Raw genomic sequence first — 44,658 nt, 5'->3', positions numbered from 1 at the left:
CAAAAAATGAAATTATGCCAAAAGAATATTTTTTTGTCAAGATCTAAAATAAAAATTTAAGCATATTCTTAAATATGCTTAAATTTAAACAATTAAGCTAAGTCCAATGACACTTTTCCATTTTTAATTTCTGCCACCTTAACCTTAACCTCGTTACCAATTTCTAGCTTTTCCTTGAATTTAGAATTATGCAATAAACCATCTACGCCATCTCTAAGTTCTACAAAAACTCCAAATTCTACAACTTTTTGAACTTTTCCTATAAATTCTTCTCCGATATCAAATTTAGGCACTTCTTTTCTATCGCGCTTTTTATTAGAACCTTTAGAATGAACTAAATTTAATATATATTCTTTGCTTTGAGAAATAAAATCATAATTAATTCCTGCTATTTTAACCTCACCTTTATCTCTATCTAAGTCAATATTAACTTCAAATTTTTCTATAATCTCTTTTATAGTTTTACCACCTTGGCCAATAATATCAGGGATTTTACTTGGATCTACATTAAAAATTTCAATCTTTGGTAAAATTGTTTCATTAACAACTATGTTTTGATTAGCCTCTTCCATTAATTGTAAAATGTGTTCCCTAGCTTCTTTTGCTTGATATAAAGCCTCTTTTAAAACTTGTTGCTCTATACCGCCAAGTTTTATATCCATCTGCAAAGCAGTGATTCCCTCGTAACTCCCTGCTACTTTAAAATCCATATCTCCATCATGATCCTCAAGACCCATAATATCTGTTAAAATAGCATATTTTTCATCTTCAAAAACAAGTCCCATTGCCACACCTGCCACTAGTTTTTCACTTTTTACCCCTGCGGCTCTTAAAGCCAAAGCACCACCACAAACAGTAGCCATGGAACTAGAACCATTACTTTCTAAAATTTCAGACACTAAACGAATAGTGTGAATATAATCCGTATTAATACTAGGATGTAAAGCTCTTTTTGCTAAATTTCCATGCCCTAACTCTCTTCTACCTGGAGCTTTTATAGGAGTAGCCTCACCTACAGAAAAACCTGGAAAATTATAATTTACCATAAATTTTTCGCATATTGGATTTTTCTCTGTTAACAAATCTGACATTTGTGCATCATTATCACTTCCCAAAGTAGCTATAACTAAAGCTTGAGTTTGCCCTCTAGTAAAAAGACACGATCCATGTGCATTTGGCAGAATATTTGTCTCTATATCTATCTTTCTAACATCTTTCAAGCCTCTACCATCTGCCCTTTTATTTTCATTAAGAATTTGACTTCTAACAAGCTCTCTTTTGCACAAATATAAAGCTTTCTCAATATCTTCAATTTTCCATTCATCTTCAATAGCACTAGCTTCATTTTCAATCTCTTTTGCTATTTGTGAGATTTCACTTGCTCTTTCACTTTTTGCCATTTGGTTAATTGCAATTTTAAGCTTTGAGATATAAGAATTTTTAATAAAATCAACAATTTTACCACCATCTGTTTCTATTTTAAATTCAAGTTTGGAATTTTTTCTATAAGCAGCAAAAACTCTTTCATATTCATTAGAGCCACGCAAAATCGCATTGCCTGCAAATTCTAAAGCCTTTAAAACATCATCCTCATTAAGCTCATTCATACAATGTTGATCATTTTGTTTATTTGCTAAAGCTCTCATTTCTATCATTAAAAGCTCATCTTTAACACCCGCCACATAAAGGTCTAGGGTGCTATTTTTTAATTCACTATTGCTTGGATTTAAAACAAATTCATTATTCATACGACCTATTCTTACACCACAAACTGGCGCTTTTATAGGAATATCACTTAAATATAAAGCAATGCTTGCGGCATTTAAACTCATCACTTGCAGATCTACTTCAGGATCAGCAGAAAGAACCATTACTACAATTTGAGTTGGATAAGCATAGCCTTTTGGGAAAAGAGGTCTTAAACTTCTATCTATAATCCTTGCACTTAAAGTTTCATTATCACCTGGTTTAGTTTCTCTTTTTACATAACCACCTGGAATTCTTCCTGCCGCATAAGCTTTTTCTATATATTGTACCGTAAGAGGTAAAAAATCCTCTTCTACCATTTTTTCTTCTCTAGCAACAGTTGCCAAAACTACAGCATTTTTTTCTTGCATTAAAACTGCACCCGCTGCTTGTTTTGCAACCTTATTAGTCTCAAATATTTCAAGATGATTATTAATATTTATTTCATGTCGCATGATTTTTCCTTTAATATTTTCATCATAGGCAAAAACCAAATAAGCTTTTTAAATTTTAAAAATTAAAACTTAAAAAGCCTGTTTTTGTTTTGCCTATAAATTTATATCTAAACAACCTATTGTTTAGATATAAATTTATCTCTTTAATGGAAGATAATATTTACTTTCTTCTAAAATATCTAAAATTTCATGAGCTTGCAAAATCGTTTTATTTTTAAAATAAAACTCAATATTCACAAAATGATCAATTTTTTGCACACAATAAACCTCATCTACAAAAACACCGATATATTCATATACATCACTTGGCATTAAAGCAGTAGCATAAACAATACTATTTACTTCTTCTTTTAACAAACTTTTAATACATGAAGAAGCAGTAATTCCACTTTCGCAACCTTCATGCAATATTAAAATATTTCTCCCTTTTAAATCTTTTAAAAGATTTCCTTTTCTATAACGATACACATTTTTTAAAATTTTTTCTTCGTAGGTTCTATTGGCTTCACCATAAATATAATCTAAACTTATATCAAAAGCTTTAACTAAAGCCTCATTATAAACCAACTCCTTTGTTTCACTAATCATAGCTATTTGACATTCATCATTATTAGGAGCTTTAATTTGTTCTGTAAATAAAAAATCATATGGAATTTCTAATTTTTGTGCTAGTGCATCAACAAAAACTATCGATTTTAAAGAAGGTGTAATAATAATATAATCTTTTAGTTTGTTTAATGGCAATATATCATATAATTTCTCAAGTGCATCTTTTTCATCTTCAAAAAATATCATATCGACCTTTCATTTTCCTCTAAAGAAAAATCATAAGATACCCCGCCTAATGGATAAAAATTAAACATAAAATATACACCACTTTGATCTTTAGCACTAATACCACCACTTGTAAGTTTAGGTGAAATATCTTTGCGATACATCAAAGAATAATTCCAACATTTTCTTTGATAAGTATAACCTATTTCCCATTTTTCAGGTTCTTTGTTCAAATCAAACCACAATCCACCAAAAATTTGATAATTAGTATTTATATCATATTGGGCTTTAGTCCCTATAAAATTATATTTTTCATTTTCATACATTCTATAAGCATGGTTTAAACTAATCTTCCATTCACCATAATCAAACAAAGCTTCACTAAAAACCTTATCAAAACGATTATCAGCTCCAGAATATTCAGCTTCATTTCTTAAACTTATATAATCATTGTAAAAATATTCTACAACATTATCAAAAGCACCAAAGCTACCTTCTTTAGTAAAGTATTTAACCTTCAAGTTATGATATAATTTTTTTTTGCCTAAAGTATTATAAAAATACTGATACATTGAAAAATTAAGTTGCTCAGGATCATTTTTTAACTCTACAAAATCTTCAGTGATTTCACCCGATTTAGCTCCAGGTAGAAAATAATTAACCCCTAAATATAGAGTATGATAAAAATTTTCATATGGCTTTGAAAGATCTGTATATAAAGAAAAATTATGAGAATTTCTAAATAAATGTTCTTGGTTTTTAACATCTGTGTTAGAATAATCTACAAAATTTGCATATATCCTTTCTGTGAAAGCAAAATTTAAAAAATCATCAAAAAAACTCGTATGATAAATTAAAGGTAAATCAAAATCTAAAGTTTTAGCATAAATACCCGTATGTCTATAATACCTATGAAAAGAAGCATCCAAGCTATATTGTATATAATTATCAAAAAATCCATTTAAATATCTATGATATTGAAAAGATGGATATTCTTGTAAAGTATCTTTATTGCTAATTTTAGAAGTGTCTATATAATACTTTGCATAAGCACCATAATAATTATCATCATCTGATAAAAAATAATTTATTTTAGAAGTAACTAAAGAAGCTTCGGTTTTTGCGCTAGAACTTAAATTCATATAATCAACATCATTTAAATAAGTAGCATCAACCCATAAACCCTCTTGAAATTCTTCACCTAAAAGACTTTTAAATAAAGATTCATTTGAATATTTAACCTCTAAACCATAGTGTTCTTTATTTTTTAAATTTTCTTCTCTTTTATAACTTGATTTTTCGCCAAAAATACCACCGCTAATTTCACCTTGAGAATAAGGGGTATCAATAAATCTTAAAGTTGAGTATAAGCCATAACCTCTTTTTGTTCTAATCTGAGGTTCAAATTGAATGTCCGCATTATCATCAATAACATAATAAATTGGCTGATTATAATATAGCCCTTCACTTTGTTTTAAAACTACTTGGGGAATTAACAATCCGCTTTTTCTTTTAGTATCTACACTAAAACCAAAATAAGGTAAATACATCACCGGAACATTTTTTACATATAATCTTGCATTATAAAGATGTAAAAAATTACTCTCTTTGTTTAATTTGCCTTCATCAAAACGAATTTCCCAATCAGGATTTTCAACATTACAACTAGATACAACAGACTTTTTACTCATTACAAATTTGTCATCAATTTTAGCTTGATGACATTGTAGCCAAACCTCCAAATCATTATTTGAAAAAAATAAATTTTTAAAAGCTGTAGTGTTATCTTTTAAGTTAATCTTCGTATAAGTAGAATTAGTTCTTTCTTTTTGCCCCCTTAAGATATTAACATCTCCAAAAAGCTCCAAATCTTTTGTTGTTTCATTAAATTTAGCCTCGCTTGCAGTTATCAAATAAAAATCAGATACCACAACTACATTATTTTTTGCCTCTATAATATCATTTTTTTTAACAACATCCAAAGCATAGATATCTACTTTAGAAGCATATAAACTTCCTATGCAAGCCAAAGAAAGTAATATTTTACGCAAGATCTATCACCACTGTTTTGGCCGCATAATCATGCCAAGTTTTTAAAACGATATTGCTTAAAGCCCAAGCAAAACCCAAACCATACAACATATCACTAATTTGCCTCACACCTGCTCTTAAAGCACTTTGAATGAAATTTGGTTTATCTAATAAGTTTTGATCAATAACCATAATCTTCAAAAGCATTTTTCCTAAAGTTGCACCATATAAATATGTAAATAGACTATGATATGTAAATTGCAAAATTAAAGTTCCACCAGCAAAACGTATTAAAAGATTGTGAATTTCATCATAAGTTTGCATAGAACTAATCTTATCAAATAAAATAATACTCACAATAGCTAAAATCACAAAACTATCAACAATATAAGCTAAAAATCTTTTTTTAAAACTTGCTATTTTTAGCTCTTCTTTTTCTAGTTTGTCAAATAATTCTTGATTTGCACTCATTTAAGAACCTGAAAAGCAATATCTTTTCTATGTTGTTTTCCTTTAAAATGAACATTATCACAAAGCATATAAGCGTTTTTTTGCGCTTCTTCAATACTTTTTCCAATTCCTACACAAACTAATACACGACCACCACTAGCATATAGTTTGTTATTTTCTAAAACTACTCCAGCATAAGAAATATGAGAATTTTGCGGAATTTCTCCTATATCAATTAATGCTTTTGGAGAATCTTTATAAGGATAGTTTTTACTTGCACAAACCACACCTACTGCAAATTCATCTTTGATTTTTATACGAGTATTTGCAAGATTTTTATTCACACATGCTAAAAATAAATCCAAAGGATTTTCTATCAAAGGCATCAAAACTTCGCACTCAGGATCACCAAAACGCACATTGTATTCTAAAACATAAGGTTTATTATTTACAACCATCAAACCTATAAACAACACTCCAACAAATTCAGCACCCTCTTCTTTCATACCTTTAAGAGTTGGTACTACTATATCTTTTTTTACTTGCTCTAATAAATTTTCACTTGCTAAAATACTTGGAGCATATGCACCCATTCCTCCTGTGTTTGGTCCCTTATCATTATCTAGTAATCTTTTATGATCTTGTGCAGCAGGTAACAATATAAAATCATCTCCATCGCAAACTGCAAATACACTTAATTCAAATCCGTTGAGATATTCTTCTATAACAACAATCTTACCAGCTTCACCAAAACTCTCTCCGCTAAGCATATTTTTAGTAGCCTCTAAAGCTTCTTCATGGCTTTGAGCAATAATCACACCTTTGCCCGCACACAAACCATCTGCTTTTACCACTATAGGAGGAGTTAAACTCATAATAAATTTCTTAGCTTTCTCATAATCTGTTGTATTTAAAAATTTAGCTGTTTTAATTTTATATTTTTTTAAAAAACTCTTCATATAAGATTTTGAAGCTTCAAGCATAGCAGCAGCTTTAGTAGGACCAAAAATAGCAATATTATTTTCTTTAAAAAGATCTACTATACCCTCTGCTAGAAAATTTTCACTTCCAACTATACAAAGATCAATCTCAGATGCCTTTGCATAAGCTGTAATAACCTTAGGATCTTTCATATTAAGATTTGTTCCTATTTTAGCGGTAGCACCATTTCCTGGTGCAAAATAAAATTCCAAATTATTATTTGTTTTTTGAAGAGCCAAAGCGATAGAATATTCCCTAGCACCGCTTCCTAATATTAAAATTTTCATTATTTTCCTTAAAATATCAAAACCCAAATGGCCGGAGTATAAGTGTCTGACCCTCAAAAAGTCAAAGTATGCCATTAGGTGATTTTTAAAGGCTGCAGCTTCTCGCTTTTTTCAAAACTCAAACGAAGTCACAGAACACGGTAAATCACACATCACAGCTTATAATTAATGTGTTGGATCCTCTTTAATACCATATCGAACCATTTAGGCATTCTAATTATAACTAAGAAAACTTAAAAATAGGGTTTAAAAGGATTTTTATAAAATTTTGAATTTAGTTTTAGAGTCCTTTTTTAAAAAATACTTTCCTTCTAAAATAACATCAGCAACAGATGCCCAAATAGTTTTTTCATCTACATAAACTATATCAAATTCAGTATTTTTCATCAATCCTTGATAATTTACTTTTTTAGGTGCATGCTTAACAACATAATAAGGATTCATTGCAAAAATTTGGATTTTCATATTAACATATAAATCAGGATTGGAAGTAACTATTAAAAAACTTTTTTCACATTCTTTTCTTACTTTTTTAACATAAGAAAGCAATAATTGATCATTTGGATTTAGTGCATGTTTATTTAATCTATTTAAATAAAGTTCAGCAAAAGAAAGAGTGCAGAAAGAAATTTCGCTTGCAGTTTTAAAATAAGAATTTTTTATACTTGTTGATTTTAAAGATTTTTTCCAAATTTCTATATCTAATTTTGTAGCACATATATTTAAACCTTGTTTAATTTTCTCAAAAAGTTTCTCTCTAGCCATATTAAAACTATTATTAAAAATAGTAAGATTTTTTTCATAGAAAGACTTTCTCATTGCCTCTAATTTTTCAATGCTTTTTGTAAAATAATCTACTTCATTTTTTATTTCAACAAGCTTTTGTTTTTTACTTTGTATCATTTCTTCAAATTCTTGTCGTTTTTTGCCACTTTCTGTTTCTATTCTCGCTTGTTTTGATTTAATATCTGTAATCAAAGTACTCATTTGGCGATCAAGTGCTAATTTTCTATTTTTCCTATTGTCGATCGAAGCAAGAAGGGCTTGATAATGACATTGATGAGACAAAAAGACCTCATCATACAAACGCTCCATGTTGATATGTTTTTGTTTATCTTTCATATCTTTATAAGCCATTTCAAGATGTACTATAATATTTTTCATAGCAGAAAAGTCAGCTTGGTTAATGGTATTATCTGAAAAAAGCAAAGTATCCAAAGCCTTATGTAAAAAACGCTTCATAGCAAAAAAATCTATAATATATGGCACCTCATCTGTATTAATATCTTTCACAGCATTGATTGATAGTGTTTCATTATAAAAATACCTTTGAATAGCTTGTGGGATAGTCAAATTTAGAGTAATCTTATCAAGATTATCATAATCAGTTTCTCTATAAAGCTCTTGAACATAAGCATCACGCCTTGTTAGTCTTAAATCCTCCAATTCATCATCACTATCTGTTTTCCAAAAATCTCTTTCTTTGATAAAATCATTATCTCCAAATTCTTGAAATTTAGAAGGTCTTAAATCTGTAATATGCTTTCCATCGGATCTAAACTCAACAAACATACCAACCGTTGGCATGCTTCTTTTATCGTGCCAAGCATGTTTATTAAATTCAAAAAATGTTTTTGCAAGATTAATTACTGTTCCTCTTCCAGTACCATCCACATAAACCATTATTTTTCCATGCATATCCAAATCCTTGATCTAAAGAAAAATTAAATTCTTATTTTAACTTTGTTTTCATAAATTTACAATAATATTTTAAAATTTATTAAAAATAACTATCTTAGGTATTTAATCTATGTTTTTATATCAATACTTTAAAAATCCAAAGCAAACAGGAGCATTTTGTGCAAGCTCAAAAAAACTAAGCAAACTCATAACCTCTCATGTCCAACATGCAAAAAATATTATTGAAATAGGACCTGGAACAGGAAGTTTTACCAAATATATCCTTAAGCAAAAAAATCATGATGCAAGATTTTTTGCAGTTGAAATTAATCCACATATGGCAAAAAAACTACAACAAAATATAAAAAATATAGATTTAGAAATTAGATCAGCGGAATTTCTACCTGATATGTTAGAAAAAAGAGCAATCAACAACGCAGACTTAATTATTTCTGGAATTCCTTGGGCTTTATTAAATTCCAAAGAACAAGATTTATTATTAAAATCCATTCATGAAGTTTTAGAGGAAAATGGTTGCTTTGCAACATTTGCATATATACTGCCCACGCCAAAAGGAAGAGCTTTTAAGAAAAAACTTTTTACTACTTTTAGCAAGGTAGAAATTTCACCTATCATTTGGCAAAATCTCCCTCCTGCTTTTGTTTATTTTTGCACTAAATAACTATTCCCATTCAATAGTCGCTGGCGGCTTACTAGAAATATCATACACCACACGATTAATTCCTTCTACTTCATTAATAATACGGCGTGAAATATTTTCTAGTAACTCATAAGGTAAATGAGAAAAAGTAGCTGTCATACCATCACTTGCATTCACCACACGCACACAAACTGCATTATCATAAGTCCTATTATCTCCCATTACGCCAACACTTTGCACATTTAAAAGCACGCAAAAAGCCTGCCATGTTTTATCATACCAACCACTGCTTTTTAATTCTTCAATCAAAATCACATCAGCTTTTCTCAAAAGCTCCAAACTAGGCTCATTTACTTCACCCATAATGCGTATAGCAAGCCCTGGTCCCGGAAAAGGATGACGATAAACTACATCTTTACTCAAGCCAAGTTCTATTCCTAAAGCTCTTACCTCATCTTTAAAAATTTCTTTTAGAGGTTCAATAAGTTTTAAATTCATCTTTTCAGGTAACCCACCCACATTATGATGAGATTTTATGGTTTTACTAGCCCCTACAACCGAACTTTCAATAATATCAGTATATAAAGTTCCTTGTGCTAAATATTTTACATCTTTATGTTTTTTAGCTTCTTCTTCAAAAACTTCTATAAAGGTATTTCCTATAATTTTTCTCTTTTGTTCAGGATCCCTAACACCTGCTAAGCGACTTAAAAAAATCTCCCTAGCATCAATACTAATTAGATCAATACCTAAAGTATGTCTAAACATATATTCAACTTGCTCTTTTTCACCGCTTCTTAAAAGACCATTATCAACAAATACTACTACCACTTGATCTTTTATCGCACTTGCTAGTAATGCAGCCACTACACTGCTATCAACCCCACCACTAACAGCACATAATACCTTATCATTACCCACTTCTTCTTTAATTTTTTGCGCTTGAGTTTTTGCAAAAGATCCCATATTCCATATACTATCACAATTACATGCATACTTAGCGAAATTTTTTAAGATGCTTTTTCCAAACTCACTATGTTGAACTTCGGGGTGAAATTGTAAAGCAAAAAATTTACGCTTTTCATCTCCAAATACACAAAAAGGACTATTTTCGCTTATTGCTAAAACCTCAAAACCTTGTGGTAAATTTTCTACCTTATCAGAATGACTCATCCATACCGTTTGTTTTTTAGGTAAATTTTTAAACAAGTCACTATCATTTTGAATATCTATAGTTGCTTTGCCATATTCTTTATGACCTGCTGGAGCTACATTTGCACCAAAATGATATGCCATAAGTTGCATACCATAACAAATTCCTAAAACTGGTATATTTAAATCAAAAACACCTTTATCACAAAAATAAGCATCATTTGCATATACACTAGCCGGTCCACCGCTTAAAATAATACCCTTAGGCTCTTTAATTTTAATTTCATCTAAACTTACATTAAAAGGTAAAATTTCTGCATATACGCCCTGCTCTCTTAATCTTCTTGCAATGAGCTGTGTATATTGCGAACCAAAGTCCAAAACCAAAATATCTGCTTTTTTCATCTAACTCCTTTATAAATTTAACAATTGAAATTGTACATACCAAACTATAATAGATACTATATATCCAACTAAAATCGTCCATGCATATTTTAAATGAGAATTAAAAGTATAAATTCCCTTCATTTTTCCCATTACCCCCACACCAGCTGCTGAGCCAAAGCTTATTAATGATCCTCCAATTCCTGCTGTAAGAGTTACTAAAAGCCATTGAGTATCATCCATACTTGGATTAGCTTTTAATACCGCACTCATAACCGGAACATTATCTACAATAGCAGATAAAAATCCTACGCCTATATTAATACTAGTAGCTCCAAATTTTGTATAAAGATCGGAAGCATAAGTAAGCCATCCAACAAAATGTAAAGCGCCCACAGCAGATAAAATTCCAAAGAAAAATAATAAAGTATCCATTTCAATACGCGTCATATAATGAAAAATATTCAAATCTTTTTTACCTTGTTTTTTATTGAAAAAATACATATATAAGCTGAGCAAAGAAAGACCAAAAATCATACCCCACATTGCAGGTAAATCGCAAATACTATGGATAAAAACTGCTAAAGCGATAGTTAAAAAACCAAGCACAATAAATACTTTACCACCCGGCTTAATTTCAACTTTTTCTAGATTATCTTTATGAAATTTTGGCTCAATATCAGGCACATAACGCGATAGCAAATAAGCCGTAAGAAACCATCCAATAAAAGAAGCAGGAAAAAGAGCAAAAAATTCAAAAAAGGTAGCTTTTTTTGCCGTCCAAACCATCAAAGTAGTAATATCACCAAATGGCGACCAAGCTCCGCCAGCATTAGCTGCTACTACAATATTTATAGCGCCTGGGATTAAAAATTCTTTATTATGTTTATCTATAGTTAAAAGCACAGTAGATAAAATCAAAGCCGTTGTAAGATTATCTGCAATCGGAGAGATAAAAAAAGCCAAAATTCCTGTTAGCCAAAATAATTTTCTATAAGTATAACCCTTGCTTACAAGTTTGTATTTTAAAGTTTCAAAAACCGATCTTTCTATTAATGCTTCTATAAAAGTCATTGCTGCTATTAAGAAAAACACAATTTGTGCGATTTCCAAGATAAGATGATTAACACTTTCTTCAAGTATTTGCGTGTCTAAATCATTTACTACCATATATATACCAATGACAATAAAAGAAAATGTTCCTATAAATAAAGCAGGTTTAGTTTTATTGATATGATATTTTTCTTCCGCTGCTATAAAATAATACCCCAATACAAAAATTATTAAAACACTTACACCTAAAACACTAAAAGCTAAATTTAATTCATGATTTTGATTTGCTAGTAAAAAACTAGCACCAAAACAAAGTAAAAAAAACATCCTGTTCATATTTCACTCTCCAAAGATTGAAATTTTTTTATTTCCTTTACACTGCCATTATTATCTTTTATCTCATAAAATGGAGCAGCTTTATAACCACATGCACTTAAAAATATTAATAAAAAAAATGTTACAATAATTAAATGGAAGTTGAAAATAAAATTAAAACAAGTCGTGATGTTATTGATATATTTGCTAATTCTAAAAAATATAAACATTATAGACCTTTAAAAGCACTTTTGCAATATAAAGAGTTTTTAAAACTGTTTAACCATAATCACCAACAAATGATTACTAAACTCTTTATAAAAAATAATACTTTGATTATTTTAGTTAAACACCACATTGCATATATGGAACTTAATCACGATAATACCAAAAAAATGATTAAAAGTCTCATAAAAAACTATATTTTAGCTAAGCCAATGAGTAATTTTGCAAAAGTGGAAAATGTAAAAATACTTAGCGACAAAAACTTTATATCCAAAAACAATACTTTTAACGCACATAAAAAAACTCATCTAGAACTTTCTAATGGAAATTTTAAAAACCATTTTGAAAATCCTATTTTATATAATAAATTTGAAGAACTGCGAAAGCTTATAAAAAATGCTTGAAAATGAACTCAAAACCTTGCCTAATTTACCTGGCGTGTATCAGTATTTTGATATACAAGGTAAGCTTTTATATGTAGGTAAGGCCAAGAATTTAAAAAACCGCGTTAGAAGTTATTTTAATTTCACTCCAAATCTTTGCCCAAATCCTAGCAATAGTTTAAGAATTCAAAAGATGATTAGTCAAACCCATCATTTAGAATTTATTACCACAAAAAGCGAGGCCGATGCTTTAATACTAGAAAATTCTTTTATAAAACAATTACACCCAAAATACAATATATTATTAAGAGATGATAAAACCTACCCTTATATTTATATAGACTTAAATGAAGATTTTCCAAGATTTGAAATTACAAGAAAAATCATCAAAAAAAATAAAATAAAATACTTTGGTCCGTTTTTTAAAGGTGCAAAAGAGCTTTTAAATGCTTTATATTTATCTTTTGAGCTAAGACAAAAGAAATCTTGCAAAGAACTTTGTCTTTTTTATCAGATTAAGCGTTGCAAAGGTCCATGCGAGCAAAAAATTTCCAAACAAGAATATGAAAAAATTATCCAAAAAGCCACACAAGCTCTTTTAAATCCCTTATCTTTAACAAAAAATTTAGAAAATAAAATGCTTGAATACGCAAAGAGTGAAAACTACGAAGAAGCAGCTCTTATAAGGGATCAAATTAAAACAATTGAAGATTTAAGTGTAAAAATACAAATAGACCTTGCAAAATTAGAAGATTTTGATATTTATGCTATTTATTGCGAAGAAAACATACTCTCCATGGTGCGTTTTGTAATAAATAATGGTAAAATCATTAGTTCAAATCATAAAATACTAGCTATTAATAATCAAAACGAATTTGACTTAAATGCAATTTATAAACAATATATTCTAGAAAATTACACACAAGAATCTCCAATAAAATCAACTCATATTTATACACACAAAGATTTTGAAGACATGAAGCTACTGCAAGATCTACTCAGCGAGAGATTTTCTAAAAAATTTTACCTTAAATCGCCAAAACTTGGTGAAAAAAAAGCCCTATGCGAGCTTGCTCTAGAAAATGCAAAAATAAACATACAAAAGCATTTAAAAAATGAAAGTTATTTATTTTTAAAAGAATTAAAAGATTTTTTCAATCTGCAAAATTATCCCAATCATATAGAAATTTTTGATAATTCTCATATGCAAGGTGATACAATTGTAGGTGCTTTAGTAGCCTTCAAAGATGGGAAATTTGATAAAAGCTCTTATAGACACTATCATTTATCTTATAAAAATGATTATGATCAAATGCTTCAAATCCTTAGTAAAAGAGCTTTATCCTTTGATAAAAATCCACCGCCTGATTTATGGCTGATTGATGGTGGGAATGCCTTATTGAAACTAGCAAATGATATTATTAAAAGTTCTGGAGCAAATGTGGATATTTTAGCTATATCTAAAGAAAAAATAGATGCTAAAGCTTATAGAGCAAAAGGAAGTGCAAAAGATAAAATTTATACTCAAGAAGGAAAAATTCAACTTTCTACCGATGATAAAAAATTACAATTTTTGCAAAAATTACGCGATGAGGCACATCGCTTCGCAATTAGTTTTCACCAAAAAACAAAAAGAAAACAGGACCTACAAAGCTCTAAGTTGATACAACTTGGAATCTCTCAAGGTTATATTAAAAAATTTTTAGATTATTACGGTAGTTTTGATAAAATCAGTAAAGCCGATTTTAATGAATTAAAATCACTTTCTAATATAAAAATAGCCAAAATAATTAAGGAAAATTTATGATATTTTTTATTAGTTCTTTAACTTTGATTTTATGTTTTTTCAATTATTATTTTTTATATCCAATTGATCAAAAATTATTCTATATTTATACCTCTATTAGTATTTTAATATTTATCGCTACATGTATTTATTTAATCATAAAAAATCAAAAACTTAAAAAAGATAATATCATTATTCAAGAAATAGAAAAATTTTTAAAAATATCAAGTTCAACCTCTTTAATAGATCTAAAAGAAAAATTAAAAACATCATTTGAGCTAACGCAAAAACAATTGCAAGATCAAAAAATACAAAACAAACTTTTACAAAAAAACTTGCAATATCTTATTCAAAGTTTTAACTATATGCGATTAGAAAATTCCATTGCACTAAAACCGATTTTAAAAAAATATCAAATAAATACAAAAACAAAAAATATTATTTTTAAGAATATCCACGCATGCATTGTAAATGATGATATGATTGAAAATTTTTTATTACAATGTATTTTATTAGACATAGGCATTAGTAGTGAAATTTTTGATGATTTTCAAAAAGTAGAGAAAAAATATTCCTTTATTATTTCAAAGAAGAAAATAAAAAATATGCTAAACTACACATTTGTAGATGTCAATGTCAAAGATCTTATCAATTTTTTAAGTACAAATTTTAAAGAAGAAAGTTATCAAATAGCAAATTTATACAATGTATTGATTTTTAAATCTTCTAGTTTTGAAAATAATCTAATTTTAAATATAACCAATCAATTTTGCTCAAATAATCAAATCGTAGATAGCCTAAGTGATTTTAAGAACGCTTTAAAATTAAATTTTAGATTAATTTTGGTTGATTATGAAGTCATAAAGTTCGATATTTTACATTTTAGTCAAATACTACATGAGTATAAAATACAAAATTCACAAAATAAAATTTTACTTTTTACCAAAAATAGAGTTAAAAATTGTGATTTTGCCGATGAAATTATAAATGACATTAGCAAAAATGAATGGATAATTTTACTTAAAAAATATATCAATCAAGTTTAGTTCTATGATTAATAGCCTTATGTAAAGATATAAAATCGACATTTTCCAAACTAACACCGCTTGGAATACCTTGGGCTATTTGGGAAAAACTCAAATTTAAATCCTTTAATTTTTCCTCTATAAAAAAAACTACAGCATCTGAATTTAAGCCTTGAGTAAAAGCGAAAAAAATTTCTTTAGTATTTTTGTTTTCAATCATTACTCTTAATTTAGTAATATTTTCTTCGTTGGTATTTTCTAGTACAAAATAAAGCCCATCATAGCTTTTACTATCTTCTAAAATTAATATATCTTTAGGATCTTGCACTATACAAATAATATTATTATTTCTTTCTATATCAGAACAAACTTCACATAATTCATTTTCACTTAAAGCCCCGCATTGTATACATTTTTTAATCCCTCTAATGGATTCTTCAATACTATAAGCAAGTTTAGAACCTAGCAAAGGATCTTTTATACAAACATGATAAGCAAGTCTTAATGCGGACTTTTTACCGATAGTAGGCAATGCAGAAAATGCATTTACCAATTCATTAAATTTTTCTAAATCTTTCAAGTCATTTTAACCTTGAAAAAACAATCTTAAAAATATGATAACCATCTTCATAACTATAAGTTAAATTATAACCATGAAGATTGCAAATATTATTGATAATATAAAGCCCCAATCCCATACCTTCAACTTGAGTATTTTGTTCTCTTACAAAAGGTTTCAAATAATAATCAAAAGTTTTTTTAAGTTGAACCCCTTTATTTCTAACAATTACATAGTCCCCTGAACATATAATCTCACAAGCTTTATCGTCAGAATATTTAATAGCATTATCAATCAAATTTTTAAGCATTAAGGAAAAAAGTTCTAAATCAGCAACAATCATAGTATCTTCTTTGTAAGAAATCTTAACTTTTTGATAAAAATCATCTCTCATGAGATAATCTTCAGCCTGCTCTAAAATTAAGCTCAAATGATAAGTTTGCAAATTTAGTTGGCAATTTCTAGATAAAACTTTTTCAATTTTACCAAATTCATCAATCAATAATTCAAGTCTTTCAAAAATCGCTACTAAGCGGTCTTTTTGCTTTTGATTGTCTAGCATCTCACAAACTATCCTACCTTTTCCAATAGGTGTTTTAAGTTCATGCATAATCATTCTTAAAAAAAATTGTCTTGATTTTACTAATTCTTGTATTTTATTAATAGCATGGTCAAATTCAAAAGAAATTTCTGAAATCTCATCATTAATTTGTGAATATTCGGATAAAGGTTCTATTTTTCCAGCACTAATATTTTTAATTTTCTTTTTTAAAATTTTTAAAGGCATTAAAGATCTTAAAACAGAAAAATATAAAAATATAATCAAAATCAAACTAAAAAAGAAACTTAGTAAAAACAAATATTCTAAACGCGTAGATGCATTTAGCTCATAAAGCTGCTTTAAATTAGCTTGTTCAACATAAAAAAAAATTTGATTATGGTAAATAATAGAAGAAAAACTACCGTAAGCAGAATTAACCTTAAGCACCTTTTCACCTTTTGCAACTATATGTTTTGCACTGCGTTCATTTTCAACTATTTTAAAAGACTTAGAAAGAAGATAATCATGAATTGAAAAACCTTCTTTTCTTTCTAAATTATATATAATTTTTTCTACAATTTCTTTTTGTCTATTTTGCTCATTGGTTAAATAAGAATCAACCTGAACCTTACCCAAGAGCACAAACAAAGCACAAACAAACAAAAAAGCCGTTGCAAAAAGAACGGTAATCTTAAGATTAATAGTTACTTTCATCCTATTAATTTATATCCTATCCCTCTAACTGAAAAAATATGCTTTGGTGCCTTCGAACTATCGCCGATCTTAGTTCTAAGCCTACCAATAATTACATCTAAACTTTTAGAATCTTTATCTTTTAAGCTTTTGCAGTGATACACAAGCTGCTCTCTGCTAACTGAAAATCCATGTTGTCTTATCATATAACTTAAAATTTCATATTCAGCAGGAGTTAAAATTAAAACCTCTTCATTGTAACTAATCTCATGTCTTTTTTCATCAATTTTAAAAGCTGAATTGATTATTTTTTCAGGAGTTTCATTTACGCGTTTTGAACGACGGATTAAACTCATAATTCTTGCATGCATTTCTTTAGGATCGTAAGGCTTTGGCAAATAATCATCCGCACCTATTTGAAGTCCTACAATTTTATCACTTAAATCGCTTCTAGCTGAAGAAATAATAATAGGAATACTATATTTTTCTCTTATTTCGCGACAAACTTCAAGACCATCAAGTCCAGGTAAAGTTAAATCAAGAATTAAACAATCATAATTTTTTATACCAGCACTCATTCCCAAATACGGATCTTCATAATTAGTAACTTTGATATTAAATTGGGCCAAATATTCTGCTAAAAACTCTGCAAAATCTGGATCATCTTCGATCATTAAAACATTAATCATCTCTACCCCTTATTAGTGAAAATATGTTACAAACTTAATATTATAACACATAATTTAACTATTCATTTATTTTTTTGCTAAAATTATAATATTAATTTTTCAAGAGAGGAAAAAAGTGGAACTTAATTATTATGAAATATTAGAAATTTCTCAAACTTCAGATAAAGAAACTATAAAAAAAGCTTATAGAAAAATGGCATTAAAATATCATCCTGATAGAAATCAAGGAGATAAAGAAGCTGAAGAAAAATTTAAACTTGTCAATGAAGCTTATGAAGTACTTAGCAATGATGAAAAGCGAAGTATATATGATAGATACGGCAAAGAAGGATTAAAAGGACAAGCCGGTGGTTTTGGTGGTTTTGGAGATGTTGATTTAGGGGATATATTTTCAAGTTTTTTTGGAGATGGATTTGGTTTTGGAAACTCAACGCGTAAAAAAGAAAGAGGAAAAAAATATCCACATGATTTAAAAATAGCGGTAAAGATTAGCTTCAAAGAGGCTGTTTTTGGCTGCAAAAAAGAAATTGATTTTACCTATAAAACATTTTGTAAAATATGCAATGGTAGTGGATCAGAAAATGGAAAAGAAGATATTTGTTCTCATTGTGGAGGAAAAGGACAAGTTGGTGTTAGACAAGGTTTTATGACTTTTGTACAAACTTGTGATCATTGTAAGGGCAGTGGGAAAATAATAAAAAATAAGTGTAAAACATGCCATGGAAATGGTTATGAAGAAATAAAAGATCATATAGAACTTGATATACCAGAAGGTATTGATAATGGTATGAGTCTTAGAGTGCAAAACAAAGCAAATGAGCTTCCAAATTCTTCTCAAAGAGGTGATTTGTATATCAAAATCGTTGTAGAAGATGATAATAAATTTATTAGACATGATGATGATATATATACCATAGTACCTGTATTTTTTACCCAAGCTGCTCTTGGAAAGACAATTAAAATTTCCACCATAAGAGGAGAAGCTGATCTTAAACTTCCAGTGGGTGCAAAAGATAAACAAAAATTTGAATTAGCTAATGAAGGTGTTAAAAATATTCACAATGGAAAACTTGGTTCGCATATTGTACAAATTGAAATAAAATTTCCAAAAACACTTACTGATGAACAAAAAAATCTACTATTGCAACTTGAAAAAAGCTTTGGCTTAGAAAATGAGGAAGCTTTTATAGAACAAGAAAGCTTGTTTGATAAAATCAAATCTTGGTTTAGTCACTAAGGAAGTTTTAAAGCCATCTCCATGGCTTTATAAATTTCTTCTGTTTTTTGACACTCTAAAAATAGCTCAAAAGCAAAAACACCTTGCCATAAAAGCATTTGCGTGCCATCTTTTATTTTTAATCCATTTTCTCGTGCCAACTTTAAAAAAGATGTTTCTCTACTATAAATAACATCAAAAGCATACTTAGTTTTTTGAAAAATATTTTTTAAAATCCTTTCTTCGCAAGGTAAACTTTCATCATGTAAACCTGCACTAGTCGTATTTATTATCAAATCAAATTGTGTATTTAAATCAAGTTGATCATATAAAAAACATGGATAATTATTTAAATTTTTAAATCTAACACTAGAGCGATTTGCTATTGCAACTTCAATATTTATAGATTTTAAAGCATAAGCTAAAGCTTTAGCGGTGCCACCAGCACCTAAAATCAAAGCATTTTTAATAGAAAAAAAATTTTCAATTGCTTTTAAAAATCCCAAATAATCTGTATTGCAAGCATAAATTTTACCATCTTTGTTTATTAAAGTATTGGCAGATCCTATTTGCTTAACACTTTCATCACAAAAATCTGCAATTTTATACGCTTCTTCTTTAAAAGGTATAGTAATATTTGCTCCATCAAATTTTTGAACAATTTCTTTTAATTTTGCTTTATTTTTTAAATGGTATCTTGTATATACTGCGTCTTTTTTAAGAACTTGTAAAGCATTATTGTGCATTCTTGGAGATTTAGAATGCACAATAGGATCACCTATAACTGTGAAAATTTTCATTTTACTCTAAAAGTAAAAGCACCTTTTGCGATTTTAGAACGCACCTTTTCTAATTCAGCCTTTAATTCGCTTTCTTTATAAGGCCCAACTAAAACTTTTGTAAGTTCTTTGCCATTTACTGTTGTTTTGTAAATTTTATAATCATATCCATTTTCTTTAAGTATACTCAATTCTTTGGACTTTGGATCAAGACTACTTAAAGAAAAAACTTGGATATAAGTACCTGCTGCAAGGTGTGTTTGAGTCTGCGGTGTTTTTATGCTCTCAAACAATTCATTTGCATTGCTTTGCTCTGGAGCTTTTGGCTTTTCAACAACATTAGTTTTTGATTTTTCAGAAGGTTTTTGAATTGGTTTTTCTATAGATTTTTCTACAGGCTTAATCTCTTCTTGTTTTTCTTCCACCTTAGCTGGCTCTTCTTTTGGTTCTGTTGATGTAATTTGATCTAATACACTATTGCTTGGAATTTCCTGTTTTTCCTCTATGGTATTATTTGCATCAGCCAATGAACTTTCTTCTTTCAGTTTTCTAGCTAAAGCTTCAAATTCATCCTCTTCTTTAGTATTATCCGTAATAGGCAAAGAATTAAAATTATTTTCATAAGAAGCTTGCTCTTGCGGCTCTGATGGCATTTGTAGTGTTTTTTCCTCGCCTGGATCATTAATTAACTTCATTGCTATCATTACTACCAAAAACACAATAATTAAAATAATCGATCTGAGTAAAATTTTTTTAAGTTTTTCACTTTTATTGCTTTTTTGCAAGATAATATCATCAAACTCATTTTTGTTGTTTTCTTCCATTTTTCATCCTTTCAAAAATTACATATGTTTAGACCAAGAAGCGCCACGCTCTTTTTGATAAACCTCATAAGGTAAAGTTAAAATATTAAATTCCTTAGGTATATCCATACTAGGAAAAACTTTCCACTCTACAGGCATTTTTTGAGAAAAAAGCAAAGATAATTTTGATCCCAAAGAGCATGCTTCATTAAAAGTAGTATGTCCTTTATGAATATACAAATGCAAATGATTATTAGTTCTTGTTTTATAGGCAGTAAAATTTATAAAACCTTCTTCCCTTAAAACAAGCTGTGCTCTATGCCAAAAACGCTCTGCGTTAAAACCATTGTAATCAAATACAATATTTTCAACCTTATCAAAACTATTAATCAAAGAGTGTGCTACAATAATCTTTTTTTCCATATGTTCTTGTATAACATTAGCTGTCAAAGGAGCATTTACTTTTTCGAATTTATCAAAAAAAATTCTACCTTTATGCTCATATTTGTTAATTATAGCATTACGCTTAATATAATAATGGCTTGTAACCATTTTAATTAAAGCCAAATCCATAGTTGTAATCAAAATAAAGCCCTTTCATAAATAATAAAATTACTTGCCAAATTTTTCAGTTTAACTTTAATCTCTTCTTGTAGTTTTGTATTTTGTATATCATCTAAAATATCAGCTATATAATTTGCAACAATAGCAATTTGCTCCTCTTTAAAACCTCTTGCTGTTAAAGCTGCTGTTCCAAGTCTTAAACCACTCGTTACAAATGGACTTCTAGTTTCCCCTGGAACCGTATTTTTATTTGCTGTAATACCTGCTCTTTCTAAAGCTAAATCTGCATCTTTACCACTAAAATCTTTATTTAAAAAGCTTAATAAAATTAAATGATTATCAGTACCACCGCTAACTAAATCATATTTTCTATCTATTAGAACTTGAGCCAAGGTAGCAGTATTTTTAATGATTTGCTTAGCATAAATTTTCCACTCATCACTTAAGTTATATTTAAATCCAACAGCTTTGGCGGCAATTACATGCATTAATGGACCACCTTGAATACCCGGAAAAATTGCAGAATTGATTTTTTTGGCAATTTCTTCATCGTTACTCATAATAATCCCGCCTCTTGGACCTCTTAAAGTTTTATGTGTTGTAGAGCTTACAACATGAGCATAGGGAAACGGGCTAGGATGCTCACCTGCTACAACCAATCCTGCAATATGCGCAACATCAGCAAATAAATATGCGCCAACCTCATCTGCTATTTCTCTAAATTTAGCAAAATCAATCACTCTAGGATAAGCACTAGCACCACAAACAATAAGTTTTGGCTTAACTTCTTTTGCTATCTCTCTAACTTTATCATAATTAATTCTCCCATCAAGCTCTACCCCATAAAAAAAACTTTCATAAACTTTTCCAGAAGAACTTACTTTAGAACCGTGAGTTAAATGTCCTCCGTGACTTAAATCCATACCCAAAATTCTATCACCAGGATTTAACAATGCCATGTATACACCTTGATTTGCTTGAGAACCTGAATTAGGCTGCACATTGGCAAAATTACAATTAAAAAGTTTTTTACATCTTTCTATAGCAATTGTCTCAATTTCATCTACAAATTCACATCCACCATAATATCTTTTACCAGGATAGCCTTCTGCATATTTATTTGTTAAAATACTCCCCATTACTTCCATTACTTCTGGTATAGTGAAATTCTCACTCGCTATCATTTCAAGACCATCACATTGTCTTGCTAACTCCTTTTGGGTTAAATCAAAAATTTCTTTATCAAAATTTTCCAACATTTACTCTCCTTTTACCTCATTTTTAAGTGGCCTCATAGCTGGGAAAAGCACTACATCACGAATTGATTTTTTATTAATTAAAAGCATGACTAGCCTATCTATTCCTATACCTTCACCTGCAGTTGGTGCCATAGCATAGCCCAATGCATTAACAAAATCTTCATCCATTTCACATGCTTCCTCATCACCTGCATTTTTAGCTTCAATTTGCTTTAAGAATCTCTCATATTGATCTAGCGGATCATTAAGCTCATTAAATCCATTAGCAATCTCTCTACCCGCGATAAACAATTCAAATCTTTCAGCAATATCCTTATCCTTATCACTTCTTCTAGACAAAGGACTTATAGAAATAGGAAAATCTATTACAAAAGTGGGATTAATCAACTTATCTTCAACATAATTATCAAAAAGTTCAGCTTGCAAATGACCTAATTCCAATTTTTCATTGGCTTCAAAACCATCTTTTTTTAATTTTTCTAAAATTAATTCTTTATTATTAATAAGCTCATCATCTAAACCGCCATATTTTTTCAAAGCATCTTTATAAGTAATTCTTTCAAATGGTTTAGAAAAATCAATTATTTTTTCATCAAATTCGAGCTTTTTACCTAAATTTAATTTATCCAAAAGCATAGCAAAAAGCTCTTCTGTTAAGTCCATTAAATCATGATAATTGTGATAAGCCCAATAAAACTCGATTGTAGTAAATTCAGGATTATGTGTTAAATCCATTCCTTCATTTCTAAAACACCTATTAATCTCATAAACTGCCTCAAAACCACCTACAATCAAACGCTTTAGGTATAATTCTGGAGCAATTCTTAAAAATCTTTCCACACCTAAAGCATTATGATAAGTCACAAAAGGCTTTGCATTTGCTCCTCCTGCAATAGGATGCATCATTGGTGTTTCAACCTCTAAAAATCCTTTATTATCAAAAAAAGATCTAATGTAAGAAACAATTTTAGAACGCAAAATAAAATCTTTTCTTACTTCACTATTCATAATCATATCAAGATATCTTTTTCTATATCTTTGCTCAATATCTGTCAGTCCATGATATTTTTCCGGTAAAGGCACTATGGCTTTTGTAGCTATTTGAATTTGCTCTACATGAAGACTAAATTCTCCTGTTTTAGTCATAAAAGGAAAACCTTTAACCAAAACAATATCTCCTGCTTCAAGATATTTTTTTAAAATAGCAAAATATTCTTCTCCTAAAATATCTTGATTAAAATAAATTTGAATATTATCTTGCTCATCTTCTATATTGGCAAATACCGATTTACCAGCTATTCTAAGAAGTTTTAATCTTCCTGCTAACACTCCATATACTTTTTCATCACGCTGATTTTGCGTATCTTTAATGTATGCAAATTTATTTTTATATTCAACTATACTCATTTCTTTTTTCAAAAAATGTGGATATGGATTAATTCCTAGCTTTTTTAATTCTTGCGCTTTTTGAATTTTTTGTTGTTCTAAAATATTATCAAACATTAATTTTACCTTTATTTTTTACTACATTGCGGACATAACCCATAAAGTTGCATTAAATGCCCTGTTAATTTAAAATTATATTCTTTTGCTATTAACATTTGTTGCTGCTCAATAATAGAATTTTCAAATTCAACTATTTCTCCACAACTTTTACAAATTAAATGATCATGATGGGGTTTATTTGCAAGTTCAAATTTCTTCCCTGAAGCTCCAAAAGATATAGAAGTAGCCATGCCCGATTCTTCTAATAAATTTAAAGTTCTATAAACTGTAGCAATTCCTACATTTAATTCAGGATTTTTTTGCTTGATTTCCACATACAAACTTTCTGGGGTATAATGCATATCACTATTATATAAAGTTTTCAAAAGCACTTCTCTTTGTTTGGTATATTTTAAGCCATTATCCTTAAGTGTCTTCTTAAAGCGCTCAAGTAAAACATCATATTCTATATTTTCAATTTGCATTATTTACCTCCGAATTTAGACTTATATTAGAATCTTTAATTCTTTCTTCTATTTTTTCTAAACTATTTTGAGTAAAATCAGTATTCATTATAAATTCACCTGTTTTTCTAAGTAAATTTAAAGTATGACTATTGTTTGCATATTTTTCTAAACTTGAATTTAAAAATTCTATATTATTAATACAAGCAACTAAAATTGCAAAAATTAAAAATATTTTAGCACTTCCAAATAAAAATCCACCTATACGATCTATAAAACCAAGACCACTCATGCTAAACATTTTTGATAATATATTTCCCAAGGCCATACATGCTATCCATATCACAATTAACAAAACTAAAAAACCTGCAAAAATAGCAAGATTTTCATTTTCAATTGCATAAAAATTATTATTGATAATCTCTGCTACCTCTTTAGCATATCTTGAAGCAAGTAAAACCCCACCAACTATACCCAATAAACCAAAAATTTCTTTAAATAAGCCACTTACCAAGCCTTTTAAGCCTAAAATTACAGTCAAACCTAAAACAAAAACATCAAACCACGAAAAATTTTCCATCTACGCTAAACTCCAAATATTTTATTCAATTATTTTAGGGACTATAAAAAATCCATCTTGAGAATTTGGAGCATGCTTACTTATCGTATCTATCACATCAGATTTTTTACTCTCATCATTTCTCAATAAGGTTCCACCATTTGTTGTGCTAGTCATGGCTTCTATATCATCAAGTTTTAATTCATCTAATTTTTCCACAAAATTAACAATTTGGCTTAATTGCTCTTCTAGTTCTTGTCTTTTTTCATCTGCTATTTTTAGAGCACTTAGCTTTTCAAGTTTAGTTAATAATTTATCATCAATTTGCATCATTTACCTTAATTTTAATTTTATAAAACTCTTTGGTTTAGATTGAAAATTATAACATAAAATAATTTATTTTTTCATTTTTATATGTTACAATTATAGACTTTAAAATTACAAAATAACATTTTTTATATTAATAAAGGAAAAATATGGCTTTAAAAGAAAATTTGAAAGCAGTAAAAGAAGAATTAAGCTCTCAAGAGCAAATGATGGAAAATTTTATCAAATCAGAACGCTTTATAAGAAAATACAAATATTATTTTATTGCTCTTATTGCTCTTTTAGTTCTTTATTTTAGTGGAAGTTATATTTATAATATAAAGCAAGAAAAAAATATCCAAGAAAGTAATATCATTTTTAATAATCTGTTAAAAAATCCTTCAGATCAAAAATTAATTGAGGAATTAAAGCAAAAAAATGCAAATTTATACACCATATATATTATGGGTCAAAATAATCAAGATCTTAATCAAACCTTGAGTCTTAATATAGATCCTTTGTTAAAACAAATAGTGCTTGCCCAAAATAATCAAAAATCAGATTTTCTAAAAGATTATAATACTCTATTAATAGGTTTTGAATTTTTAAAACAAAATGATTTTAAAAACGCAGATGTTGAATTTAATAAAATACCTATAAATTCTCCTTTATGGCAAATCATCACAAGCTTAAAACACTATCAAGGAATAAAATGAAGCATTTTTATTTATTTATTATTACTTTAATATTTTTTAGTGCTTGTGGCACTAAAAGGGAATACTATCAACCAACACAATTAGAACAACTTCCTTATAATTCTAAAAATATTAATGGAAAAATAGTTAATTTTAACAACAACATTGCTCAGTTAAATAATAATACTTTCATAGACAATAAAGGAAATATTACTGCTTTAAAAATAGATAAAAACTATAATATTTTAAATATCCGTCAAGAAGAAATTCTTATAGCTGATAATGATGGGAATTTTAAAATTTTAAATTTACAAGGTGAAGAATTATTTTCTCATAAATTTAACGAAAGTGTAGTAAGTGCTAATGTAGACGGGGATGATATAGCTTTGATTTTAGCAAGTAATACTTTAGTGTATGCTAATAAAAATCTTGGTATAAGAATGCTACAAAATTTAGGCACTGCTTATGCTCAAGATAGTCGCTATGCTAATCCTTATTTTTTAAATACCATTATCATATACCCTATGCTTAATGGAAAATTAGCCATACTTAACAAAAGTACACTAAAAGTTAGTAAAGAAATTTTAGTAAGTAGTGAAGAATTTTTTAATAATATCATCTATCTTCATGTTAAAAACGATACAATGGTTGCCGCAACAGCACAAAAAATCATCGTTGTAACACCAAATAGAACTTTATACTTAAACGAAAACATTAAAGAGGTAAATATTAATGATAAAGAAATTTTTATATTAACAAAAGATGGAAGAGTTATCAAAAATGATTATAATCTTAGAAAAATTGATGAAATAAAATTTCAATTTGCTTTATTTTCCAAAAGCACATTATATAATGATTCTTTGTATATATTTGAAAAAACTGGCTATTTAATTAAATTAAATACAAATCTGAAAGATTTTACCGTATATAAATTAAATGAAGCTATTGATAAAAAAAGTTTTATGGCTAATGGTAAATTTTTCTATCACAATAAAGTTTTACAATTAAATTAAAATGAATCAAGAACTAAGCGATATTCTTATTAAACATGGAATTATTTTAAAAAATATTAATTCTTTGGATATCCATGCTTTTAGCAAAAAGAAAAAACTAATTTGCTTTTATGGAGAAAATACAAAAAAACAATATTGTTTATTTTTATTTTCTTTTGCAAAAAGTAAGATTTTAAAAAAAGATGGTTTAGAATTTGAAAATATTTTTCAAAATATAAGTCAAGTTTTAAATTTAAAATTTAAAAATCATTTTATTTTTCATCAATCTCTAATTTGCTCAAAAGCAAAAGAATATTTATTCACCAAAGGAATTCAAAGTTATGCTTTTGTGTGATATTGGCAATACAACTGCAAGTTTTTTAAATGAGCAAAAATTTCATTCTATGAGCATAGAACAATTTTTGCAGTATGAGCCGACACAAAAAGTGTTTTACATCAATGTTAATCCAAATTTAGAGCAAAGATTAAAGCAAAATCCTTTATTTATCAACCTTGCTCCATATTTTAATTTTGATACTATTTATAAGAATTTAGGAGTTGATAGAATAGCAGCTTGCTATACCATAGAAGATGGGGTAGTAGTTGATGCAGGCTCTGCAATAACTGTGGATATTGTTTCAAATTCAATCCATCTTGGAGGATTTATCCTGCCTGGTATTGAAAGCTACAAAAAATCTTTTGCTAGTATTTCTTCTCGCTTAAAACACGAACTTAACACTCAAATAAACTTTGATGCCTTTCCCCAAAGAACTATTGATGCTTTAAGTTATGGAGTTTTTAAAAGTATATATTTACTTATAAAAGATAGTGCATATGATAAAAAGTTATATTTCACAGGTGGCGATGGGCAATTTCTTGCAAATTTTTTTGATTATGCAATTTATGATAAATTTTTGATTTTTAGAGGTATGAAAAAAGCTGTTTGTGAAAATTTTATACTTTAAAAGATTAACCATATCTTTGGCTTTTCAATTATAAGCTTTATTTAAACTCAAAACAACTATATTTTGATATTATTAGCAAAATCAAACATACACAAAAGGAATTGATGATAATGGATCGAAAACACTTTGATGCCGTAGTGATTGGCGGTGGGATTTCTGGTGCTGCAGCATTTTACGAATTAGCAAGATATACTGATATTAAAAGTATTGCATTATTAGAAAAATACAATAACGCTGCAACATTAAATAGTCACAGCACAAGTAATTCACAAACCATCCACTGCGGTGATATAGAAACTAACTATACCTTGGAAAAAGCAAAAAAAGTTAAAAAAACAGCAGATATGATTGTAAAATATGGGCTCTTGCAAAATGCACAAAATAAATTCATGTATTCACACCAAAAACTTGCACTTGCAGTTGGGGAAAAAGAATGTGAATATATGAAAAATAGATATGAAGAATTTAAAGAATTATATCCTTATATTAAATTTTACACAAAAAATGAAATCAAACAAATAGAACCAAATGTTGTTTTAGGTGAAGATGGTGTCAATGATAGGGCGGATAATATAGTAGCTATGGGTGTAGAAGAAGGTGAAATTTATACCACAGTAGATTTTGGACTTATGAGTCAAAATCTCATAGAGCAAGCTTGCAAACAAGGTAAAGATACTCATGTTGCTTACAATCAAGAAGTTGCGTTTATAGAAAAAAAAGATGATATTTTTTATATAAAAACAAGAGATTTTAAAGAATATAGTGCAAAATCCATTATCGTCAATGCAGGCGCACACTCGTTATTTTTAGCACATAAAATGGGTATAGGTTTAGACAAATCTTGCTTTCCTGTTGCAGGAAGTTTTTACATGGCAAAAAGAAAAATTTTAAATGGTAAGGTTTATATGGTGCAAAATCCAAAACTCCCATTTGCTGCATTACATGGCGATCCTGATTTACTAACTAACATGAACACCCGTTTTGGTCCTACTGCTTTAGTTATTCCTATGCTAGAAAGATACCATGGCTTTAAATCTTTACCTGAATTTTTTAAAACACTTAATCTTGATATGAATGTAATTAAAATTTGTTTTAATCTTTTTAAAGATTCTACTATTAGAAATTATATTCTTTATAATTATTTATTTGAAATTCCTTATATCAACAAAAAACTTTTTGTAAAAGATGCTAAAAAAATAGTTCCTAGTTTAAAAACAGATGATATTTACTATGCTAAAAACTTTGGCGGGGTACGCCCTCAAGTGCTTGATAAAAAAGCAGGAGAATTAATGCTTGGAGAGGCTAGCATCACTGAAATTCCGGGTATAATTTTTAATATGACACCAAGCCCAGGTGCTACGAGTTGTCTTGGTAATGGTTATAGAGATGCAAAACTTATTTGTCAATACTTGGGTGCTAATTTTAATGAAGATTTATTTACTAGTGAACTGCTATAAAAAGGATAGGAAATGTTAAAAAAAACAAAAATAGTCGCAACAATTGGACCAGCAAGTGAAAATGAAACTACAATAAGACAAATGATTATTAATGGAGTGAATGTTTTTCGCTTAAATTTCTCACATGGAACTCATGAATATCATAGTCAAAACCTAGCCACCATTAGAAAAGTAGCAGCTGAACTTAATGCAAGGATTGGAATTTTACAAGATATTAGCGGGCCAAAAATTAGAACCTTAAAAATTCTAGAAGCTTTTGAGCTAAAAAGTGGAGATAGACTAGACTTCTACAAAGATACTTTTGAAGGCGAAAAACTTTCTAATGAACATTATAAAGTCTGTATTAATCATCCCGAAATTCTTTCTATGCTAAAAGTGGGAGAATACATCTATCTTTGTGATGGCTCTATTAAAACTAAAGTTATACAAGTTGAAAAAGATTTTATCCAAACCCAAGTAGAAAATAGCGGGGTGCTTAGTTCAAATAAAGGAATTAACTTTCCAAATACAAAAATCAATATCGATGTTATAACTCAAAAAGATAAAGACGATCTTGCATGGGGCATTAAAAACGATGTTGATTTTTTAGCTATATCTTTTGTGCAAAATGCTCATGATATTGATGAAGTTAAAAAAATACTTGATGAAAATAATGCCAAAATTGCTATTTTTGCAAAAATAGAAAAATTTGATGCTGTTGAAAATATCGATGAAATTATAAATAGCAGCGATGGTATAATGGTAGCAAGAGGAGATTTAGGCATTGAAGTGCCTTATTATAGAGTGCCAAATATACAAAAACTCATCATTAAAAAAGCTAATGAGGCCAATAAGCCTGTAATCACTGCTACTCAAATGCTTTTTTCGCTTGCAAAATCAAAAACTGCCACAAGAGCTGAAATTTCAGATGTTGCTAATGCTGTACTTGATGGCACTGATGCGGTTATGCTTAGCGAAGAAAGTGCAGTGGGGATTGATCCGGCAAATGCGGTTGATATTATGACTCAAACCATTATAGAAACAGAAAAAAACTATCCTTATGAAAAATTTGAAAATTTTAAATGTTTTAACGAAACTGATATCATTGCCAAATCAAGCACACAACTAGCAACTGATTTAAATGCAAATGCAATTTTTACCATTACAAGCAGTGGTGCTTCTGCGGTTAAAACAGCAAGGTATCGTCCAAAAATGGATATCATAGCTATTACTCATTCTAAAAAAGCTTTAAATTTTTTAAGTATAGTTTGGGGAGTTCAACCTGCTATATTGATAGAAAAGCATGAAAATTTAACAGAACTTTTAAGCAATTCTGTAAAACTTGGAGTTGAAAAAGGCCTTATGAAAAAAGATGGGGTTTATACCCTTACTGCAGGATTTCCAGTAGGTGTTGCAGGAAGTACAAATTTAATTAGAATTTTACAAAAAGATCAAATTGAATATTATTTAAGTTTGGGAAAATAACCCAAACTTAATATTCTTCTTCTATCAAATCACATAAGCAGTGTATGATTAAAATATGTATTTCTTGAATTCTAGCCGTATCATCGCTTGGAATGACTATATTATGCTCACATAATGCATTCATCGCTCCACCACCTTTTCCACTAAGTCCTATACATTTAGTGCCAATTTCTTTGGCCTTTTCAAAAGCTTTGATCACATTTGGACTTTTTCCACTAGTAGAAATTCCAATCAATACATCATTATTGCTAGCTAAAGCTTCAACTTGTCTTGAAAAAACAAATTCAAAACCATAGTCATTTCCTATAGCACTTAAAGCAGAAGTATCAGTGCTTAGAGCAATAGCAGCTAAAGCCTTTCTTTCTTTTTTATATCTTCCACTAAGTTCAGCTGCAAAATGTTGGCTATCTGCAGCGCTTCCACCATTTCCACAAATTAAAATTTTCCCACCACTTTTCAAGCACACTTTTAATTCTTGAGCAACTGCAACAATTTGCTCTTTTAAATTCAAACTTTGCTCTAAAGTTTTTTGATGTTGAATAAATTCCTTTTCAATTTTATTTATCATTTGCAATCCTATTAATTATATTAGTAGTACTAAATCCATCTTCAAAGTCAATTAATTCTACTTTTTTTACTAAATTTGAACCCACTACTTCTTTACCTTTATAATCAGCTCCTTTAACTAGCACATCAGGCTTTAAAAACTCTATCAGTTCATAAGGAGTATCTTCATTAAAAATCACTACATAATCTACAAAATACATACTCGCAAGCATACATGCGCGTTGGAATTCTAAATTTATAGGTCTTGAGTTTCCTTTTAGTCTTTTTACGCTTTCATCTGAATTTAAACCCACAACTAAGATATCTCCTAGTTTTTTAGCTTTTTCAAGGTATTTTATATGACCATAATGCATAATATCAAAACATCCATTGGTAAAAACTACTTTTTGATTTTGTATCAACTTCACAAGCTCTTCTTTGCTTTTAATTTTATCTTCAAAAGAAGCTTTTTTTAGATTTTTAATCTCTTCTAAACTTACACTCACACTTCCTACTTTTGCTACCACAACAGCTGCTGCATCATTTGCTAACTCACATGCTTTTACAATATCAACTTTTAAGGCTAAAGCATAAGCAAGCATAGCTATAACACTATCTCCAGCTCCTGTTACATCATAAACCTCCAAAGCTTTTGCGGGAATAATATGTAATTTTTCATCAAAAAGTGCTATTCCTTCTTCAGATAAAGTTATAATAGAATAAGCTAAATTTAAATCATCTTTTAATTTTTTCAAAGCTTTTTCTAAATTATCAATTTTTTCTACACTCAAAGCTTGAATAGCTTCTTTTTTATTTGGAGTTAGCAAGGTTGCATTTTGATATTTGCTAAAATCACTTCCTTTTGGATCAATCAAAATAGGTAAATTTAAAGTATTTGCATGCTCTATCAAAGCTTTTGTTACTTTTGAAGTTAAAATCCCTTTGGCATAATCACTCAAAACAATCGCATCATAATCTTTTGCGATTGTCTTATACTCTTGGATAATTTCATCTTCTAATTTAGTATCAAAATCATTCTCATCATCAAGTCTTAAAACTTGCTGAGAATGTGATAAAACTCTACTCTTAAGAGGGGTTTTTCTATCTTTTTCTACTAATAATTTTGCATTTAAATTCTCTTTTAAAAACCTCCCACTCTCATCATCACCCACAAGTCCTAGAGCAAAAACCTCAGCACCAAGACTTTTTAAATTTGCATATACATTACCAGCTCCACCTAGTCTTTTATCTTCTTTTTGTGATTTCATCACCATTACAGGAGCTTCTGGAGAAATTCTAGTGCAATCACACCATATATAATGATCTACCATAAAATCCCCGACAACTAAAATTTTTGGCTTTTTAGAACTTAAAAAATCAAACATTTACTTCCTTTTCATAAAGCCTTTTGATCTCATCTAAATAATCTTTTACACCCTCTTCAAGACTAAATTTAGCTTTATATGAAAAACTCTCATCTAATTTTGCTTGAGTATGGAATTGATAAGAATTTTTGTAAGGATTAGGAATATACTCACAAGGATAATTAGTGTTTAATTCTTTTTGCAAAATATCTACTATATCTTGAAAAGTTCTTGCTTTACCTGTAGCTACATTATAAATTCCACTTTTTGCTTCTAAAGCTTTTAAATTTGCACTCACAACATCTTTAATATACACAAAATCACGATAAATTTGATCACTTCCTTCAAACAAACGCGGACTTTTACCCGCTAAAATTTGATGTCCAAATTGCAAAATCATAGAAGCAGTACTATTTTTAAAAAATTCTCCCTTGCCATATACATTAAAATATCTAAGCCCAACTATATGCATTTTATTAAAGTATTTTTTTGCTAATTTATCCATCATTAATTTTGAAAATGCATAAGGGTTTTTAGGGGCTTCACTTAAATTTACAGTTTGCGGGCTTGGAGCATCTCCATAAACTGAGGCTGAACTTGCATAGATTAGTTTTGCATTAAGTTCTAAAGCAAGTTCTATAAAATCTTTAAAAGTGTTTAAATTGGTCTTTAAAACTTTGTTTTGATCATAAACAGTTGTATCTGAAATTGCAGCCTTATGAAAGATCACATCAGGTTTAAAAGCTTTTATAGCTTTTAAAGTTTTTTCATCATTAATATCGCCCACATAAAGCTCACCTTCAAAATCTAAAATATTCTTAAAATGACCAAAACTTTCTAAATTTCCATTTTCAAAAGTAGCACTTGATCGCATTTTATCCACAATCAAAACCTCATGTTTATCCTGAAGTTCTAGAGCAAGAGCAGAGCCTATAAAACCTGCTCCACCTGTTATCACAATTTTCATTTCCTATCCTTTAAATAATACAAAAGTTCTTTTAAATTTTTAAAGACCTTATAGTTTTTATCATCATTATAATTTTCATTAATCAAAAATAGATTTTTTATACCAGCATTAATTCCAGCTTGCATGTCACTTAAATTATCTCCTATAAAAAAAGATTGTGAAAAATCTATATTAAATTCTTTTTGTGCTTTTAAAAGCATGCCAGGTTTTGGCTTACGGCATTCACAATTTTCTAAATGAGGGCAGTGATAAATTTTTTCTATTTTAATGCCTTTTTTCAAAAATTCACCTAGCATATACGAGCTTAAAATTTCAAAATCTTTTTCATTATAATAAGCCCTTGCAATACCTGATTGATTAGTAGCTATAAAAATTAAAAAATTTTGCTTTTGAAAAAATTCACAAAGTTCAAAAATACCATCACAAAATTCAAAATCACTAATCTTATGAACATATTTTTTATCTATATTTATAATTCCATCTCTATCTAAAAATAACGCCTTTGTTTTCATAAAAAAATTATAATGAATTTTTTTTAAGATTTTATAATTTATCAAGTAAAAAAGTTTTTTAAGCGACTTTAAATAAAAAAAGCATATAATTAAAAACATTTTATTTTCAATTTATATAGGAGTGATACAATGAAAAAGCTACTTGTTTTATCAGCTTTGGCATGTCTTAGTGTTTCAGCTTTTGCTGCGGATGGTGCTACACTTTATAAAAAATGTGCAGTATGTCATGGTGCTAAAGCAGATAAAGTTTATCTTAACAAAGTTCCTGCTTTAAATACTTTAACTGCAGCTGAAAGATTACAATACATGAAAGATTATGCAGCAGGTAAAAGAAATGCTTATGGCCAAGGTGCAATCATGAAGATTAACCTTAAAGGTTTAACAGAAGCAGATTTTAAAGCAATTGAAGAATACATCGAGAGCTTAAAAAAATAATTTGACAGCCTTTATGGCTGTTTTTCTTGATTTTTCTTTTCCAAAGCTTCTTTTTTTCTTTTTTCCAAAATTACTGCATCATTTAAAGCTTCTTCGCTATCATTTAAAGTAGTAAATTTATAATCATCGTCAAATTGCTTATTTTTGATCCCCCAAAGTAAAGCACAAATTGCCAAAAATAAAGCAACCATAGAAACACCTATCATCATCATTAAAACACCATTCATTTTTTAATCCTTAAAGCATTTAAAATCACTATTATACTACTAAAAGACATTGATAAAGCTGCAATTAAAGGATTAATCAAACCAAAAAAAGCTAAAGGCATGCTCAAGGCATTATAAAATAAAGAAAAAGCTAAATTTTGTTTAATAATTTGATAAGTTTTTTTAGCTATTTGTATAGCCTTTTGCAAGCTTTTTAAGTCGTTTTTTAACAATATAATATCACTATTTTCCATAGCAAGCTCAGAACCTTCTTTTAAAGAAACCCCAACACCTGCATAAGAAAGTGCTAAAGCATCATTTACCCCATCTCCTACCATTAAAACCTTACCTATTTGATTTAACCTAGCTATTGTTTGCATCTTATCTTCTGGCATGCATGAGGCTTTGAAATTATTTATTTTTAATTTTTCAGCCACCTTACTCACAGCATTTAAATTATCGCCACTTAATATATAAATTTGCATTTTGCATTCTTTCATAAATTCAATCAACTCTTCAGAGCTTTCTCTCATACTATCTTCTAATTCAAAAACTGCTAATATAGTTTTATTTTTAGCAAATATAAAATGCGTAGTTTGAAATTCTTGTACTTGCATATGATTTTCTTTGAAAAATTTCTCATTTCCTCCCAAAAATTCATCTTTACCCAAAAAGGCTTTATAACCTCTTGCTTGAAAATTTTGAACTTTTTCAAATTCTATTCTACTATCTATTTTTCTATCTAAAAATTTTAAAATACTTTTAGCCACTGGGTGGTTAGTTAAATGTAAGAAATTTAATAATTCATTTTTATCCAACCTTTCATCTAAAAAGCTTTTTTTAACTTCCAAACTAGCCTTTGTTAAAACCCCTGTTTTATCAAATACAGTCACATTGCACTTACTCAAATCTTCCACAACACCTGCTTCTTTAAATAAAATTTTTTCCTTCAAACCAGCACTAATTGCTACTAAAGAACTCACCGGCGTAGCTAAAGCCAAAGCGCATGGACAAGCTATGATTAGCACAGAAACCATGCGTATCATGGCTTCTTCAAAACCTAAATTTAGTACAAAAAAAGTAAAAACAAAGCACAACAAAGCACAAATTAAAATAATAGGCGAAAAATACTTACTCACCTGTTGTACCATTTTTTCTATTTTGGCTTTTTTAGCACTTGAATTTTCAAGTAAATTAATAATCCTAGCTAATTTAGAATCCTTATAAAGCGCATTTGCCTTATATAAAGCATTCCCGCTTAAAACTAAAGAAGCAGAATAAATCATATCATCTTTTTGCACATCAAGCGGTAAGCTCTCTCCGCTTAAACTAGACATATCTAAACTAATATTACCACTAATACATACTCCATCTATTAAAACCCTATCACCTTCTTTTAACTCTATAATATCTCCTATTTGCACCTCTTCTACATCAATATTTTCTATTTTTTCATTTTTTAATACCCTTACTTCATTACCTAAAAATGATCTCAAATGATCGAGCGTATCAAGGGCTTTTTTCTTACTTAAAAGCTCTAAATACTTTCCTATAAAAACAAAACAAATAATCATCGCCACAGAGTCAAAATATACCTGTGAAGCTCTTGAAAACATTGCCCACACTGAATATATATAAGCTAAACTTGCTCCACTAATTACTAGAGTATCCATATTAACATTTTTAAATTTCAAAGCATAATAGGCATTTTTATAAAAAATCGAACCTGTGTAAAAAAGTACAGGAGTACAAAGTAAAAATTCAGCAAAATGTAAAATATCTTTAATATCAGCTTCCATACCACTAAAAAACCCGGCATATTTAGCTACAGATATCCACATAATATTCATTACGCAAGCTATAGCAACTATTAATTTCGCATAAAAATCTCTTTTGATTTGAGTTGCTCTTTGTTCATTTTTTGTAGGTAAATACACACTAGCTTTATAGCCTATGCTTTCTATATTTTGGATAATTTTTGCTAAATTTATGCTTTTTTCATCAAAAACAATTCTAGCTTTATGGGTAATAGAATTAATATCAACTTCTATCACTCCTTCGCTTTTAATGAGAATTTTTTCATTAAGCCAAACACAGGCTGCACAATGAATTTCTTCTATCAGTAAAAAAACCTCGCTAAAGCCTTCTTTTGTTTTTTGTATGTATTTTTCATAGTCTTTAATACTATATTCTATTGTTACTGGGGTTAAAGTTTGATTACCAAGTTTTTCATAAAATTCCTCCAAATTATTCTCTTGTAAAATTTCATATACACTTTCACAGCCTTTACAACAAAAATAATTTCCATTTTTTTCTATCATTTGTTCTTGTTTAAAGCTTAATTGGCAATGCTTACATCTCATTTTATACTTTCTTTATAAGTTTTTACAATATTTTATCATTTTTTCAAACTTTCAATTTTAAAAATTATTTACAAAGCTATATTATAATTTCCAAAATTTGACAAAAAAGTATTTTTTTTAATAAAATCTTTTTTGAATAAACTAAAACAAAAACTACATTTTCTACATTTTATGAGGATATATGGAAAATACAAAAGAAAAGAAACAACACCAAAGAACACACATTCCTGTTGAAGGTTATAAAATAGAAGATTTAAAGTTGCTTGATTTAGAAAGCTTAGTAAAAATAGCAAATGAAGCAGAAATAGAAAATCCAAGAGAATTTAGAAGACAAGATCTTATTTTTGAAATTCTAAAAGCACAAACCAAAAAAGGTGGCTTTATACTCTTTACAGGAATTTTAGAAATTTCGCCTGAAGGTTATGGATTCTTGCGTGGAATGGACTCAAATTTAAGCGATAGTGTAAATGATGCTTATGTATCAAACTCACAAATTCGCAAATTTGCTCTGCGTGTAGGAGATATAGTTACTGGTCAAGTTAGAGAGCCAAAAGATCAAGAAAAATACTATGCTTTATTAAAAATTGAAGCAATCAACTATCTTCCATTAAAAGAAGCTAGAGAAAGACCTTTATTTGACAATCTTACTCCAATTTTTCCAACTGAAAAAATCAAATTAGAATATGATCCTTTAAAATTAACAGGCAGAATGCTTGATTTATTTGCCCCTATAGGAAAAGGTCAAAGAAGCTTAATCGTAGCACCTCCAAGAACTGGTAAAACTGAGTTAATGAAAGAACTAGCTACCGCTATTGCTAAAAATCATCCAGAGGCTCATTTGATTGTACTTTTAGTAGATGAGCGTCCTGAAGAAGTTACAGATATGCAAAGATGTGTTAAAGGCGAGGTTTTTAGCTCTACTTTTGACTTACCTGCCTATAATCATGTTAGAGTGGCTGAACTTGTTATAGAAAAAGCAAAAAGGATGGTAGAAACAGGTAAAGATGTCATTATATTACTTGATTCTATTACAAGATTAGCAAGAGCTTATAATACTGCCACACCAAGCAGTGGTAAAGTTTTAAGTGGCGGGGTTGATGCAAATGCCTTGCATAAGCCAAAGCGCTTTTTTGGTGCAGCTAGAAATATAGAACATGGTGGCTCATTAACCATCATAGCAACTGCTTTGATAGAAACAGGCTCAAGAATGGATGAAGTGATTTTTGAAGAATTTAAAGGAACAGGAAATAGCGAAATCGTTCTTGATAGAAATATTTCAGACAGAAGAATTTACCCTGCAATTAATATTATAAAATCAGGCACTAGAAAAGAAGAATTACTCCAAGGTGTTGAAAAACTTCAAAAAATTTGGGCAATTAGATCAGCTATTTCACAAATGGATGATATAGAAGCTTTAAAATTCTTATACTCTAAAATGCTAAAAACCAAAAGCAATGAAGAGTTGTTATCCATCATGAATGAGTAGTAATGCTCCAAGCTCTTGCTGTTAAATACAGACCAAAAAATTTCAATGAGCTTGTAGGGCAAAATACTGTTTCTACAAGCTTAAAATATGCTCTTGAAAATAACCGCTTAGCACATGCTTATTTATTTTCAGGATTACGCGGAAGTGGAAAAACTTCAAGTGCAAGAATTTTTTCAAGAGCCCTAGTATGTGAAAAAGGACCAAGTGCTAACCCTTGTGGAGAATGTTCTCAATGCTTATCTTCACTCAGTGGCTCTAATATAGACATTATAGAAATGGATGCTGCAAGCCATAGAAGCTTAGAAGACATTCAAGAGCTTATCGAGCAAGTTAAATACGCTCCATCTTTAGCTAGGTTTAAAATTTTTATTATCGATGAAGTGCATATGCTTACCCCACAAGCAGCAAATGCCTTGCTTAAAACCTTGGAAGAACCACCAAGCTATGTAAAATTTATACTAGCAACAACTGACCCTTTAAAACTTCCTGCTACGGTTCTTTCAAGAACGCAGCATTTTAGATTTAAGCAAATTTCTATCCACGATATCTTAAATCATCTTGAGTGGATTTTAGAAAAAGAAAATATCAATTATGAAAAAGAAGCTTTAAAACTCATAGCAAGAAGTGGAAACGGTTCTTTAAGAGATACTCTAACTTTATTAGATCAAGCCATAGTATATTGTCAAAATCATATACAAACACAAAAAATTACTGCGATGCTAGGCTTTTTAGATCCATCTAAAATTGAAGAATTTTATCAAGCCATTTTAGCTAGCGATAAAGATAAAGTTCTTGAGTTTTTAAAAGAATTTGAAGATTACGAGGCAAGCAATGTCATTGATGAAATGATATTTTTTTTAAAAGAAGCATTTTTTGCCAAAAACAATCTTTTTTCTATGTTAATTTACGAAAGATTTTTTAGAATTCTTTCGCGTGCTAAGACTATGTTAAATTCTAGCGATGATGATAGTTTTGTACTTTGTGTTATGGCTTTCATGCTTATAGAAGCAACTTATCTAAAAAGTATTGATGAGGCTATTTACAGTAAAAGTCCAAAACAAGATAACACACCAAGCCCAAAACAACAAGAAATTCTTTCTATACAAACAATTAAAGAAGAAAAACTTAATCCTTATGAAAGTTTGTTAAAAGCTATTTACAAAAGAGATTATGATTTAGCTGAAGTTTTCAAAAAAACTACGCAGTTTATTTCTTTTGAAGATGATATTTTAAGTATTAGCTCACATGCTAAAGATGATGATAGAAAAACCCTAAACAATGGCTTTAAATTAATCAAAGTCTTGCTTCATGAGCTTTTTGGAGAAAAAACACAAATTAAAATTCAAAAAATAGAAACTATAGATACCCAAAAATTACAAGATATATTCAAAACTCCTATAAAACAAGAAATAAAAAGTACTCCGAATTTAAATGAACATTTTGAAAATTTTAAAAAAGATGCTAAAAAATACGATCCTAAAGACGAAACCAAAGAAGCTCTCAATAAGCTCTTTGGCTCCCCAACTATACAAAATTAAAAACTGCCGTTGATTGAAATATAAATTCTTCTTCCTTCTTCTATGCGATTATAAGTATTTACCCAAGTATCTTCACCTTTGTTTTTATAAGACTCCCAATCATTTGTAAAACTTTTATCAAAAAGATTATAAATTGCCGCATTAATATTCCATTTTTTATTGATATCATAACGCACACCCATAGAAGCTAAAAAGACATCTTGATAATACTCTCTATTAATATTTGTATCACCCATATAACGATCTATTTGCCATTCGCCTTTTATCCATGGAGTGAATTTGCTAAAGATATTATAACTTGCTTTTAGCATGATGTTGTGTTTTAAACTATCAATCTCTGGCTTTCCTATCACAGCCTTATCTTGTGCATCTTTTACTTCACTATCAAGATAAGTATAAGCTAAATCTAGATTTAAATGTTCTATAGGGGTAATCCCTGCTCCAAGTTCTATGCCTCTATACTCAACCTTGCCATGATTAATCGCCTGATAGCATGTATCAGATTCACATTTTCCAATACCCAAAATCATACTTTCTTTACTAAATTTTTGACTAGAAATTTTATCTTTAAAATTTGTTAAAAAGCCAGTTGCTGAAATATAAAACAAATCATTATTATAAACAGCGGCTAGTTCATAATTAAGCGATGTTTCTTCTTTTAAATTCGGATTTCCATACATAGGATATTTACCTTGTCCACTATAATTATAAGCACCAGCTATCAATCTATTAGCATATGGGGTTCTAAAGCCTGTTGAAACACCGCCCTTTAAAGTAAGCTCACTAGTAGGATTATAAACTAAATAAGCTCTTGGAGAAATGTTATTTCCAAAAATTTCATGATAATTATATCTTGCTCCAAAAGTAAATCTTAAATCATCTCTTATGCTATATTCATCTTCTGCAAAAAAAGCTAATAAATATTGATCAAAATTAATAGGATTAGCAATTTTATCTTGCATTTTCTCAAGTCTATACTCACCACCCACGCTTAAAATATGACTTTGACCTAAAGGAATAACTGATTTTGTATCTACAATAATATCTTCAGCAACTATATCTCTATTTTGCCCTAAAAATGGCTGATTTGCTTGGCCAACTACCTCACGCCCATCGTTACTTACACGGTTATACTGCAAAGTAGAAGTAATTGAAAAATCATCATATACCCCCTCATGACTTAAATAAGTTACCAACTTATCTACTTGCATGGTATCTGTATAACCACCTGTTAAAGAGCCATCATTTTTATCTGTTGGTTTTGTTAATGTACCGAGTTGGCCTTTTTTATTATTATAATGATTTCTTGAAAAATCAATATCAAATATCAAAGTATTATAATCATCTACTAAGTAATTTAACCTAGTTCCTAAACTAAAATTATTAGCTTTTGTAGGACTTTGTGCTTGATCACCTTGCACTCTTTGACCACTCCCATTACTAAATTCAACATTAGATTGCTCTCTATAAAATTCTCTAAAACGCAAAGTAAGTCCCAAACGATCATTCATCAATGGACCACTAGAATATATACTTGCGCCATAAGTATTACCCCATTCTTTATGTGCATTAAAAATACCATCCAAACTAAATGATGTTTCCCACTCGTTACTTACTTTTTTTGTGATGATATTTACAACACCACCCAAAGCTTCAGAACCATATAAAGTACTCATTGGTCCTTTTATCACTTCTATTCTTTCTATACTAGAAATTGGCGGTAAGAATGAATTTGAAATTTCATTAAAACCATTAGGTCCTACTTCTCCACCTATTCCTTGACGACGCCCATCAATCAAAACTAAAGTATATCCAGTAATACCTCTCATGGTAATATTATAAGAGCCTGTTTTTCCTTTACTAGCAAATAAATCTACACCAGGAATATCAGCAATAGCTTCAGCAACATCTCTATAAGGCTTACTCTCTAAATCTTTTTTACCAATCACATTTATAGTAGCAGGAGCTTCTTTAATATCTTGAGAAAATCCCGAAGCACTCACTATAGAGCTATCTAATAAAACCTCTTGTGATAAAGCATTACAGACCAAAAGACTAGCAACACAAACTGACAAGCAATAATTTTTCATTATTTCCTTTCTTAAATAAACAAAATTTTCAAAGTTGGAATATTATGATAATAATTATTAATTTAAAATAAATTTATTATATCAATTATGATAATTGTTATTAATAAATAATTTAATTTTCAGTAATATAATCACAAAAATTTTTAAAGCGAGGATGTATGGAATTTTTAAAAACTTATATTGACTTAATTATATTTATTGTTTTAGGGTTAATGGCATTTATTGCTATATGGTGCACTATAGAACGCATCTTATTTTTTAGAAAAATTAAACTAAATGATTATCAATGCCAAGAAAAATTTGATGATGCAATTAGTGAAAATATCACTATGCTTTATATTATTTACACTAACGCTCCTTATGTAGGACTTTTAGGAACTGTAGTAGGGATTATGATTACATTTTACGACATGGGAGCAAGTGGAAATATTGATGTAAAATCTATTGTTATTGGCTTATCGCTAGCTTTAAAGGCTACTGCTTTGGGAATTTTAGTTGCCATCCCTTCTTTGATGGCTTATAATGGATTGCTTAGAAAAATATCAACTTTGAGTAATGCATATCGTATTTTTAAGGATAAAAATGCTTAAATTGCCAAAAAATGAAGGTTTAAATATTATTCCTTTTATAGATATAATGCTTGTTTTACTAGCCATTGTTTTAAGTATATCCACTTTTATCGCACATGGTGAAATCAAAATCAATCTACCTCAAAGTGAAAATTCAAATTCCATAAGTGAAAATAAAGACAAAATAAGCATCTTAATCGATAAAGAAAATAAATTTTATATCGATGGAAAAACAGTTTCCATAGAAGAAATAAAAGAAAATTTTGACACTATAAATTCTAAAACCTTAGTAGAGTTAAAAAGCGATAAAGAAGCAAAATTTGAAAGCTTTGTAAAAATTATTGATATTTTAAAAAATAAAAATCATGAAAATTTTCAAATTTTAACAGAGCAAAAAAGATGAAGACTTTTATAAGTAATCATAAAAATCAATCATTTTTCATTACTTTATTTATCTTTTTACCTTTACTTTTTGTTTTTCTTTATACTAAGAATTTTTTACATATACAACATAACACTACAAAGGAAGAAAAATTTAATATAGCTATAAAACAATTTTTACAAGATTCTCCTAAAGTAAAAAACGAACAATCTAAACAAGAAAAAATAAAAAAAATAGAACAAGTAAAAGAAAAACCTATCATTCAACCTAAAAAAATAAATACTTCAACCGATACTAAAGCAACAAATCGATTAAAAGAGGAAATAAAATCTCAAAAAATAACATCTCAAGAAAAAAATATCCTGATAAATTCTCAAGAAAGTATATCTTTAACTAATAACAATGAACTTTTAAAAGAAGTTAAGCAAGCTATAGATAAAGCTTTAATTTATCCTAGGCAAGCTCGAAAAATGCGGATGAGTGGTGAAATTTTAGTAGAATTCACATGGACTAAGGATAAAAACTTATTAAACTTAAAAATATTAAAACCATCAAAATATAAACTATTAAATGATAGTGCCTTAGAAACTATACGCATAGCATCTAATAATTTTCCACAATATGAAAAAACTTTTCATATAAGAATACCTTTAATATACAAAATAAACTAAGCAATTTTGCTTAGTTTGTCTTGATTAAATTATGTCCTTTATAGATCCCATAAATTTTACAATCTCCATTTTTAAGCATCAAAACTACAGGATATTCTTCTTCATAACCTTGTTCCATTCCAGGACTTCCTTGAGGCATACCAGGAGCAGAAATACCTATAACATCCTCAGGTTTATTTTCCAAAAGCCAAGCAACTGCATCTTCAGGAACATGCCCTTCTATAGCATAGTCATCAATCACGCCAGTATGACAGCTTTGATACATAGGCTGAATATTCATTTTTTCTTTTATTTTTAAAAAATCTTCACTTTTGTGTATTTGTACTTTATAGCCTTTATCTTTCATATAATTAGCCCAAAGATCGCAACATCCACAAGTGGGACTTTCGTAAATATTTAATATTTTTTCATTAGCCAATAAGCTTGTAAAACCAAGCGTTAAAGTTAAAAATAATTTTTTCATATATCCTCCAAAAATAAAAAAGATACAATACATTATAAAAATTAATATTTTATATCAAAAACCAAAAATATCAACTATGGCTAATTAAAAATATTAAATTAAAGTATTACTACTAAATAAAATTTCTAAATAACTTTTCTGATTTTCTACCACTTAATAAATACTAAAACCTTCTTTTTATTTTGTAA

At 28.8% G+C, this 44,658-nt stretch carries 44 protein-coding genes; 17 read left to right on the top strand and 27 right to left on the bottom strand.

Annotated features, from left to right (window positions below; all coding sequences use genetic code 11):
- Positions 1-92 precede the first annotated feature (92 nt).
- From E2O22_RS07125 to E2O22_RS07100, 6 genes are all read right to left on the bottom strand, one after another.
- Positions 93-2,201 (bottom strand): polyribonucleotide nucleotidyltransferase, encoded by a 2,109-nt coding sequence (locus E2O22_RS07125; RefSeq protein WP_133319884.1) that lies wholly within the window; start codon positions 2,199-2,201, stop codon positions 93-95.
- A gap of 135 nt (positions 2,202-2,336) precedes the next feature.
- Entirely contained in the window at positions 2,337-2,996 is a 660-nt protein-coding gene (locus tag E2O22_RS07120; RefSeq protein ID WP_133319883.1) for a phosphoribosyltransferase, read from the bottom strand.
- Positions 2,993-5,029: an LPS-assembly protein LptD gene (locus tag E2O22_RS07115; protein ID WP_243705661.1), complete on the bottom strand. Its 2,037-nt coding sequence runs from the start codon at positions 5,027-5,029 to the stop codon at positions 2,993-2,995. The genes E2O22_RS07120 and E2O22_RS07115 overlap by 4 nt, the downstream gene beginning before the upstream one ends.
- Positions 5,019-5,477, bottom strand: a complete 459-nt coding sequence (locus E2O22_RS07110; protein WP_133319881.1) for an RDD family protein — start codon at positions 5,475-5,477, stop codon at positions 5,019-5,021. The genes E2O22_RS07115 and E2O22_RS07110 overlap by 11 nt, the downstream gene beginning before the upstream one ends.
- Positions 5,474-6,724, bottom strand: coding sequence for a phosphoribosylamine--glycine ligase (purD, locus tag E2O22_RS07105; RefSeq protein WP_133319880.1), 1,251 nt, complete (start codon positions 6,722-6,724; stop codon positions 5,474-5,476). Before purD ends, E2O22_RS07110 begins: the two co-directional genes overlap by 4 nt.
- 258 nt (positions 6,725-6,982) lie before the next feature.
- Complete coding sequence (locus E2O22_RS07100; RefSeq protein ID WP_133319879.1) at positions 6,983-8,422, bottom strand: hypothetical protein; 1,440 nt, start codon at positions 8,420-8,422, stop codon at positions 6,983-6,985.
- A 112-nt stretch (positions 8,423-8,534) separates the two neighbouring features.
- Here E2O22_RS07100 and E2O22_RS07095 point away from each other — a divergent pair, with 112 nt between their 5' ends.
- Positions 8,535-9,086: a class I SAM-dependent methyltransferase gene (locus tag E2O22_RS07095; RefSeq protein WP_133319878.1), complete on the top strand. Its 552-nt coding sequence runs from the start codon at positions 8,535-8,537 to the stop codon at positions 9,084-9,086.
- Here E2O22_RS07095 and guaA read toward each other — a convergent pair whose 3' ends face one another.
- Together guaA and nhaD are read right to left on the bottom strand one after the other, a co-directional pair.
- The gene (gene guaA / locus E2O22_RS07090) at positions 9,087-10,622 is read right to left on the bottom strand and encodes a glutamine-hydrolyzing GMP synthase (protein ID WP_133319877.1); all 1,536 of its coding nucleotides are present in this window, start codon (positions 10,620-10,622) and stop codon (positions 9,087-9,089) included. It lies immediately after the preceding gene.
- A gap of 9 nt (positions 10,623-10,631) precedes the next feature.
- Positions 10,632-11,990: a sodium:proton antiporter NhaD gene (gene nhaD, locus E2O22_RS07085; RefSeq protein ID WP_133319876.1), complete on the bottom strand. Its 1,359-nt coding sequence runs from the start codon at positions 11,988-11,990 to the stop codon at positions 10,632-10,634.
- Positions 11,991-12,124: 134 nt separating this feature from the next.
- On the opposite strand from nhaD, the gene E2O22_RS07075 reads away from it, so the two are divergent.
- From E2O22_RS07075 to E2O22_RS07065, 3 genes are read left to right on the top strand one after another with little or no spacing between them, the layout of a single operon-like run.
- On the top strand, positions 12,125-12,598 hold the full coding sequence (locus E2O22_RS07075) for a hypothetical protein (RefSeq protein ID WP_133319874.1): 474 nt from the start codon (positions 12,125-12,127) through the stop codon (positions 12,596-12,598).
- On the top strand, positions 12,591-14,384 hold the full coding sequence (gene uvrC, locus E2O22_RS07070) for an excinuclease ABC subunit UvrC (protein ID WP_133319873.1): 1,794 nt from the start codon (positions 12,591-12,593) through the stop codon (positions 14,382-14,384). The genes E2O22_RS07075 and uvrC overlap by 8 nt, the downstream gene beginning before the upstream one ends.
- Entirely contained in the window at positions 14,381-15,409 is a 1,029-nt protein-coding gene (locus E2O22_RS07065) for a hypothetical protein (RefSeq protein ID WP_133319872.1), read from the top strand. Before uvrC ends, E2O22_RS07065 begins: the two co-directional genes overlap by 4 nt.
- On the opposite strand, the gene recR is transcribed toward E2O22_RS07065, so the two are convergent.
- The 3 genes from recR to E2O22_RS07050 are packed head-to-tail and all read right to left on the bottom strand — an operon-like array spanning position 15,396 to position 17,870.
- Positions 15,396-15,968, bottom strand: coding sequence for a recombination mediator RecR (gene recR, locus E2O22_RS07060; protein ID WP_133319871.1), 573 nt, complete (start codon positions 15,966-15,968; stop codon positions 15,396-15,398). The genes E2O22_RS07065 and recR overlap by 14 nt on opposite strands.
- Position 15,969: 1 nt before the next feature.
- Complete coding sequence (locus E2O22_RS07055) at positions 15,970-17,202, bottom strand: ArsS family sensor histidine kinase (protein ID WP_133319870.1); 1,233 nt, start codon at positions 17,200-17,202, stop codon at positions 15,970-15,972.
- On the bottom strand, positions 17,199-17,870 hold the full coding sequence (locus E2O22_RS07050) for a response regulator transcription factor (protein ID WP_066006696.1): 672 nt from the start codon (positions 17,868-17,870) through the stop codon (positions 17,199-17,201). Before E2O22_RS07050 ends, E2O22_RS07055 begins: the two co-directional genes overlap by 4 nt.
- A 115-nt stretch (positions 17,871-17,985) precedes the next feature.
- On the opposite strand from E2O22_RS07050, the gene dnaJ reads away from it, so the two are divergent.
- The gene (dnaJ, locus tag E2O22_RS07045; protein WP_133319869.1) at positions 17,986-19,107 is read left to right on the top strand and encodes a molecular chaperone DnaJ; all 1,122 of its coding nucleotides are present in this window, start codon (positions 17,986-17,988) and stop codon (positions 19,105-19,107) included.
- On the opposite strand, the gene E2O22_RS07040 is transcribed toward dnaJ, so the two are convergent.
- The 8 genes from E2O22_RS07040 to gatC are packed head-to-tail and all read right to left on the bottom strand — an operon-like array spanning position 19,104 to position 25,329.
- Positions 19,104-19,886 (bottom strand): shikimate dehydrogenase, encoded by a 783-nt coding sequence (locus E2O22_RS07040; RefSeq protein ID WP_133319868.1) that lies wholly within the window; start codon positions 19,884-19,886, stop codon positions 19,104-19,106. The two genes, dnaJ and E2O22_RS07040, sit on opposite strands and share 4 nt — an antisense overlap.
- Positions 19,883-20,689 carry an SPOR domain-containing protein gene (locus E2O22_RS07035; protein ID WP_133319867.1) on the bottom strand — a complete coding sequence of 269 codons (807 nt, stop codon included), beginning with the start codon at positions 20,687-20,689 and terminating at the stop codon, positions 19,883-19,885. Before E2O22_RS07035 ends, E2O22_RS07040 begins: the two co-directional genes overlap by 4 nt.
- 18 nt (positions 20,690-20,707) lie before the next feature.
- Positions 20,708-21,253, bottom strand: a complete 546-nt coding sequence (locus E2O22_RS07030; RefSeq protein ID WP_133319866.1) for a DUF1882 domain-containing protein — start codon at positions 21,251-21,253, stop codon at positions 20,708-20,710.
- Positions 21,250-22,491, bottom strand: coding sequence for a serine hydroxymethyltransferase (locus E2O22_RS07025; protein WP_133319865.1), 1,242 nt, complete (start codon positions 22,489-22,491; stop codon positions 21,250-21,252). Before E2O22_RS07025 ends, E2O22_RS07030 begins: the two co-directional genes overlap by 4 nt.
- The gene (gene lysS / locus E2O22_RS07020; protein ID WP_133319864.1) at positions 22,492-23,994 is read right to left on the bottom strand and encodes a lysine--tRNA ligase; all 1,503 of its coding nucleotides are present in this window, start codon (positions 23,992-23,994) and stop codon (positions 22,492-22,494) included. It lies immediately after the preceding gene.
- Positions 23,995-24,005: 11 nt separating this feature from the next.
- The gene (locus tag E2O22_RS07015) at positions 24,006-24,461 is read right to left on the bottom strand and encodes a Fur family transcriptional regulator (protein WP_043019516.1); all 456 of its coding nucleotides are present in this window, start codon (positions 24,459-24,461) and stop codon (positions 24,006-24,008) included.
- Positions 24,451-25,020 carry a CvpA family protein gene (locus tag E2O22_RS07010; RefSeq protein WP_133319863.1) on the bottom strand — a complete coding sequence of 190 codons (570 nt, stop codon included), beginning with the start codon at positions 25,018-25,020 and terminating at the stop codon, positions 24,451-24,453. Before E2O22_RS07010 ends, E2O22_RS07015 begins: the two co-directional genes overlap by 11 nt.
- Positions 25,021-25,041: 21 nt before the next feature.
- Entirely contained in the window at positions 25,042-25,329 is a 288-nt protein-coding gene (gene gatC / locus E2O22_RS07005; RefSeq protein WP_133319862.1) for an Asp-tRNA(Asn)/Glu-tRNA(Gln) amidotransferase subunit GatC, read from the bottom strand.
- A gap of 146 nt (positions 25,330-25,475) precedes the next feature.
- Here gatC and E2O22_RS07000 point away from each other — a divergent pair, with 146 nt between their 5' ends.
- The 6 genes from E2O22_RS07000 to pyk all read left to right on the top strand — a co-directional run bounded on the left by E2O22_RS07000 (position 25,476) and on the right by pyk (position 30,878).
- Complete coding sequence (locus E2O22_RS07000; protein WP_133319861.1) at positions 25,476-26,021, top strand: hypothetical protein; 546 nt, start codon at positions 25,476-25,478, stop codon at positions 26,019-26,021.
- Entirely contained in the window at positions 26,018-27,013 is a 996-nt protein-coding gene (locus E2O22_RS06995; RefSeq protein WP_133319860.1) for a hypothetical protein, read from the top strand. Before E2O22_RS07000 ends, E2O22_RS06995 begins: the two co-directional genes overlap by 4 nt.
- Before the next feature lies 1 nt (position 27,014).
- Positions 27,015-27,347, top strand: a complete 333-nt coding sequence (locus E2O22_RS06990; protein WP_133319859.1) for a hypothetical protein — start codon at positions 27,015-27,017, stop codon at positions 27,345-27,347.
- Entirely contained in the window at positions 27,334-27,957 is a 624-nt protein-coding gene (locus tag E2O22_RS06985; RefSeq protein ID WP_133319858.1) for a type III pantothenate kinase, read from the top strand. Before E2O22_RS06990 ends, E2O22_RS06985 begins: the two co-directional genes overlap by 14 nt.
- A gap of 110 nt (positions 27,958-28,067) precedes the next feature.
- The gene (locus E2O22_RS06980) at positions 28,068-29,414 is read left to right on the top strand and encodes an FAD-dependent oxidoreductase (protein WP_133319857.1); all 1,347 of its coding nucleotides are present in this window, start codon (positions 28,068-28,070) and stop codon (positions 29,412-29,414) included.
- A gap of 12 nt (positions 29,415-29,426) precedes the next feature.
- Entirely contained in the window at positions 29,427-30,878 is a 1,452-nt protein-coding gene (gene pyk, locus E2O22_RS06975) for a pyruvate kinase (RefSeq protein WP_133319856.1), read from the top strand.
- A 7-nt stretch (positions 30,879-30,885) separates the two neighbouring features.
- On the opposite strand, the gene gmhA is transcribed toward pyk, so the two are convergent.
- From gmhA to E2O22_RS06955, 4 genes are read right to left on the bottom strand one after another with little or no spacing between them, the layout of a single operon-like run.
- Positions 30,886-31,446 carry a D-sedoheptulose 7-phosphate isomerase gene (gmhA, locus tag E2O22_RS06970; RefSeq protein ID WP_133319855.1) on the bottom strand — a complete coding sequence of 187 codons (561 nt, stop codon included), beginning with the start codon at positions 31,444-31,446 and terminating at the stop codon, positions 30,886-30,888.
- A complete protein-coding gene (gene rfaE1, locus E2O22_RS06965) occupies positions 31,436-32,809 on the bottom strand; it encodes a D-glycero-beta-D-manno-heptose-7-phosphate kinase (protein ID WP_133319854.1) in 1,374 nt (457 codons plus the stop codon). Before rfaE1 ends, gmhA begins: the two co-directional genes overlap by 11 nt.
- Positions 32,802-33,755 carry an ADP-glyceromanno-heptose 6-epimerase gene (gene rfaD / locus E2O22_RS06960; protein WP_133319853.1) on the bottom strand — a complete coding sequence of 318 codons (954 nt, stop codon included), beginning with the start codon at positions 33,753-33,755 and terminating at the stop codon, positions 32,802-32,804. Before rfaD ends, rfaE1 begins: the two co-directional genes overlap by 8 nt.
- The gene (locus E2O22_RS06955) at positions 33,752-34,267 is read right to left on the bottom strand and encodes a D-glycero-alpha-D-manno-heptose-1,7-bisphosphate 7-phosphatase (protein WP_133319852.1); all 516 of its coding nucleotides are present in this window, start codon (positions 34,265-34,267) and stop codon (positions 33,752-33,754) included. Before E2O22_RS06955 ends, rfaD begins: the two co-directional genes overlap by 4 nt.
- Positions 34,268-34,396: 129 nt before the next feature.
- Here E2O22_RS06955 and E2O22_RS06950 point away from each other — a divergent pair, with 129 nt between their 5' ends.
- The gene (locus E2O22_RS06950) at positions 34,397-34,702 is read left to right on the top strand and encodes a c-type cytochrome (protein ID WP_133319851.1); all 306 of its coding nucleotides are present in this window, start codon (positions 34,397-34,399) and stop codon (positions 34,700-34,702) included.
- Between the two features lie 11 nt (positions 34,703-34,713).
- Here E2O22_RS06950 and E2O22_RS06945 read toward each other — a convergent pair whose 3' ends face one another.
- On the bottom strand, positions 34,714-34,929 hold the full coding sequence (locus E2O22_RS06945; RefSeq protein ID WP_133319850.1) for a cbb3-type cytochrome oxidase assembly protein: 216 nt from the start codon (positions 34,927-34,929) through the stop codon (positions 34,714-34,716).
- Positions 34,926-37,271 (bottom strand): heavy metal translocating P-type ATPase, encoded by a 2,346-nt coding sequence (locus E2O22_RS06940; protein ID WP_133319849.1) that lies wholly within the window; start codon positions 37,269-37,271, stop codon positions 34,926-34,928. The genes E2O22_RS06945 and E2O22_RS06940 overlap by 4 nt, the downstream gene beginning before the upstream one ends.
- 181 nt (positions 37,272-37,452) lie before the next feature.
- On the opposite strand from E2O22_RS06940, the gene rho reads away from it, so the two are divergent.
- Positions 37,453-38,757 carry a transcription termination factor Rho gene (gene rho / locus E2O22_RS06935; RefSeq protein ID WP_039617780.1) on the top strand — a complete coding sequence of 435 codons (1,305 nt, stop codon included), beginning with the start codon at positions 37,453-37,455 and terminating at the stop codon, positions 38,755-38,757.
- Positions 38,758-38,759: 2 nt separating this feature from the next.
- The gene (locus E2O22_RS06930) at positions 38,760-40,295 is read left to right on the top strand and encodes a DNA polymerase III subunit gamma/tau (protein WP_133319848.1); all 1,536 of its coding nucleotides are present in this window, start codon (positions 38,760-38,762) and stop codon (positions 40,293-40,295) included.
- Here E2O22_RS06930 and cfrA read toward each other — a convergent pair.
- On the bottom strand, positions 40,292-42,385 hold the full coding sequence (gene cfrA / locus E2O22_RS06925) for a TonB-dependent ferric enterobactin receptor CfrA (protein ID WP_133319847.1): 2,094 nt from the start codon (positions 42,383-42,385) through the stop codon (positions 40,292-40,294). The genes E2O22_RS06930 and cfrA overlap by 4 nt on opposite strands.
- A 158-nt stretch (positions 42,386-42,543) precedes the next feature.
- On the opposite strand from cfrA, the gene exbB reads away from it, so the two are divergent.
- The 3 genes from exbB to E2O22_RS06910 are packed head-to-tail and all read left to right on the top strand — an operon-like array spanning position 42,544 to position 44,007.
- The gene (gene exbB / locus E2O22_RS06920) at positions 42,544-42,975 is read left to right on the top strand and encodes a TonB-system energizer ExbB (protein WP_133319846.1); all 432 of its coding nucleotides are present in this window, start codon (positions 42,544-42,546) and stop codon (positions 42,973-42,975) included.
- Positions 42,968-43,357, top strand: coding sequence for a TonB system transport protein ExbD (gene exbD / locus E2O22_RS06915; RefSeq protein WP_133319845.1), 390 nt, complete (start codon positions 42,968-42,970; stop codon positions 43,355-43,357). Before exbB ends, exbD begins: the two co-directional genes overlap by 8 nt.
- Entirely contained in the window at positions 43,354-44,007 is a 654-nt protein-coding gene (locus E2O22_RS06910; protein ID WP_133319844.1) for an energy transducer TonB family protein, read from the top strand. The genes exbD and E2O22_RS06910 overlap by 4 nt, the downstream gene beginning before the upstream one ends.
- A gap of 10 nt (positions 44,008-44,017) precedes the next feature.
- On the opposite strand, the gene E2O22_RS06905 is transcribed toward E2O22_RS06910, so the two are convergent.
- Positions 44,018-44,470, bottom strand: a complete 453-nt coding sequence (locus tag E2O22_RS06905) for a DUF411 domain-containing protein (RefSeq protein WP_133319843.1) — start codon at positions 44,468-44,470, stop codon at positions 44,018-44,020.
- Positions 44,471-44,658: the final 188 nt, after the last annotated feature.

The sequence above is a fragment of the Campylobacter lari genome, assembly GCF_004357905.1.
In the GTDB taxonomy this organism is placed as follows: domain Bacteria; phylum Campylobacterota; class Campylobacteria; order Campylobacterales; family Campylobacteraceae; genus Campylobacter_D; species Campylobacter_D lari_D.
This window is presented reverse-complemented; position numbering and strand designations above follow the sequence as displayed.

Coding starts and splice junctions, on each gene's coding strand:
- exbB (WP_133319846.1), top strand. CDS start 42,544: ATGGAATTTTTAAAAACTTATATTGACTTAATTATATTTATTGTTTTA.
- gatC (WP_133319862.1), bottom strand. CDS start 25,329: ATGCAAATTGATGATAAATTATTAACTAAACTTGAAAAGCTAAGTGCT.
- guaA (WP_133319877.1), bottom strand. CDS start 10,622: ATGAAAAAAGCAGATATTTTGGTTTTGGACTTTGGTTCGCAATATACA.
- E2O22_RS06930 (WP_133319848.1), top strand. CDS start 38,760: ATGCTCCAAGCTCTTGCTGTTAAATACAGACCAAAAAATTTCAATGAG.
- E2O22_RS06905 (WP_133319843.1), bottom strand. CDS start 44,470: ATGAAAAAATTATTTTTAACTTTAACGCTTGGTTTTACAAGCTTATTG.
- E2O22_RS07025 (WP_133319865.1), bottom strand. CDS start 22,491: ATGTTGGAAAATTTTGATAAAGAAATTTTTGATTTAACCCAAAAGGAG.
- rfaE1 (WP_133319854.1), bottom strand. CDS start 32,809: ATGTTTGATTTTTTAAGTTCTAAAAAGCCAAAAATTTTAGTTGTCGGG.
- pyk (WP_133319856.1), top strand. CDS start 29,427: ATGTTAAAAAAAACAAAAATAGTCGCAACAATTGGACCAGCAAGTGAA.
- exbD (WP_133319845.1), top strand. CDS start 42,968: ATGCTTAAATTGCCAAAAAATGAAGGTTTAAATATTATTCCTTTTATA.
- E2O22_RS06950 (WP_133319851.1), top strand. CDS start 34,397: ATGAAAAAGCTACTTGTTTTATCAGCTTTGGCATGTCTTAGTGTTTCA.
- rfaD (WP_133319853.1), bottom strand. CDS start 33,755: ATGAAAATTGTGATAACAGGTGGAGCAGGTTTTATAGGCTCTGCTCTT.
- E2O22_RS07100 (WP_133319879.1), bottom strand. CDS start 8,422: ATGCATGGAAAAATAATGGTTTATGTGGATGGTACTGGAAGAGGAACA.
- lysS (WP_133319864.1), bottom strand. CDS start 23,994: ATGTTTGATAATATTTTAGAACAACAAAAAATTCAAAAAGCGCAAGAA.
- E2O22_RS06945 (WP_133319850.1), bottom strand. CDS start 34,929: ATGAATGGTGTTTTAATGATGATGATAGGTGTTTCTATGGTTGCTTTA.
- purD (WP_133319880.1), bottom strand. CDS start 6,724: ATGAAAATTTTAATATTAGGAAGCGGTGCTAGGGAATATTCTATCGCT.
- rho (WP_039617780.1), top strand. CDS start 37,453: ATGGAAAATACAAAAGAAAAGAAACAACACCAAAGAACACACATTCCT.
- E2O22_RS07065 (WP_133319872.1), top strand. CDS start 14,381: ATGATATTTTTTATTAGTTCTTTAACTTTGATTTTATGTTTTTTCAAT.
- E2O22_RS07125 (WP_133319884.1), bottom strand. CDS start 2,201: ATGCGACATGAAATAAATATTAATAATCATCTTGAAATATTTGAGACT.
- E2O22_RS07000 (WP_133319861.1), top strand. CDS start 25,476: ATGGCTTTAAAAGAAAATTTGAAAGCAGTAAAAGAAGAATTAAGCTCT.
- E2O22_RS06940 (WP_133319849.1), bottom strand. CDS start 37,271: ATGAGATGTAAGCATTGCCAATTAAGCTTTAAACAAGAACAAATGATA.
- E2O22_RS07015 (WP_043019516.1), bottom strand. CDS start 24,461: ATGCAAATTGAAAATATAGAATATGATGTTTTACTTGAGCGCTTTAAG.
- E2O22_RS07055 (WP_133319870.1), bottom strand. CDS start 17,202: ATGAAAGTAACTATTAATCTTAAGATTACCGTTCTTTTTGCAACGGCT.
- E2O22_RS07035 (WP_133319867.1), bottom strand. CDS start 20,689: ATGGAAGAAAACAACAAAAATGAGTTTGATGATATTATCTTGCAAAAA.
- E2O22_RS06985 (WP_133319858.1), top strand. CDS start 27,334: ATGCTTTTGTGTGATATTGGCAATACAACTGCAAGTTTTTTAAATGAG.
- nhaD (WP_133319876.1), bottom strand. CDS start 11,990: ATGAACAGGATGTTTTTTTTACTTTGTTTTGGTGCTAGTTTTTTACTA.
- E2O22_RS07095 (WP_133319878.1), top strand. CDS start 8,535: ATGTTTTTATATCAATACTTTAAAAATCCAAAGCAAACAGGAGCATTT.
- E2O22_RS06980 (WP_133319857.1), top strand. CDS start 28,068: ATGGATCGAAAACACTTTGATGCCGTAGTGATTGGCGGTGGGATTTCT.
- E2O22_RS07040 (WP_133319868.1), bottom strand. CDS start 19,886: ATGAAAATTTTCACAGTTATAGGTGATCCTATTGTGCATTCTAAATCT.
- E2O22_RS06955 (WP_133319852.1), bottom strand. CDS start 34,267: ATGAAAACAAAGGCGTTATTTTTAGATAGAGATGGAATTATAAATATA.
- E2O22_RS06990 (WP_133319859.1), top strand. CDS start 27,015: ATGAATCAAGAACTAAGCGATATTCTTATTAAACATGGAATTATTTTA.
- E2O22_RS07050 (WP_066006696.1), bottom strand. CDS start 17,870: ATGATTAATGTTTTAATGATCGAAGATGATCCAGATTTTGCAGAGTTT.
- E2O22_RS06910 (WP_133319844.1), top strand. CDS start 43,354: ATGAAGACTTTTATAAGTAATCATAAAAATCAATCATTTTTCATTACT.
- E2O22_RS07120 (WP_133319883.1), bottom strand. CDS start 2,996: ATGATATTTTTTGAAGATGAAAAAGATGCACTTGAGAAATTATATGAT.
- E2O22_RS06995 (WP_133319860.1), top strand. CDS start 26,018: ATGAAGCATTTTTATTTATTTATTATTACTTTAATATTTTTTAGTGCT.
- E2O22_RS07110 (WP_133319881.1), bottom strand. CDS start 5,477: ATGAGTGCAAATCAAGAATTATTTGACAAACTAGAAAAAGAAGAGCTA.
- E2O22_RS07075 (WP_133319874.1), top strand. CDS start 12,125: ATGGAAGTTGAAAATAAAATTAAAACAAGTCGTGATGTTATTGATATA.
- uvrC (WP_133319873.1), top strand. CDS start 12,591: ATGCTTGAAAATGAACTCAAAACCTTGCCTAATTTACCTGGCGTGTAT.
- gmhA (WP_133319855.1), bottom strand. CDS start 31,446: ATGATAAATAAAATTGAAAAGGAATTTATTCAACATCAAAAAACTTTA.
- cfrA (WP_133319847.1), bottom strand. CDS start 42,385: ATGAAAAATTATTGCTTGTCAGTTTGTGTTGCTAGTCTTTTGGTCTGT.
- E2O22_RS07010 (WP_133319863.1), bottom strand. CDS start 25,020: ATGGAAAATTTTTCGTGGTTTGATGTTTTTGTTTTAGGTTTGACTGTA.